The organism is Streptomyces flavusporus (assembly GCF_046267975.1).
In the GTDB taxonomy this organism is placed as follows: domain Bacteria; phylum Actinomycetota; class Actinomycetes; order Streptomycetales; family Streptomycetaceae; genus Streptomyces; species Streptomyces flavusporus.
In genome coordinates this window covers 9,658,686-9,714,361 of the sequence record NZ_CP176503.1, presented here as the reverse complement: position 1 = coordinate 9,714,361, position 55,676 = coordinate 9,658,686, and the positions used below count along the sequence as shown (strand labels likewise).

The following is a 55,676-nucleotide window of genomic DNA, read 5'->3' as shown; positions in this document are numbered from 1 at the left end:
TTCTTCTCGGGCTGCACCCAGATCGGTGGCAACGGCACCTTGCTGCGCAACTACGACTTCAGCCCCGACGAGTGTGAGGGCACCATCGTTTCCTCCCACTTCCTCCGCCCGGTGATCGGAATGCAGGATGCGGCCTGGGGCTTGCTGGACGGGATGAACGATGCCGGGCTCGCGGTCTCGCTCACCTTCGGCGGGCGATTCGTCCATGGCCCCGGCTTCGCCATTCTCATCGTGCTGCGCTACCTGCTGGAGACGTGTGACACCGTTGACGAGGCACTCAGCAGACTGAAGTCCATACCGATCGCAATCCCGCAGAACGTCACTCTTGTCGACCCCGATCAGGCGGTGACCGTGTTCGTGGGACCGGACATCTCACTGACTGAGGCACCGGACGCCTGCGCTGCCAACCACCAGCACCCTCCGGTGCCTGACGAGCAGGAGCAGTTCTCCCGGACCCAGGAGCGACTGAAGGCCATTCGCGCAGCGGGCGCGGACGTGGCGGCGATGCTGAAGCCGCCGCTGTATCAATCCGCATACGACGAGGGGCTGGGAACGGTCTACACCGCCCATTACCGGCCCTCCGAGGGCCGCGTAACTTACCACTGGCCTGGTGAGTCCTGGGAACAGTCCTTCGCTGACTTCGCTCCGGGATCTCGCACGGTAACCATCGGGCAAGCCGGCTGAGAGCGAAGGTTGACCAGTGGCCACCGGTACTCCCGGCGGCCCCTTTCGCTTCGTACGGTGGCCGTATGGGCGCGGTTCTGCCGGGGGTGCGGCGGTCCGCTGGTGCCACCTTGGCACTCAGCACCACAAGGGCCTGTCCGACAGATCACGCGTCCGGTCGAACGGCCTCGGGCGCGAGGGCCGTGAAATTCCGTTGCTCCCCGGCAACCAGCGGCCTACGGTCCCGATGATGCTGCCTCCGGTGGAAACGGACGAAGAGTGGGACGCGGTCGTCCCCGACGAGACGGTGATGCGCCCCGGAGTGGAGGACCTCTGTGCACGCCTTGGTCTTTCCGGCGCACCGCTGACTCGCTTCCCGGACGGGTCGCAGCCGGTCTACGCGGTGGGTGACGAGCACGTGCTCAAACTGTTCCCCGGAGCCGCCGCCCAGGACGGCGTCGCCGAAGGCCGCGTCCTCACCCACGTCCAGGGACGGCTGCCGGTACCGACACCGCAGGTGCGTGACTTCGGCCCGTACGAGAACGGCTGGCAGTACGTCCTGATGTCCCGGCTCCGCGGCGAGAACCTGGCCGGCGCCTGGGACCGCGTGCCGCGCAGCCACCGTGAACGGCTCGTCACCGACGTGGGTGAGACCCTGGCGGTACTGCACTCCCTCAACCCCGATCCCCTCGCAGACGTCCTCGGCCCCGGGGACTGGGGCGCCTTCCTGGACCGCCAACGTGCCGGTGCGGTGGAACAGCAGCGCGCCCACGGACTGCCGGCCGCCTGGCTGGAGCAGATCCCGGAGTTCCTGGCCTCGGTCCCGCTGCCGCGCGCCCCGCACCGTTCCCTGCTGCACACCGAGGTCATGCAGCAGCACTTCCTCGTCGATCCCGACGGGTGGCGCCTGACCGGGCTCTTCGACTTCGAACCGGCCATGATCGGTGACCGCGCGTACGACTTCGTGGGCGTCGGCCTGTTCGTCACCCGCGGTGATCCGAACCTGCTGGCCCGACTGGCCAGGGCGTACGGCCACACCTTCGAGCCGTCCGAACTGCTCGCGTACACGGTGCTGCACGTGTACAGCAACCTCCCCTGGTACATGAGGGAACTGCGCGTACCTGCCGAAGGAACACTGCTTGCGCTTGCGGAGGCATGGTTCGGCACGGCGTGACGCATGTCTGTCGCAGTGCCGAACCAGCAGTGGGCCGCCGTGTGTGCCGTCCCCCAACCCATGCGTCGAGGCGCGGTGGCCGGCGTCGGGCGATGACAACAGTTCTCATCAACATTTCCGAGCCGTTTGATCGCTAAGGGCCTGCCGGGAATCAACACGCTGATTTGATCTTGATGTTGCCCAGGGTGAGGAATCTGGCGACGTCTGCTGGCGTGCGGAAACGGGCGGTGGAGGCGGGGATTCGGGCGCCGTGGGATTCCAGGAGCGGGCGGACGTCTTTCACTGCACGGCTGATGGTCATGGCAGTGGTGTTGAACAGCTGGCCGAGAAGCTCCTGGGGGGCGAGTTTTCGCAGGTAGAGGATGGTGGCCAGGATCTGGTCGGCGGGGGTGAGTGTGGGTTTGCGGCCTGTGCCGCGGGCGACTCGGCGGGGTCCGCCGCGGGCTGCGTGGCGGGCTTGCTCGCGGCGCTCTTCCAGCCCGGGGATCAAGGTGCGGGTCAGGTCGCTGAGCTGCTGGCGTGTCATGCCGGTCAGGTCAGGGTGCTCCAGTGTGTGGCGGGTGATGGGGGCGCAGGCGTCGGCCGGAGGTCTGTCCTGCCGGGCGGGGTCCGGGTGTGGTGGGTGGCTGGCGGGGTGGAGGGTGTAGTTCCAGTCTCCGTGGAAGCGGTGGCGGGTGATCGGCAGGGCGGCGATGGCCTCGTCGCTGATCTGGATGCCGGTGGGGTACTGACCGCTGTCGAGTTCGGCATGCACGGTCAGGCCGGTCCGGCTGGTGGTCGCGGCGAGGGTTTGGAGCATGACTTCATGGCTGGTCAGGGGCCTGCCGCGCCAGTTCATGGTGATGTGGGAAAACAGCCGGTGCTCGATCTTGTTCCAGTGTGTCCTGAATGCAGAGGGAAATTCGATGTAGGACGAGTTGCTTGAAGCAGTGCTGCGTGACCGATGAAGGATTGGCCCTTCGAAGTCGTCCTGCGGGGGGAGGCTTCAAACCGCCTCATGCCGCGTTAGCCGAAGACTGTCGTGGTGAGCGATGAAGAAAAGGCGCCGTGCAGGCGTCAGGTGGGGATCAGGGAGACGAACGCAAGTGAATCGTTGCTGACGTGTCGAAAAGATTACCGACGACATCAAAACCGGGGAGCTTGGAACCGTCCCGGGATAAGCCTGGCGGGAGCCCGCCGACTGGCCAGGCGGTGTCCGGCATGGAGACGACGTGAACCTGGTCTGCCGCGGTCATGTGGAACAGGAGAAGGCGCGTACCGATACAGCTCGTTCTGGTAGGGGCGGCGAGAGGGAGCACCCCGAGCGGTTGTGCCGTGAAGGGGCCGAGTACCGATGCGGAACGCGCCGGCGGACCGGCTCGTAGTAGTGGAGAAGTCCCTGTAATGGGGGTGGAGCGAAGGGGCCGGGTCGTCCGTGACTGTGTTGATCGCATCAACCGGACGGTGTCCGGGAGGAGTTCGGTGAGCCAGTTGAAGTCACAGGCCAAGCCGTTTGAGATTTCTAAGTGGGAAGTCAAGGAAGCATGGGAGGAAGTCAGGGCAAACAGGGGAGCACCGGGAGTGGACGGGCAGAGTATCGCCGACTTCGAGAAGGACCTGAAGAACAACCTCTACAAGGTCTGGAACAGGATGTCGTCGGGCTCCTACTTTCCTCCGCCGGTGCGTGCGGTGGCCATTCCTAAGCCGCATGGCGGCGGCGAGAGAATCCTCGGGATTCCCGCTGTCGCTGATCGTGTGGCTCAGACCGTCGTGGCCCGGCATTTGGTGCGACGGGTGGATCCTATTTTCCATCCGGACAGCTTCGGATACCGGCCCGGACGGTCCGCCTTGGATGCCGTGGAGAAGTGTCGGGAACGCAGCTGGAAACGGGACTGGGTAGTCGAGTTCGACATCTCCCAGTTCTTCGACAGTGTGCCCTGGGACCTCCTGGTCAAGGCGGTGGAAGCGCACACCGACGCCGTTTGGGTGAAGTTGTATGTGCGGCGGTGGCTTGCTGCCCCGCTCAAGATGCCCGACGGCACCCTGCTGGGGCGGGAGTGCGGGACGCCGCAAGGCGCTCCGGTTTCTCCCGTTTTGGCGAACCTGTTCCTGCACTACGCGTTCGACGTCTGGATGGCCCGGGAGTTCCCTGCTGTCTCGTTCGAACGCTATGCGGACGATGCGGTCGTGCACTGCGTCACCGAGCGCCAGGCCCGCCAGGTGCTGGCCGCGCTCTCGGACAGGATGGCCGAGGTCGGGCTGCGTCTACACCCGGCCAAGACCCGGATCGTGTACTGCCAGGACGGATTGCGGCGCGGCTCGTACGAGCACACGTCTTTCACGTTCCTGGGGTTCACGTTCCAACAGCGCCAAATGCGGGACAAGAACGGCCGCATCAGATGGTCGTTCCGTCCCGCGATCAGCAGGAACGCCCTCAAACGACTCGGCGAGGAAGTCCGTTCCTGGCGGCTCCACCGGCGGGTCAACCTCACCGTGGAAGAACTCGCGCAGCGGATCAATCCGATCGTCGCGGGCTGGATGCAGTACTACGGCCGGTTCTACCGATCGGCCCTGTATCCGCTCCTGATGCGCATCAACGCCTACCTGGTGCGCTGGCTCCGCAACAAGTACAGACGGTTTCGCGCGATGAGGAAGGCCATAGCGGCCCTCCAGAGGGCAGCCAAGCGCCGCCCGGGGATGTTCGCGCAGTGGAGGTGGGTCAGTTCCCCCTCCCTGGCCTGGTGATCAGGACGACAAGAGCCGTATGACGAGAGATCGTCACGTACGGATCTGTGGGAGCCGGAGGGTGCGAATCCCTCCGGCTACCCGACCTTCGACGTGCCGGGCGGTAGGTGACACACAGTGATCTCCAGGTCGGTCTCGCGGGCGAGGTCGGCCAGGTGGGTCTTCCAGCCACGGGTGCGGTAGCCGTTGGAGCCGCCGGCGTCGGCGGTGATCAGCAGCCGGCGAGCCTGGGGGTAGTCGTGCCGGCCGCGGGCCTGCCACCAGCGGCGGATTGAGGCGACGGCGAACGCCGCGGTGTCGTGATCGGTGCCGATACTCACCCAGCCGGTGTTCGCGGCCGTGTCGTAGATCCCGTACGGGATCGCCTTCCCGGCCTGGCCGGGGAAGTCGTGCGTGTCGACCTGAACGGGCTGCCGGGCGGGCCGCCACTCCTGCCCGGCGTTCTTGTAGTTGCCGATCAGTTCCTTCTTCTTGGTGTCCACGCTGATCACTACGTCTCCGGCGTCCCGGTGATCTCGTGCCTGCTCGTTGAGGTAGCGGAACTGGGCGTCCCGGTCCGGGTGCTGGGCGCCTTCGACGGTCTTGGCGTTGGCCTGCAGGCTGAAGCCTTCCTCCCGCAGCAGATTGCCGACCGTGTCGGCGGAGACGCGGTGGCCCTGGCGGGTCAGCTCCGCAGCCAGCTTCCGGGTCGACTTCGTCGTCCAGCGCAGCGGCGACATCGGATCACCCCGCTCGTCGGGCTCGACCAACGCCAGCAGCGCGGGCAGCAGTCCCGGGTCCAGCTCGGTCGCCTTCTTGCGGCCTCCGCCCGCGCGGCGGACCCAGCCCAACGGAGCCTGGCCCAACTCCAGTTCAGCCACCCCACGCGAGACGGTGCCCTCCTGGACTCCGGCCGCACGGGCGACGAGTCTGATCCCGCCGTGTCCCAGCGACCGAGCCTCCGCCCCTATGGCCAGCCGACGCTGCCGCTCGTCCAGATGCGGCAACAACGTCTTGAACTTCGCAGCCAGGACCGCCTCGGCCCCCTCCGGACTCCCCATACCACAACAACGATCTCCAAAGCTGGAAGCAACGACTTATTTCCTCGCAGGCCCTAAGAACGGCTGACACAATGAGGTGGGTTGTCGTTGGCGGCTGTTCCCGGGGCCAGGTACGTGGGTCAGAGATCGGTCACGAGTAGCCGGTAACCGACGTCGATGGTTTCGAGCGTAAGCAGCTCGGCGTGACGGGTTTGCCAGCGGCCGGTTGTCAGGTCGTCCGCGAGCCGGGTCAGGCCGGGTGCGATGGCGTCTTCGCCGGTCTGGGACAGCATGGAGATCCCCGCGCGCACCTGCCGGTCAAGGTAGGCGTGGGGGCGGCGCCAGTATGCGGCGCCGAATCCGTCCGTGCAGTCGTGGGGGACGCGGACCGGTTCCCGGCGCGCCCCACCGAGCAGGTCGACCAGCTGGTCGGTCGAGATGGCGCGGGTCTCGTCGAAGGCGGATACCTCCGGCAGGTACTCCCGTACGAGCCAGAACTGCTCGCGGAAGATGCGCTGTTCCCACGTCAGGATGACGATGCGGCGCCGGGCAACCCTGCGCAGTTCTCTGATTCCGGCCGCCAGGTCGGACCAGTGGTGGATGGTCAGCAGTGCCATGACGGCGTCCGCGACGTTGTCACGCAGCGGGAGGTCTTCAGCGACCGCCTGCACGGCGGGCGCGGATCCCGGCGGGCGCTGGGCGAGCATGACCCGGCTGGGTTCGACCGCGAGTACTGTCTGCGGCGGTTCGTAGGAGCCGATGCCCGCTCCGACGTTGATCACGTCGGTGACGTTTCCGAGCGCAGCGTGGATCTGCGCGGCGATCCGCGGATCAGGCTGTCGTGTCCGGGCATACGTTGCGCCGAGCGTGTCGTAGGTGGCCATGCCAGTCAGTATGCGCAGCGGGCACGGTCCCCGGCTTCGCCTTTGGGAAGTCGAGCTCTCGACGACGGCCGAACCGTGACCCTCTGACGGCGGATCAAAACTGACCCACTTGGTGATCTTCGTCTGATTCTGGCCTTGGTGATCAAGGTCAGGAGGGAAGAGGTGATCTGTGTGGAGGACTGGGCGGAGATCCGTAGGCTGCACCGGGCCGAGCAGATGCCGATCCGGGCGATCGCGAGGCACTTGGGGATCTCGAAGAACACGGTGAAACGGGCGCTGGCCACCGACCGGCCGCCGAAGTACGAGCGTCCTGCGAAGGGCTCGGTGGTGGACGCGGTCGAGGTGCAGATCCGTGAGCTTCTTCGGGAGACGCCGACGATGCCGGCGACGGTGATCGCGGAGCGGATCGGCTGGGAACGCGGGATGACCATCCTGAAGGAGCGGGTGCGTGAGCTGCGGCCCGCGTACCTGCCGGCCGATCCGGTCTCGCGGACGGTCTATCAGCCCGGTGAGCTGGCCCAGTGCGACCTGTGGTTCCCGGATGCGGATGTTCCGCTGGGCTATGGGCAGGCCGGGCGGCCGCCGGTGCTGGTGCTCGTGTCCGGTTACTCCCGCGTGATCACGGCCAGGATGCTGCCGTCGAAGAGCACCGGCGATCTGATCGACGGGCACTGGCGGCTGCTGTCCGCCTGGGGTGCGGTGCCCAGGATGCTGGTGTGGGACAACGAGGCCGGCGTCGGCCGGGGCAAGCTGACCTCCGAGTTCGCCGCCTTCGCCGGGCTGCTGGCCACGAAGATCCATCTGTGTCGTCCCCGGGATCCGGAGACGAAGGGGCTGGTGGAGCGGGCCAACGGCTACCTGTCCACCAGCTTCCTGCCGGGACGGCACTTCACCGGCCCCGGCGACTTCAACACCCAGCTCGCGGCCTGGCTGGCCGTCGCGAACCGGCGTGTCCACCGCGTGCTGCAGGCCAGGCCCGCCGACCGGTGGGAGGCCGACAAGGCCGGGATGCTCGCGCTGCCGCCGGTCGATCCGCCGGCCTGGTGGCGGTTTTCCGCCCGGATCGGCCGCGACCACTACGTCCGCGTCGACACCTGCGACTACTCCGTGCATCCCAGGGCGATCGGAAGGACGGTCACCGTCCGCGCCGACACCGAGGAGATCACCGTGACCACGACCGGCGGCGACCAGGTCGCCCGGCATGCCCGCTGCTGGGCCCGGCACCAGGCCCTGACCGACCCGGATCACGCCGCCGCGGCGGCCGTCCTGCGCGGTGAGGTCCTTCGCCGGCGGGGAGAGCGGACGCTGGCGGCGACCGGCACCGACCTCGCTGGGCCGCCCTCGCTGGTCGAGGTCGAGCAACGCGAGCTGGGCTCCTATGACCGGCTGTTCACCGTCATCGACGGCGGGGACAGTGGGGAGGTGGAAGGCTGATGGCCGTCCGCACCGCCGCCCTCAACGCCGCCGGGCCGGAGGCCAGCAGGGACGCTCCGCCCGGCTCCGCATCGCGCCGGACCAGCACGCAGACCGCCGCCGACCTGGCGTTTCTGTCGCGGGCGATGAAGGCCCCGGCCCTGCTGGACGCCGCCGAACGACTCGCCGAGCGGGCCCGCACCGAGTCCTGGACCCACACCGAATACCTCGTCGCCTGCCTCCAGCGGGAGGTCGCCGCCCGCGAGTCCCACGGCGGCGAGGCCAGGGTGCGGGCCGCGAAGTTCCCCGCGATCAAGACGATCGAGGAACTCGACGTCACCCATCTGCGCGGTCTGACGCGACAGCAGCTCGCGCATCTGGGCACACTGGACTTCATCGCCGGCCGGGAGAACGTGGTCTTTCTGGGCCCGCCGGGCACCGGCAAGACCCACCTGGCCATCGGGCTGGCGATCCGGGCCTGCCAGGCCGGACACCGCGTGGCGTTCGCCACCGCCGCCGAGTGGGTCGACCGCCTGGCCGCCGCCCACCACACCGGCCGGCTCCAGGGCGAGCTCACCAAGCTCGGACGCTATCCGCTGATCGTGATCGACGAGGTGGGCTACATCCCCTTCGAGGCCGAGGCCGCGAACCTGTTCTTCCAGCTGGTCTCGAACAGATACGAACGGGCCTCGGTGATCGTGACCAGCAACAAGCCCTTCGGACGCTGGGGAGAGGTCTTCGGCGACGAGACGGTGGCCGCCGCGATGATCGACCGGCTCGTCCACCACGCCGAGGTCCACTCCCTCAAGGGCGACTCCTACCGCATGAAAGGACGCGAACTCGGTCGCGTCCCTGCCACCAACGACAACGACTGAACAACCCAGAACAGAAGGCCCAAAGGGTCAGATTTCAACCGGCCAAAGTGGGTCAGAGTTCAGCCGCCGCCGACACGAGCCGGTGCGGCATCGTTGCGGGCTCTGGAGTAGCGTCCGGCTCTCAGGGCTGCGCGCTTGCCGAATCACGTACAACGCCCGTGCTGTCGCCACGCAGCACCTCATGGCCGTCCTGGTTGACGATCACGAGGCCGAGCTCGATCTCCATCCCGGATCGCTTCCGCTCCAGTGCCTGTACTGTCACGCGTGCGGTGATGGTCTCGCCTTCCCAGACGGGCTTGAGGAACTCCCAGGTCATTCGGCGGGCGATGTAGTCCAGTCGGCCGCCGACCTGCGTCGCCAACGAGGCGGTCAGCAGACCGTGCGCCATGACCGGCCCGTCGGCCGAGACATGGTGACGCCCCTCGTCACCCACAAGAGCGGCGAAGGCGGCGATGTCCTCGGCCACAATGGTGCGCTGTGCGGTGAGTACCTGACCCACCACAAGAGCGGATGCCTTGTTCACTCCGCCGGTTTCGATGTCACCGCTCTGCGACACATTCTCCCCTTCGCTTTTGGCCGGGGACGGTGTCTCCCCCGTCCGTCCCGGTTGCTGTTCCCCATCAGCTCGGCGTGCCGTTCCCCACCCTCCTGAGGGCAGGTCGGCGCGTAGCCTCTCCAGAGCCGGTTCGACGATTCATGCTGCCACCCCGGACGCCAGGAACTCGCTGCGGCCGGACAAGTCACCGCCCCCTTGATGATGCGGTCGGCCGTGCGCGGCGCGGAGCAGGTCTTCGTGAACGACCAGGTAATGGGCTGGCGCGCACGACGGGCGAGGAGCTGCCTGGATGAGGAACCATGAAGTATGCGCCCGGATGACTGGCACATCACCGAAGACCTCGACGACTTTCTCGCCCGAACCGGAGACTTCCTGCGCTCGCGCCCGGCTCTGCACACCATGCAGCTGACGGTGACCGAGACACTGCGGACACGCGGGGCGGACGCGTACGGCGCCGAGGCCCCCGTCTTCGGCCGCCTGGAGCGAGCGGGCGAGGTCCGTGCCACCTTTTTCTTCTTCCGCACCCCGCCCGGCCGCCTGAACCTCACCCCCCTTACCCCCGAGCATGCCGACACGCTCGCCGCCCGCCTGGCTGGCCCCGGCCACCCCCTCCCCGGCGTCAGCGCGGAGCACGACACCGCCACCGCTTTCGCCGAGGCCTGGCAGCGGCACACAGGCGCAACGCCGACCCTCCGCGAGCAGCACCGCCTGTACCGCCTCGGCACGCTCACCCCACCGGAGCCGCTCCCAGAGGGCCGGGGCCGAGTCGCGGGCGAGCAGGACCTCGAGCAACTCAGGCTCTGGTACCGCGAGTTCGCCGCCGCCATCGGAGAAGTCCCCTCAGCAGACGCCGACTCCTGGGCCGACACACGCTTCGCCGACAGACGCGTCACGCTCTGGGAGACCCCGGACGGCACTCCCGTCTCCATGGCGGGCGTGACCGAGATGATCGCCGGCCAGATCCGGGTGGCTCCCGTCTACACCCCGCCCCACCTACGCGGTCGCGGCTACGCCGGCGCTGTGACCGTCGAGGTGAGCCGGGCCGCGCTGGCCGCAGGCGCGACGGAGGTCGTGCTGTTCGCGGACTTGGCCAACCCCACCAGCAACAGCCTCTACCAGCGAATCGGGTACGTCCCGGTCACCGACTTCGCCGGGTACGACTTCTCGGGTGCCGCGCCGGAAGTCGGTTGAGAACGCTGGAGGGTTCCGCGACGGGCACAGCGAACACGCGGGCCTACCAGTCAGAGCCGAGGACGTCGAGCGCCTGGCCCTGCCTACCCGCGGTAGGTTTCCAGCAGCCGCAGCCAGACTTCGCTGATCGTCGGAAAAGCGGGGACGGCGTGCCAGAGCCGTTCGACGGGCACCTCGCTGGTGACCGCGATGGTTGCTGAATGCAGCAGCTCTGCGACTCCGGGGCCGACGAAGGTGACCCCGGCCACGGTGCCGCGGTCGAGGTCGACCAGCATACGAGCCTTGCCGCGATATCCCTTCGCGTACTGGACCGCGCCGGCGACGCCGCCGATGTCGTAGTCCACCACCCTGATCCGGCGCCCGGTGCGCTCGGCTTCCCGCGTGGTCAGGCCGACTGACGCAACTTCCGGGTCGGTGAAGACCACTTGCGGTACGGCCACGCTGTCAGCGGTCGCGACGTGTGGGCCCCAGCGGCTGTCGTCCACCAGTTCTCCGTGGGCACGGGCCCCGATCACGGCGCCCGCGATGCGGGCCTGGTACTTGCCTTGATGGGTCATCAGGACGCGGTGATTGACATCGCCGACCGCGTAGAGCCAACCGTCGTTGATGGCGCTGACCCGGAAGGTGTCGTCAACGGTCAGCCAGTCGCCTGGCGTGAGGCCGATGGTTTCCAGGCCGATGTCGTCGGTGCGCGGGGCTCGTCCGGTCGCGAACAGGATCTCGTCGGCGGCCAGTTGCTCACCGTCTGCCAGGGTGATGCGTACTTCGCCGGCGTCGCCTTCCTCCCGCGTCACAGACGTGACGGAGGCCCCGAACCGCACATCGACGCCGACCTCACGCAATGCGTCCGCGACCATCTCCCCGGCAAACGGCTCCATCCGCGTCAGCAATCCGCGGCTGCCTCGGACCAGCATGGTCACCTGGGCGCCGAGCGCGCGCCAGGCAGTGGCCATTTCGACGGCCACCACTCCGCCGCCGACCACGGCGAGACGACCAGGTACCCGATCGGCGCCGGTTGCCTCACGATTGGTCCAGGGGCGAATCTCGTCCAGATGGGGAAGGTCCGGCAGTGCCGTGCCGGTGCCGGTGCAGACGGCGACCGCGTGGCGGGCGGTGAGCCGTACCGTATCGCCGTCGGGGGTGCTCACCACGACCTGGCGGGGGCCGTCGAAGCGGCCCTGGCCGCGTACGAGGTGGACGGAGACCGAGTTCAGCCAGTCGACCTGGTCGTCGTCCTGCCAGTGGTTCACGATGTCGTCGCGGTGTGCGAGGACCGCGGCCACGTCCAGTGGTCCGGCGACCGCCTGTCTCAGCCCCGGCACCCGGCGTGCGTCGGCGCGTGCCAGCACCGGCCGCAGCAGCGCCTTGCTGGGCTCGCACGCCCAGAACGAACACTCGCCGCCGATCAGCTCGCTCTCCACGATGACGGTACTGAGCCCCGCAGCGCTGGTCCTGTCGGCCACGTTCTCGCCGACGGGGCCGGCGCCGATGACGACGACGTCGTAGGTGCGGAGGGTGTCGCTCATTGCTGCTCCTGTGTCTCTCGGGCTTCGCGGGCTTACGTCCTGGGGGGAGGTCGCGCGTAGTTGTCCGGATCCGCCTCTGCGCGGCCGGCGGTGTACGGCAGTTGCGGTGGGCCTGGGGGACTGGTGGCTGCCTGACCGCGGAGGGCTACGGCTGCACCTGAGGGGGATGGGCAGATCGACGTCTGGTCACGGGCCGGGAAGCCGGTTGGTTTTCAGGTCCATTTTCGTCATCACTCTCAGTGAAACCGCGAGTCACAGTGATGATGCCTGGTGTGTCTCAAGGCAGGGCGACGCCGCGCTCCGCTCCGGGCAAAGACCGGCCCACGGAGGCTCGCGGCCGGCGGAGGGAACCGGCGTTCCGCCGGATGCCCCCTACGTCTGTTTGAGCGGTGGACGGACACGGTACGGACAGCTCCACCGCTCACACGCAAGGACAGTCCCATGGACCTGAAGCTCGAAGTCATCGTGCTGCCCGTCTCCGACACCGACCGGGCCAAGGCCTTCTACGAGAAGCTGGGATTCCGCCTGGACCTCGACACGGGGGCCGGTGGCGACTTCCGGGGCGTGCACTTCACGCCGCCCGGCTCCGGGTGCTCGATCCTGTTCGGCGAGGGATTGACCTCCGTCGCCCCCGGCTCGGTGCAGGGGCTGTACCTCATCGTCTCCGACATCGAGGCGGCCCGCGCGGAGCTGGTCGACCGGGGTATCGATGTGAGCGACATTTTCCACGACGCCGGAGGAGTGCTGTTCCACGGTCACGAGGGCGGAGACGTCACCCATCGGCTGGCGGGCCAGGAGCGCTTGCCCGGCCGGCATCCCGAGGGCGCCAGCTACTCCTCCTACGCCACCTTCAGCGACCCGGACCGCAACGGCTGGGTCCTGCAGGAGATCACGGAGCGGTTCCCCGGCCGCTGAGGGCGCGTCACCGAGCGAATAGGGCCATCTCGCCCCAGGCGGGAAGTGATACCCACGATCTGGGCACCCCCGGCGGCAGGGATGGGAGAAGCCCGGTCGACGACGCCGAGTTGCCAGGCGGGGCTGCACGGAGCCCGGGCGCGGCGGAGGGCGGACGGGCGCAGCACTACGCAGCCCCGACTACCGCTGCTCCGGGTCGGCGAGGCTGCGCCCCAGGGCCCCGCACATCGTTCTCATCGCGCAGTCGTTGAAATTCCTCCGTGAGGCCAGCGGCCTCGGCAGGCTGCTGTCGGGGCTCCGCTTCGCGTTGAACTTGCTCGCGCAGCTTGAGCAGTTCCTGGGCCTTGCCACCGAGCCCTTGACGACGTCCTGGAGGAGCTCGCGGCTGGGGACTTGGCCATTGAACAGCCCGGACAGGGCTGTGTGCGAGGAGCCACGTTGGGGTGGGGGGCGGTAAACGAGGCGGTGAGTTCGATGGAGTGCCGCTTTCCGACGCCGACTTCGGCCTTGGGGCCGGCGAACAGCAGGCCTCCGTCGGTGTCGAGGAAGCCCTCTTCGGTGAGGAAGCACAGGATGGGGGCGGCGGATCGATCGAACGGGGCGAGTCCGTTCCGCTGGACCACCAACGTGTATTGAAGCGCCGAGAGTTGCAGCGGCACACTCATGGTCAACCGAAGCACGGCCGACACGGCCCGTTGGCGTGCCGACAGTCCCGTCGCACGCCCGGCAGGAGCGTCACCTGGAGCACATAACACAACCCAACGGGAACAATCGGCTCCACTCATCCGTATTATCGCTGTTCAAGACGCCGGGCAGCAGGTGCGGCCCTTTACCGCACCGTCAGACGAACCTGCGCGTGTACGGCATGGGTTCTGCGCGACTCGTCAGCGGGCCCGTGCCAACTCGTCGGCCGTTCAACCGGCAGAAAGGCCAGCATCATGTCCGAGAACACCGCCGCCAGTGACCTGGCAGCGCAGTACGTCGCCCAGGTGAGCAGTGACCTGGAACGCAACCTCAAGGAGCAGGAGCGTATCGGCACGGAAATCGCCGTCCTGCAGGATCAGTTGACCACGTTGCAGCGCGACCACACCGTGCTGGTCAGCATGCAGCAGGCACTCGGCATCACCCCCTCCCCCGCCCAGGCCCCCCAGCCCGCCCGGCCTGCTCCCACGCCCGCGGCTGCAGTGCCGGCCCCCCGGAAGAAGGCCGCCTCCGGCGCGGGCAGCGCGACGCGAGGGAAGAAGGCCACCACCACCTCCGGCCGTGCGAAGACCGGCAGGCCGGCCGCGGGCACGGCGGGCAAGGACCCGGCCACGGCCGTGAAGCAGGCGCAGCCGACGCTGATCGACCTGGTGCGCAGCCATCTCGGTGAGCAGAGCGAACCGCGCTCCGCCGCGGAGATCGCCACCGCGCTCGGCCAGGCCCACCCCGAACGACGCATCAAAGCCACCGTCGTGCGCACCACGTTGGAGAACCTGGTCGCCAAGGGCCACGCCCAGCGCAGCAAGCAGGGCACTTCCGTCTTCTACACCGCCCCCGACACACCCGACCAGACATCCAAGGACCCGTCCAGCGAGCAGTCCGCGGACCAGCCTGAGGCGCAGCCCGATCACGGTGCATGAGGCGTGGGGGTTGTGCGGCGCACCCGAGCGTTGGTGTGCCACAGCCGTACACGGTGTGCGGGGCACCGCTGGTGGTCGTCGGGCATCCCGGAGACAGCCCCCTGCGCGTTCAGGGGCCAGCGTATGACCGCGCGAAGCCGTGCCCCGGGACCCGCGACCGTCGCAGCCCCGAATCTCACGACCTGGTGGCGGAGCGCGGCAGGAAGAGGACCACTGCGACACCGATCGCCGCGAACACGGCGCCGAGGGCGAACACGACGGTGAACGCGCCTTCGCCCGGGACTTCGGTGTCGGCGACCGAGTGGCTGCTCAGGATCGCGATCGCGACCTGGGTTCCGATGACGCCGCCGACTGTCCTGACGACGGTGTTGAGGCCGTTGGCGGTCGCGATCGCGTGGTGCGGCGCGAAGCGGGCCACGAGTGAGGGAAGTGCCGCGAAGCTCGCGGCGGCCCCGGCTCCCAGCAGTAGGGAATCGGCGAGGATCTGCGCCGGCGTTGCGTGCCACAGCGCCAGCGCGGCGCTTCCCGCCAGTACCAGCACCAGCCCTCCAAGCAGCGGGGCACGGTGACCGAAGGCTCGCTCCAGGCGGGGCACGACCGGCGCCACAAGGATCTGCAGCAGTGCGGAGGGCAGCATCAGCAGGCCCGCGGCGGTGATGCTGAAGCCGAATCCCCGTGCGGCGCCTTCGGGCCCGTGGGCGGGCAGTTGGGCGAACGTCGGCACGAGAAGGAAGAAGATCAGTGCCGCGGCGTAGAAGAGCGCAGCGGCCGAGTGAGTCAGCAGCATCGACCGCTGGAGGAGGACACTCGGTTCGAGCAGCGGGTGCTGGGTGCGCTGTTCGGCCACGGCCAAGGCGGCCAGGAAGACGGCCGCGGCGAGGAAGAGGCCGAGTACCGGGGCGGAAAGCCACCCTGCGTGCGAGCCCTGGGTGATGGCGAGCAGCAGGGCCACCAAACCGAGGGAGAGCAGGAGTGTTCCCAGCACGTCCTGAGGTTCGTCCCGGCGCGATGCGTCGTCCGGTATCCATCGGGCCACCAGCACGAACGCGACCGCGATGACGCCGGCGAGCACCGCGAACATCCACCTCCAGGAGGCGTGGTCGACCAGGAGGCCGCCGATGACGAAGCCCAGGGCGGTGCCCGCTCCGATCATCGCGGAGACGATGCCGAGGCCTTGGCCGATCCGTTGTCTGGGAAGCAGCGCGCTGACGAGGGCGAAGGACAGGGGAAGTGCCGCCGCCCCAGCTCCCTGCACCGCGCGTGCCAGCAACAGGACGGGGAAGTTCCATGCGAGGGCGGCCAGCACGGTGCCGGCGCCGAAGACGGCAAGCGTGGCGAGCAGTACCCGGCGCTTGCCGCGTCGGTCGCCGAGACGGGCGAGCACCGGCGTCAGTACGGCGCCGGACAGCAGGTAAAGGGTGAACACCCACGCGGACCAGTCGCCGCTCACCCCGAAATGGTCCCGGAACGCGGGCAGAGCAGGAGCGACCAGCGTCTGCAACAGCCCGTAGGCCAGCACCGCGACCGCGAGTGCGGCGACCACACGACCGGCGGGCGGGGCAATGTCCGGGCGGCTACCCGCGGGCGGGACCGGGGGAAGGGCGGTGGTTCGGTCTTCCTGGGGCATGACGACCTCTGATGTGGGGCGGGCGACCGGCTGGACCGTCACCGCGCCGCGAGAGCGCGGCACGGTGACAGCAGTCAGCTCGACGAGCGAGCGGAGCAAACGACTGGCAGAGCGCTCCGATCGGCGGAGTTACTGGCTGTTGGGCGCGAGCTCGTCCAGCGCCTGTACGCGCTGGACGATCTCCCACTTGCCGTTCACCTTGCGGAGCTTGTCGGTGTAGGTGCCGGTGGCATAGACGGCGTGCTCCGCCTCGGTCTCCGCGACCCAGTACCAGGAACGGGCGGTGGCGGTCGTGCCGTTGACCTCGATCATGGCGGGGCCGGTCATGTGCCGCTTGCCCTTGGTGAAGCCCTTCTCGGCCAGGTCGATGAACATGGCCTTGATCTCGCTGCGGCCGTCGGCGGAGCCGAAGGGGCTCCGGTAGTGACCGTCCTTGGCATACAGGTTGGCGTAGCTGTCGGCGTCCCGCAGATCGATGTACATCTGGTGACGGTCTATCACCTCGCGGATGGCGAAGCGGTCACCAGCAACGTTGCTCTCCGTGGCGGTGGCATTCCCGCCCAGCAGGCTCGTGGCTGCCACAGCACCCACCAGCACACCGACGACGGGTGCGGCCGCCCTCCGCATGGCATTCATGTCGACTCCTTCACGATCCGACCTTAGTCAGGTTATTGATAGTCACAATCATGACTAACTTGATCGTATTCCAGTCCGAGGTGCGGCGTCCAGCACCGGAGGGACCAGGAGCCGGGCGGCGGTGTCGATCCGGGCAGGGGCCTCCGGCAGCCGGGCGGCGACAGAAAGGGCCGGGGGCCCTCCGCCAGCCGTCTTCGACGACACACTGAGCCAGACACAGCCCGCCGGCCGGAGTCAGCGGGACATTGCGGTGGGCCAACGTGGGCGCCACGCAGAGAAGAGAACGGACGGATCCACGCCGGGCCTGCGACGGCAGCCCTGACCACGCCCTCCGTGACCATTATTATTACTGATGGTGACAGTCAATAACGGTGACGAGGAGAGTGTCATAGTGCGGCGCAGCGAACGGAAGCTCAAGGATCCGGATCTCGGGATTCTGTCCACGCGACTGCTCTTCTCGGTCCAGAAGGAGCTCTTCGACACGCTGGCCGAGCAGGGGCATCCCGACCTGCGTCCGCAGCACGGCGCCGTGATGGGCTTTCTCGACGAGGAGGGCAGCCGGGCGACGGAGCTGTCGCGGCAGTCGGGCACTCATAAGCAGGTCATCGGCAACCTGATCGACGAGCTGGAAGCCCTGGAGTACGTGGAGCGTCGGCCCGACCCCCGGGACCGGCGGGCCAAGCTGATCGTCCCCACTCGCCGGGGGCGGGACCAGATGAAGAAGTCGGACGCGATCATGGCCGCCATCGAGCAGCGGCACGCGGAGTCGATCGGCGAGCGGCAGTACGCGGCCTTCAAGGACGCCTTCCGGGAGATCACCGGCCGGCAGCTCGCGCAGTTCGACGAGGCCGCGGCCAGCAGGCGGGAGCCACGGAAGGGCACCGGTCGCTGATCCCGGCTCACAGCGGGTCCACTTCGCAGGCGGCCGCCGGCGGCACTCCCGCGCGGCGCCCGGCATCGACGGCCTGACGGCGCAGGAACCGCTCCGGGTCGGATCCTCCCACGAGGTTGCCGAGGTACACCTCGTGTGCGGCCAAGAATTCCACTCCCCGGTCGAGGTGCGCCGTGTCCTCGGTGAAGTGCTCGGCCTCCGGTGACGAGCTGAACATGGCGTAGCGGACTCCGGACCCGGCCGGCTTCCTTCGTCGAGCAGTTCGGGGAACACCCACCGGTTCGCCGCGTCGCGGGCCTCGTCGATCGGCGTGGGCCCACGGCGCGGTGGCCGACCACGCCACGGGTGACCAGCAGGTCGGCCACGGTCTTGCCCTGGGCGTCCACCGGGCGATCGCCGATGAGGCCCCGAACTCCAAGTGGTCCGGGTGCGCCAGCACCGCGAGCCCTCGGCGCCAGTCCTCCGGCACGGTCTGCCGCAGCATCCGGCCAGTGGTCAGCATCAGTGATAGTCACAATTATTACTATAGCCTATTCGCTCAGACGGACGGTCTGTGTCGTCAGAGGCCGGGAACGACCACGATGCGCCCTCCGGCGCTACCGCTTTCAACTGCTTCATGAGCGGCGGCGATGTCCTCCAGCGGGTAGCGGTGAGCGACGGGGTGGACCAATGCCTCCGCGGCGGCCGCGGCGCTCAGTTCCCCGGCCGCTGCCTGCTTGGCCGCGGCGGGGAAGTCGTCGCTTCCCAGGAAGTGCACGGTGACGTTGGAGAAGCCCAGCTGCCAGAAGGGGACGGCCGGGCGTGCCTCGTCGGTGGCATAGGCGGCGATCACCCCTCCCACGGCGAGGAGCTCCAGATCGGTGTCCGCATGGGCCCCGAACGCCACCTCGAGCGCCCGGTCGACCCCCCGCCCTGCGGTCAACTCCTTCACCCGGGCAGGCAGCGTGCCGTCCGCCAGGAGCACATGGTCTGCGCCGGGCACCGGGCCCGGCCGGCGGACGGTGGCGATCACCCGCGCCCCGCCGCGTCGGGCGAGGGCAACCGCCGAACGGCCGACCGCACCGGTGGCACCGGTGACGAGCACCCAGGCGTCCCGCAGCGGACCGTCCATGAACAGGGCGCGGTGCGCGGTGATCCCGGAGATCCCGAGACAGGCGCCCTGCTCGAAGGAGACGCCGTCGGGGAGGTGCACCGCCTTCTCGGCGGGCACGGTCACATAGCCGGCGGCCGTACCGAAAGGCCGGTACGACTGTGCGTCGTAGCACCACACGCGCTCCCCCACCCGGGCGGCGGGAACGCCCTCGCCCACGGCGTCGATGACGCCGGCGCCGTCCGAGTGCGGGATCACCCGGGGCCAGGCCATGCCGTAGCCGATCCAGTCCTGCCTCTTGATCACGTCCCCTTGGTTGATGCCCGAGGTGTGCACACGGATCCGCACCTCTCCGGGGCCGGGCTGCGGATCCTCCATCTCGCCGACCCTCAGCACCGCGGACGCGGGGCCCGTCGACTCGTACCACGCTGCGCGCACGCTCAGTCTCCCGCGGTCTTGAGCAGGTCCGGCAGTCGCCGCACCACTGCCTGCCAGGACGGGTGATCCGGGTCGATGACGTCGAAGTGGTCCGCGCCCGGGACCTCCAGGTATTCCACCTGGTCTCCTCGTTCCCGGGCGACGGTGACGTACGTCCGGCTCTGGGTGGGGGGAACCCCCGTATCGGCGTCCCCGTGGACGACGAGCTGGGGCACACCGAGTGGCAGGCGTTCGAGTGGTGAGGCCAGCGCGTAGCGGCCGGGTATGGCGTCGGCACGGCCACCGAGCAGTGCGGCGGTCGTCCCGTGGGGCGTCAGGCCCGCGATGGCGAGGGCGAGTTCCGGCCGGGCCGGGGCGGGAGCCTTCGCCGGCGGCGGTACGGTCGAGTCGCCGAAGCAGGCCCCCAACTCGTCGGCGTCCGCGGCGCGCAGGTCCAGCACGCCGGCCAGTGATACGGCGGCGGCGAGCGGTACGCCCGGGCTGCCGCTGCCCGGCGCCCCAGCGGGCAGCCCGGGCCGGGACGCAAGCCACAGGGCGAGCTGGCCTCCCGCGGAGTGCCCGATCGCCACGACGCGGTCCAGGTCCAGCCTGCCCCGGGCGGAATCGGCCGCTGTCTGCCCGCCGGACAGGTTCCCCGCCGCGAGACCGGCCAGAGTGTCGACGGCAGCGGCGGCGTCCTCCAGCGTTCCGGGCCAACCGCCGCCGTCCTCCCCCAGACCGCGGTAGTCGATGTTCAGGACGGCGTAGCCGCGGGCCACCAAGTCCTGTGCCAGCGGTACGAGTTGGCTGCGGTCGAGCATCGCCGTCCAGAACCCGCCGTGGATGAGCACCACGACCGGATGGATGCCGTCGCCCGGTGGAAGATACAGATCGCCCGCCTGGGACGGCGCGGGCCCGTACCCGGCGGTCACCACGGCTGGGCAGTCGCGTCGAGGAGGGTGCCTCGCTCGGAGCTGAGCAGCTCGCTGATCGGCGCGAAGAACGCCTGGACGGCGGGGAGGTTGCCGCCCTTGGCCTTGGACGCGTCCAGGTCGTCGGCCGCGTTCCACCACACGATGTCCAGCCACTGCTCGTCGTCGACGCGGACCAACTGGGCGCCGAGGAAACCGTGCCGGTCCGCGCGGAACGCCTCGAGCATCCCCGGCCGCGCGTCGAGAAGTTCCTGGGCCCGCTCGGCGGGGACCCGGAAGCGGGTCAGTTCTACGGTAGTCATGATCGTCCTGAGGAGTCGTACGGTACCCGGCGCGGTTCGCCGGTGGGTCAGAGAAGCAGGACGGGCTTGACGGCCTCGCCCGAGGCCGCGGCCCGGGCGGCGTCGTTGATCCGGTCGAAGGGGAACGTGGTGACCAGGCGCTCGACGGGAAGGCGGCCGGCCGCGTGCAGTGCGGCCAGGGTGGGGATGAACACGTGGGGCACACCTCCGCCTTCGACGATTCCCACGATCCGCTTGCTTGCGTTGACGATGTCCGCAACATCGACCGCCGCCTCGCGTCCGAAGGGCGCGCCCACGATGCCGATGACGCCGCCGATGGCCGCGGCGTCGACGGCCTGACGGAACACCAGCACATTGCCACTGCTCTCGAGCACATGACCGGCTCCACCGCCGGTGAGCTTCCGGATGGCCGCCACCGGGTCGGTGGTGCGGGCGTCGATGGTGTCGGTGGCACCCAGTTCGGTGGCCAGGGCCAGCCGGCCGGGGTTCACGTCGACGGCGATGACCTGCGAGGCCTGGGTGAGCCGGGCCGCCATGACGGCTGCGAGCCCCACTGCACCGGCTCCGAACACCGCGACCGAACCGCCGGGCGCCGGCCGCAGCACGTTCAGCACCGCGCCCGCGCCGGTCTGGATGCCGCAGCCGAGCGGTGCGAGCGTGGCCGGCGGCGCGTCGTCGGGGAGCTTCACGGCGTTCCGCTCGGTGACCAGCGCATGGGTGGCGAAGGACGACTGCCCGAAGAAGTGCCCGTGCAGCGGTGTGTCACCGTGCCACAGCGTCGGGCTGCCGTCCGGGCGCGCGCCGGCGGCGAAGTTGAGCGACAGGAAGTCCATGCACTGGCTGGGCAGACCGGAGCGGCAGCTCGCACAGGCACCGCAGGAGGCGAAGGTGAGCACCACCCTGTCACCGGGGCGCAGCGAGGTGACGCCCGCTCCGACCGTCTCCACCACTCCGGCGCCCTCATGCCTCAGTACGGCCGGATGCGGGAAGGGGGTCTTCCCCTCCCGGGTGGCGATGTCGGCATGGCAGATGCCGACCGCCTCGACGCGTACCAGCACCTCACCGGTGCGGGGGCGTCGAGCAGCACGTCCATGGTCTCGTAGTCGGCACCCGGCTCCGGTACGACGGCGGCTTGGATCCGCTTCGGCATGAGAACTCCTTCGGCGCTCCTGCGGCGGCCCACAGCCTATTAGTAATAAATATTGACCGTCAAGATTATGACCATAGACCGAGTGGGCAGTTCACCTGCGCCTACACACTCAGGAGATCACCATGAACACAGCGCCGCCCGCCGAGACCGACCAGCTCACCGGCGTCTGACAGATAGACCCGCCCATTCCGAAGTGAGCTTCACCGTGCGCCACCTCATGACCCGCGTGCGCGGCAGCTTCGCCTCCTTCGGCGGGACCATCACGGTCGGGGACGACCCGACACGGTCCAGCGTCCGCGCGGAGATCGACACCGACACGCGCCCGACGGCACACTTCGAGTCCGCCACCGTACGGATACAGGAGAACGGTCGATACAGCGTCGAGGGATTCATGACCATCAGGAATGAGAGCCGTCCGGCCACCCTCGATCTGGCGCTCCTCGGCGTCGCCGACGACCCGTGGGGCGGCACGCGAGCCGGATTCCGGGCGTCCACCCGACCGGAAGGGGTGCGGACGAGGAAGTGTCCGCGTCCTGGTCCGGCCGGCCGTGTCCGGCCCGCGGGTGCAGTGGGCAGGGAACTGTGGGTCCCAGCAGCCCATGCGGACTCGTCCAGCGGGTGGCGGTGAGCGCGGCGAGATCGATGGCGGCACCCCGGCGGTGCCGGACGGCGTTTTCACTGGCGGCGCGGGCGATCACTTGCCGCACCGCCTCGACACTGCACCGCGCCTGGACGACCCATGTCTGGGTGCCGTGCACTTCCTCGTCGCCCACGGTGTGCACGGTCGGGGCGGTGACGTTCCACAAGGTCATGGCTGTTGCTGCTCCTGCTCGAGGGCTTCGTGAAAGCCGGTTGATGGGGGTAGGGCAGTGGCCGGATCAGCTGCCGGCCGACGGCGGCGTCTGGCCGAGCGCTGGGCGGTGCCGGGCCCTGCGGGGTGCCCCTATCTGTTTCGTCAACCCCGGTGGGGTCGGCTTGTAGGGGTTGATCGTGGTTTTCGGGAACGTCCCGCGGATCGGGGTGTTCCCGGCGGATCGGGTGGCTGATGGGCAGCCCGGTGGCCGGCAGGGCCGGATTGGCCGTGCCGGTACGCGGGCGTGATGGGGCCTGGAGGGTAGGGCGGTGGAGTCGTCAGGCGGCGAGGTCGACGTCGCCCGGGGTGCGTGCTTCGTAGAGGGCCCCGGTGCGGATCATCGCGTGGATGACGTTCACGCGCTGGCGGGCCAGGCGGAGGATCGCCTGGGTGTGGGTCTTGCCGCGTGCGCGTTGCCGGTCGTAGTAGATCCGGGAGGACAGGTCGGCTTTGCAGCCGATCGCGGCGAACGCGGCCTGGAACAGGGCGCGTTTGAGGAGCCGGTTGCCGCGGTGGGGTGCGTGCTCGCCGCGGATGGAGGTGCCCGAGGACTTCGTGGCGGGCGCGAGTCCGGCATAGGAGGCGAGGTGCCCGGCGGTGGGGAAGCCGGTGCCGTCACCGATCGCGACGATCACGGCCGCCGTGGTCCTGACGCCCAGGCCGGGCAGGGACGTCAAGAGGTGGAAAAGAGGGAGGGCCTCCAGCAGGGCGGCGATCTCCTGCTCGGCCTGGCGGCGCTGGGTGTGGGCGGCGGCGAGCTGGGCGGCAAGTCCTGGCACGATCAGCGCGCTGGCCTCGGTGCCCGGAACGACCAGGGTCTGCTCGGCGAGCGCGTCGAAGATCTCTGCGGTCAGGTGGTGGGCCTTGCGCGAACCGTGCACCTTGAGCAGGGCCTCGCAGCGGGCCCGGCCCAGTTTCCTCAGTCTCGCCGGGGAGCCGTGGCGCTGAAGGAGGGCCTGGACATAGGGGTAGGCCAGGCGCGGGCCGAGCACACGCTCGAGAGAGGGGTGGATCTGGGAGAGCAGGCCGCGCAGCCGGTTGGTGGCGCGGTTGACCTCGCCGGCCAGGTCGTTGTCGTAGCCGGTGAGCATGGTCAGCTCGGCCAGCACCTCGTCGTCGCGGTCCACCGCGCGCAGTGTGTGCGGCATGGTGCGGGCGGTCTCGGCGATCACGAACGCGTCGCGGGCGTCGGTCTTGGCCTCGCCCGGGTGCAGATCGGCGGCCCGCCGCATCGACAGCCCGGGCAGGTAGGCCACCCGGCAGCCGGCCGCGCGGGCCACCGTCAACGGCAGCGCGCCGATGTTGGCGACCTGGTCCACGATCACCAGAACGGTGCCGAACTTCGCCACCAGCTTGGTGAACAGCTCCAGCAGTCTCGGCTCGGTGTTGGGCAGCCGCTTGTCGTGCACGGTTCTGCCGTCCGCGGTCCGGCCGTGGGCGTGGTGGAACTCCTTGCCCAGGTCCAGGCCGAGGAAGAGATCTATCGCGGTCGTGTCGACCATGTGCGCGTGCCCCTCGCCACTCGTCTCCTCAGCTCCCGGCCGTCCCTGCGGCACCACACGCCGGCAACCACGTTACGCAGACATGCCGCCCGTGAAGCGGCCCGGCATTGCGCCGGACCAGGCGGTCGTCAGGCCCCTCATCAGCGGTCAAGCGGTGCCCCGAAGCCCGGCGGCAACACCCCCCAGGTCATCCGTACGACAGGGGGCACACAGCCATACCGGACCCGGGGGCCAGGCGCCCCATTGCGGGGCCACGAAAAAGGTAACGGGGTTCGGATCGCACACGCCATCGCCCTTCCCGTGTCCCACACGCGGTGATCCGCCGTCACCGTGCCTGCGGTACGGGACATTCTCCGCCGCGGTCTCTTTCACTCGGTCCGCCGGCCAAGCGGCGTTCGCGCTTGGTCTGCTGCGGCAGCACCTCCAGCAGGCCCGCCGATGTCCTGCTCGTTCCGGCCGGGCTGGTGACCGATTGCTCAGGCCGGATAGGGGTTGTAGCAGTCCAAGGCGGGGTGGTACAGCACCTGCCAGGTGCGCGCATCGATGACGCCGCTCTCCGGCAGGCCGTGGCAGCCCTGGATCCACTCGATCTTCTTCAGCATGACAGAGTCGAAGACCCCGTCGGGGGTGAGCTTGGGCGGCTGGCCTCCCCACATGTTGCTCAGGCATTCCGCCTGCTTCACCGCCACCGCGGTGTCACCGTACGCAAGCGTGGGCCGATACGTCGATGGAATGTGGGAGCACTCGCTGGGGACGGCTGCGGCGATCTGTGGCACAGCCGGACCCAGCGATGCCGCTGTGCACAGCGCGGCGGTCACCAGTCTTCGCTGTCTCATGCCGATCCTTCCGGCCCGGCCGCTCGCTGGGCGTCTGGGGTCGATGAGTACGCCCTATTCTCCCCACATTCAGCAAGGCCCGCGACCGCGGCGCTGGGCGCGTGGGCACCGGGTCAGCAGCCGCCAAAGGTCCGCCAGACCCGCGTACGGCTCGTGGCCGAACATCACCTGGCTTCCTCGGGACCGATCATGTCCCGGTCCTTCGGTCGCCAGGTCGGCCATGCCCCGGCCGCGCACGAGTTGGGGGCGAGTAGGAACGGACAGGAACTGCAGTTCAGCGTCACATGAGTTGACATTCCCTGGAGCGCCGACGAATCCGGCCCGCTTCCGCTGAGAGCGGCGCGCGACCCTCAGGGGGACTGGTCATGTCCCGACGAAGCCGAGGAAGTGGTCGGCAAGACGTTTGGGCTCTCAACGGTTATCCCTGTGTTTCCCATTCCTGCGCCGGAAGGTCGAGGAGCCGCTGGATCCGGTCCCGGTCCGGCAACCGGCCGTGATCGTCCGTCACTTTGAGAGCCGACGCCGCCGTGATGTGCCCGAGTCGCAGCGCGCGCGGTATGTCCCCGTCTTGCAGCAGGCCGGCCAGGAATCCGGCGGCGAAGGCATCGCCCGCGCCGACGGGTTCCACCACGTCCGTGCGCAGAGCGGGCACGGTCCACGTACCTTCGTCGCCGAAGGCGGTGGCCGTGTGGCCACCGTTCTTGACGACGAGAAGGCGCGGGTGCGGCAACAGCTTGCGTACGTCGGCCGCTTCGGGGCCGGTGTTCCAGAGTTCCTGTGCCTCGTCGAGTCCCACGAACGTGATGTCGGCGCGGTCGGCCAGATCGCGTAGCGCGGCGGCGGCCGTTCCGGGCGGCCAGAGCGCTGGGCGGTGGTTGACGTCGAAGCTGATGGCGTAGGGACGTTCGCTCGGCGCAGTGGTGAGCGCCTGGGTCACCAGGCTCCGGCAGGACGGGGACAGTGCCGGGGTCACGCCCGTGAGATGTACGACGGAGGCCGAGACGAGTCTGTCGTCGTCCAGTACGTCGGGGCCCAGGGCCGAGGCCGCCGAGTTGCTGCGGTAGTAGTGGACGCGGGTACGGGTGCCGGCCGGCTCCTTCACGAGCAGGCCCGTGGGGCGCTCCGGGTCGCAGCGTACGCCGCTGACGTCGACGCCCGTCGCGGCGACCGCGGCGCGCACTCGCCGTCCCAACGCGTCGTCGCCGAGCGCCGAGAGCCAGGAGACGGGGACGCCCAGGTCCGCTAGGTACATCGCCACGTTCGACTCCGCCCCGGCCACCGATACCCGCAGGTCTTCGGCGGTCTCCAGTGACTCGGACGGGGCGGGGGCCAGGGCGGCCATGGTTTCGCCGATGCAGACCACCGCTCCTTCGGCAGGCCGCCAGACGTTCGTCATGACACCTCCCAGGGGGGTGAGGCAGATGTGCGGTGACGGTAGGAGGCCGTCGGCCGGCCTGGTACGTCGACCCGGGCGGTGAACACCGCGCCGTCGTGAGGGCCGGGCGCGGTGAGTCCCACGCGGGCGGTGGTGATGTGGAGGCGGTCCTCCTGCAGGCACACGCCGGCGGGCTGTCGTGCGGGCAGGTGCAGCGTGCGGTCGAGGCGGCCGTCCGGCAGATACCGGCGTACGGTGCCAGTGCCCCACACCGCGACCCATACGGCGCCTTCGGTGTCCACCACCATGCCGTCGGGGCTGCCGTCCGCGACGGTGACGAACGCCTCCGGTGCCCCGAGGTCGGCGGTGACCGGGTCCACGGAGTAGCGCCGGATGATTCCCCGTGCGCTGTCGGCCAGGTACATGGTGGCGCCGTCGTCCGTGAACGCCGGCCCGTTCGGGACCGTGATGCCGTCGAGGAGGCGGGCCACCGTGCCGTCGTGGTCGATCCGGTAGAGGGAGCCGGCCCCCTCGTGGGCGTCGTAGGCCATGCTGCCCGCCCAGAAGCGGCCGGAGGGATCGGCGGTCGCGTCGTTCATGCGCATGGGCCGTGCGGCGTCCGCTTCGGGCTCTGCCAGCCACCGTGTCGCCCCGTCGGGAGCGAGCAGGCAGATCCCGGTGCCCGCAGCGGCGATCCAGGTGCCCGGTGCACCCGCTACGGGGGCCACCGCGCCCAAGGGGACGGGCAGTTGGGCCAGCTGCTGCAGGGGGTCGGTGGGGTCGCCGGCGGCGGTGAGCAGACGGCCCGCGAGGATGTCCACGAGGACAATGCCGCGGTCCGTCCAGCGGATACCCTCACCGAGCTCGAGGCGGTCGGGACGGAGGGCTTCGGCTTCGGTCGCGTTGACAGCGTCACCTGCGGCTTCGGTCACGGCGTGGCGTCCTGTACGACGGTGCGGAAGACGCGGGCGCGTTCACGCAGTGCGGCCATGCTGCCGCCGTCCGCGGCGTCGCCGACCAGAGGTGAGCCCACTCCGACGGCGATGGCTCCGGCAGCCAGATACTCCCGGGCGGCCGCCGCGTCGACACCGCCCACCGGCACGAACGGCTCGTGCGGGAACGGGCCCTGCAATGCCTTCAGGTAGGCCGGGCCCCCGGCTTGGGCAGCCGGGAAGATCTTCAGTGCGGCGGCGCCACACGTGCGTGCGGCCAGGATCTCGGTCGGGGTCATCACCCCGGCCAGGACCGGCAGGCCGAGCCCGTGCGCCGCGCCGATGCCGTCCCCCAGCGCAGGGGTGACGGCGAAGTTCGCACCGGCCCGCTGGGCGGCACGAGCATCGTCGGCGGTCAGGACGGTACCGGCGCCCAGGGGCCGGTCGGGGCCGAGTGCTTCGCGGGCCCGCTCGATGACGGACAGGGCGTCCTTGCCGCTCAGCGACACCTCGATCAGCTCGACGCCCTCGTCGGCCAGGGTCAGCACGGTGCGCAACGCTCCCTCCGGGTCGCCGCCGCGCACGATGGCGACCAGGCGGTGGGCGGCCAGGGCCGCTCGAAGATTCATGGACGAGCTCCTTGTCGGACAGGTCGGTTCACGGGCAGCGGCAGTTCGCGGTCAGCGTCAACCGCCACCGCACCTCGCCGGACGCGGGGACCCGGGCTGCGTCGCCGGGGCCTGCTTCGGCGAGGTCGAAGACGCGGCCGAGCATCGGCTCGACACCCGTACTGCGGTAGGGGTGCGCGGCGGGGAAGCCGCCCAGGTTGCGCCACAGGGCGATGGACAACGGCTGCCCGTCGGCTTCGAGAGCCCACGACAGACGGTCGGTGTGATCGTGGACGCAGCAGCGGGCAGCGTCCACGACGGCTCCGACCGCACTGCCGTCGTCCGGACCGAACCGGTCCAGGCGCAGTCCGCAGGGAACGGGCCAGCTCCCTGCCACCCACGCGGCACCCTTCGGCCACGCCCGGTCCAGCAGCGGGGCCGCCTCGGGGAAGAGGCGGGTGCTCGCTCCGTCGCGGGAGTGCACCGTCGCACGGTCGGAGAGGTCGAGCAGGGCGTGGGCGGCCCATACGAAGCGGAAGCCGGCGTCGGCTGTCAGCATGTAGTCGGCCTCGGCTCCGTCGCGGGTGCTGCGGATGGCGCGGGTCAGCGTGAACCGGTCGCAGTGGACGACGTCCCTGTCCGCGTCTCGGGCCCAGGGGCGTGACCAGGCGTCACCGTGGTCGGGGGTGCCGCGGACGGTGGGGATGCATTCCTCCAGTCCGCCCGCGTCCACGAACGGGTCGCCGGGTGACACGCTCTCCCGCTCGGGTGCCTGGCGCCGCCACAGCCATTCGCGCCCGGCTGTGCGCAGTGAGGTCCAACGGCCGCCGTGGGCGGGGTCGGTGACGATGTCCAGCGGCACGGTCACCACTCCGCGAAGGAACCGTCGGGGTGCCGCCACACCGGGTTGCGCCAGGCGTGACCGGTGCGGTCGGCGGCGCGTACGGCGGCCTCGTCGACGGTGATGCCCAGGCCGGGGGCGTCGCCGCGGGACGCGTGGCCGTCGACGAACCGGAACGGCTCGGGGTCGACCACGTAGGACAGCAGGTCGGCATCCTTGTTGTAGTGGATGCCGCGGCTCTGCTCCTGGATGAGGAAGTTGGGGGTGGCGAACGCGACCTGCAGGCTGGCCGCCAGTGCGATCGGGCCGAGCGGGCAGTGCGGGGCGAGCTGGGCGCCGTAGGTCTCGGCGAGCGAGGCGATGCGGTGCACCTCGGAGATGCCGCCGGCGTGGGACAGGTCGGGTTGGGCGACGGCGATGCCGGCGGTGAGGGCGGGCAGGAAGTCGGTGCGCGAGTAGAGGCGTTCGCCGGTGGCCAGGGGCACCGGGCTTGCGGCGACCAGGCCGGGCAGCAGGTGGCCGTGGTCGGGAACGACCGGTTCCTCCACGAACAGCGGGTGCAGCGGGGCGAGTTCGGCCAGGGCGCGGCGTGCGGAGGCGGCGGTGAAGCGGCCGTGGAAGTCGACGGCGACGTCGCGGTGCGGGCCGAGGAGGTCCCGGGCGGCGGCCACGCGGGCGACGACCTCGGCCGTCTCGGCCGCGGTGACGACCGGCGAGGTGGCGCCGGCGGCGTTCATCTTCACCGCGGTGAACCCGGCCTCCACCTGGGCGGTGATCTGTTCGGACAGCTCGGCGGGTTCGTCGCCGCCGACCCAGGCGTAGACGCGGACGCGGTCGCGCACGGGGCCGCCCAGCAGGGCGTGCACCGGGGCGCCGTAGGTCTTGCCCGCGATGTCCCACAACGCCTGGTCGAGACCGGCGACGGCGCTGGACAGGACGGGGCCGCCGCGGTAGAAGCCGCCCTTGGTCAGCACCTGCCAGTGGTCCTGGATGCGCAGCGGGTCCTGGCCGGTCAGGTACTCGGCGAGGACGTCGACGGCGGCGCGGACGACCTCCGCGCGTCCCTCGACGACGGGTTCGCCCCAGCCGACCACGCCGTCGTCGGTCTCGATCCGGCAGAACAGCCAGCGCGGCGGGACCAGGAAGGTTTCTATGCGGGCGATCTTCACTTGCCGCCTTTCGTGTCGTCGGGGCTCTCGATCCGGTCCAGGTCGCGGCCGGCCTGGTCGAGCAGGGCACGCATGGCGGCCTCGGCGGCCTGCGGGTCCTGGTCGCGCACGGCGTCCAGGACGGCGCGGTGGGCCGGTACGGGGTCCTCGCTGTGCGGGTGGCTGTGCACGATGCGGTCGCGGTGGGCCAGGCCCGGCTCGATGACCACCTCCATGCGTTCGAGCAGTTCGTTGTGGGTGGCGGCGAGCAGGGCACGGTGGAAGGCGAGGTCGGCCTCCACGGCGTGGGCCGGGTCGGTGCCCTGGACCCCCATCGCGTCCACGGCGCTCTCCAGCGCCGCCAGATCGGCGTCGGTGCGGCGCTCGGCGGCCAGGCGTACGGCGGCCGGTTCGATGACGGCGCGTACCTCGGCGAGGTTGCGCAGGAGTGCGCGGTCGGTGTCGGTGGTGCGGCCGCCCTCGAACTGCCAGCGCAGCACGTCGGCGTCGAGCAGGTTCCAGTCGGCGCGGGCCCGGACGAAGGTGCCGCGTTTCTGGCGCGCGTCGACCATGCCCTTGGCGGCCAGTACCTTGAGGGACTCGCGCAGGGCGGTGAGGCTGACGTCCAGTTCGCTCTGCAGTGCCACCAGGTCGAGCGTGGCCCCTTCGGGAATCTCGCCGCCCAGGATGCGGCGGGCGAGGGCTTCCACGGTCTGGCCGTGCACGCCGCGGCGGGCGTAGGGCGTCATGTCGTACAGCCTTTCTGCTGGTGTGGGGGCGCGGCGGTGGTCATGCGGAGGCCTTCACGACGCTCCAGCCCCCGTCGACGAGGAGGCTGGAGCCGGTGATGAAGGAGGCTTCGTCGGCGCTGAGGAACGCGATGGCCGCGGCCACTTCCTCGGGGGTGCCGAAGCGGCGGGCCGCGGTCTCGGCGATGCTGCGCTGCCGCTCCTCGGGCGGCACCCGGTCCCAGGCGGCGGTGAGGACCGGGCCCGGCAGGACGGCGTTGACGCGGATCTCGGGCCCGTACTCGACGGCGAGTTGGCCGCACAGGGACAGCAGGGCTCCCTTGGACGCGGCGTAGGCGGGGTGCCCGGGGATGCCCATGCGCGCGTGGACGGACGAGGTCAGCACCGCCGCTCCTCGCCGGTCCCGCAGATCGGGCAGCACCGCCCGGAAGCCGAGGAAACTCGCGGTGAGATTGACGGAGAGCTGCCGCTGCCACGACTCCAGGTCCAGCTCGTGCGCCGGTGCCACGTCCACGGTGTAGGCGTTGCTGACGAGGACGTCCACGGGCCCGAAGTCGTGGGCGGCGGCCACGATCCGGCGCCAGTCTTCCTCCGACGCCACGTCGGCCCGCACGAATCGGGCTCGGCCGCCGTCCTTCGCGATCCGTTCCGCCACCGCCGCGCCACGCTCCTCCGCCACATCGGCGAGCACGACGGCGGCTCCCTCCTCGGCCAGGCGTACGGCGGTGGCGGCGCCGATGCCGGAGGCCGCGCCGGTGACCACGGCCGTACGGCCGGTGAAGCGGTCCATCGTGGGGTCGACTCCTTTGTGAGCGTCCTTCGTGAGCTTCGTGAGCTGGGACAGGCCGTGCGGGAAACATATGCGGCTCACTGACGTGTCAGTACCACCAGGTCGGCATCATGATCGGCACTCCAGGTGAAAGGCAGCCCGTAGTGCAGCAGATGGGCTCCGCTGTACGCCGTCCCCGTCGCCGTGTCCCGATAGCGCGCCGCCGGGTCCAGCGCCCGCAGCCGGAGCCGGTCGGGGCGTCCGGGCACGAGCGGGGCACCGTCGAGGCGCCCGGTGCTCAGCGCGGCGACGACCGTGCGGTCGCCGAAGTCGTACTGCACACCGCAGGTGGTGTCCGCCGGGGTGCCGAGCAGCCGGACCTCTCCGTGGTGGAGGACCTCACGCACCTCCTTGTAGCGGGCGATCCACCGAGCGGCCTCGGCCCGCTGGTCCGGTGTCCATGCACGCAGGTCGGCCCCCACTCCCAGTACTCCGCACATGGCGTTCACGAAGCGGAACGCGAGGCTGCGCGGGCGCGGGTCGAAGACGCCCGGGGCGTCGGTGACCCAGGAGCTCATCACGTGCGGTGCGTGGGCGTGCAGGAAGCCGTGCTGGACAGTCAGCCGGTCCAGCGGGGCGGTGTTGTCGCTGGGCCAGACGACGTCGGTGCGGGCCAGCGTCGCGTGGTCGGTGCGGCCGCCGCCGCCCGCGCAGCCTTCGACGGTGACGTCGGGGTGAGCGGTGCGCAGGTGGTCCAGCACGCGCAGGTATCCGGCGACGTGCTCCGCGTCCAGGTCGACGGGGCCGACGGCACCGGGGCGGCCGCGTTCGGTGGGCGGGCGGTTCATGTCCCACTTCAGGTAGCCGATGTCGTACGTGCCGAGGAGCCGGTCCAGGGTGCCGATCACGAAGTCCTGGACGTCGGTGCGGCCGAGGTCGAGCAGGAGCTGGTTGCGGACCAGGCGGGCGGGACGGCCGTCGATCCGGTAGACCCAGTCGGGGTGTTCGGCGTGGAGACGGCTTCCGGGGCTGACCGCCTCGGGCTCGATCCACAGACCGAAGTCCAGGCCCAGGCCACGCACCTCTCCGACGAACCGGTCGAACCCCTGTGGAAATGCCTCCGGGTCCGGATACCAGTCGCCGAGTCCACCGGTGTCATCGCTGCGGCCGGTGAACCAGCCGTCGTCCACCACGAACAGCTCGGCGCCGATGTCCGCGGCCGCCTTGGCCAGTTCGAGCTGTCCGGCGGCGTCGACGTCGAAGCCGGTGGCCTCCCAGGAGTTGTAGAGGACCTTGCGGGTGCGCCGCAGGCGGTCGCCGGCGAGGTGGCGGTCGTAGCGGTGCCAGACGCGGGACAGGCCGTCAAGTCCGTCCGGGCTGAACGCGCAGGCGAGGCGGGGTGTGGTGAGGGTGGCGCCGGGTGCCAGCACGACCGCTCCCTCGTGCGGCACCCGCCCGGCACGGACCCGGATCGCGCCGCCGGGTTCGGCTTCGGCGGTGATGTGCCAGTTGCCGGGCCACTCCAGGGCCACACCGTAGGCGGGGGCGGCGTCCGTCGTGCCGTCCTGCACGGCGAGCCAGGGTGCGTAGGCGTGACCGGGCGCGCCCTGGGTGCTGCCCATGGTGAACGTGCCCCTGGCCAGGTCGAGTTGGGTGCGCTGGAACTCCTGGGACCACTGGCCGGTGAGGTAGGTGAGGCGTGCTCCCGCGGTGACGGGGACGTTCACGGCGGCCGAGTCGATGCGCTCGAGGCGCAGCTCCTCCGTTCCGGTGCAGGTGAGTTCGGTCCAGCGGTGCAGGACGTCGGTGCCCGGCACGGTGGCGTAGCACAGGGTGGTGCGCAGTCCGAGGACGTCGTCGACGAAGGTCAGCCGCAGGTTGTGTTCGTCCGCCTGTGCTCCGGCGAAGGTCCACCAGGTGCCGCGTTCGTGGCCGGGGCGGCTCGCAATGAGGTCGGCTCCGTTGAACGGCCGCAGCCCGTGCGGCAGGTACTCGGCGGGGGCGACGTCGGCGGGCGTGATGAAGTGGGTGCGGCGCGACCAGTCGAGCGCCGACGGTCCCGTCTCGGCGCCGTGCGGTCCCCAGGCGTCCAGTTCGGCCCAGGGGCCGTCCGGGGACAGGCGGACGGTGTAGCTGGTGTGCTCGGTGCGCAGGGTCCAGCGCTGGTACGGCGTCACTTGACTGCTCCGAGGTTCAGTCCGGCCACGAAGTGGCGCTGGAAGCGCAGGAAGACGGCGACGGTGGGGGCGGCGGCGATGACGGAGCCGGCGGCGATCACGTTCCACATGGACACGTACTGTCCCTGGAGTCCGATGAGGGCGGCGGTGATCGGCATCTTGGTGTCGCTGCGCAGCACGGTGATCGCCCACAGCAGGTCGTTGAAGATCCAGGTGAACGACAGGGCGCTGAGCGCGGCGAGGGCGGGCCGGGTCAGCGGCAGGATGATCCGCCAGAAGACCTGCCAGGGCCCGGCGCCGTCGACGACGGCCGCCTGCTGGATCTCGACGGGGATGGCACGCATGAACCCTTGCAGGACGAAGACGTAGAAGCCGACGCCGAAGCCGACCTGCACGCCGATCAGGGCGGGCAGGGTGTCGTAGACGCCCATCATCTCGCTCAGCTTGGAGACGGGGATGAGCAGGATCTGCGGCGGGAGCAGGTTGCCGCCGAGCATGAGCAGCAACAGAAAGCGGCGCAGGGGAAGTTCGTAGCGGCTGAGGGCGAACGCGGCCATGGCCGCCAGGGCCAGCGTCACCAGGACGCACGGGACGGTGACGATCAGGCTGTTGATCAGGGCGCGCTGCTGGCCGCCGTCGACCCAGGCCAGACGGAAGTTGTCCAGGGTGAAGGAGCGGGGCCAGCTGCCCAGTCCGTGGGCGGCGATGTCGTCGAAGGAGCGCAGGCTGGTCACCAGGACCAGGAGGATGGGCAGCAGCCACAGCACCGCGAGCGCACCGGCCGAGAGGTGGAATCCGGCGGTGGCGGTACGGCGGCGGCGCAGCGCGGCGGAGGTGCGGGTGGTCGCCATCAGTCGGCCTCCCGGAAGGCGCGCACGAGGTAGGAGGCGATGACGCCGAACGCCAGCAGGAAGATGACGACGGCCAGGGCGGAGCCGTATCCGAGCCGCAGGGACTGGAAGGCGGTCGAGTACATGTAGGTGCTCAGCAGTTCGGACGAGTGGTAGGGACCGCCGCGGGTCAGCGACCACACGACGTCGAAGGAGCGCAGCGAGTCGATGATGATGACGGACAGAACGACCGCGTTGACGCTGCGCAGTTGGGGCAGGGTGACGTGGCGGAAGCGCTGCCAGGGTCCGGCGCCGTCGACCTTGGCGGCCTCGTACAGGGCCGGGTCGATGCCTTTGAGGCCGGCGAGGTACAGGACCATCACATAGCCGATCTGCCGCCACAGTGCGGGCACGATGACCGCGTACAGGGCGGTGTCCTGGTCGGCGAGCCAGGCGTGCCGCAGGCTGCCGAGGCCGACCGATTCCAGGAGCTGGTTGAGGACGCCGTCGGGCTGGTAGATGGCCTGCCAGACCAGGGCGGTGGCGACCAGGGAGAACACGACGGGCAGGAACAGGGCGGCACGGTAGAAGCCGACGCCGCGCCGCTCCTGCTGGAGCAGCAGCGCGGCGGCGAGGCCCAGCAGCGCGGACAGGCCGCCGAACAGCGCCAGCCACAGCACGGTGTGGCCGACGGCGCCGCGGAAGATGTCGTCGCTCGCCATCTCCCGGAAGTTGTCCAGTCCGATGAACTTCGGCGCCGACACGCCGTCCCAGCTGGTCAGGGCGAGATAGAAGCCCTGGAGCGCGGGCCAGAACACCCACACGGCCTCGGCGAGCAGCGGGACGAGGACGAAGGCGAGCACCAGCGGCGGGGTGCGCCCAGGGCCCCGGCCCCGGCCGCCACGGGACGGCGCCGGAACCGGGAGCTTGCGATGGGGGGCGGTCAGAACGGCCATGTCAGGCGTTCCAGATCTTCTCGGCGTCGCGCTGCCAGTCGGTGAGGATGCTGCCGATCTCCTTGGGCTTGGCGAGGAACTTGGTCAGCGCGGTGTCGGCGGTGGGCTGGAGGGCGTCGCTGGAGTCGCGGTTGAAGAACTGGGTGATCTCGGCCGCCTCCTCGATGTGTGCGCGGCCCTTCTTCACCAGCGGGGTGCCGGCGTCCTTGGCGTCGGGGTGACAGGGCAGGACGGTGCCGGACGATCCCTTGATGTAGATCTCCTGCGACTCGGCGGTGGCGAGGTAGCCCAGCAGATCGAGCACCCCGTCGCGGCGTCCGGTGCGGGCGCCGGCGAAGTAGCCGTCGGTGGGGGCCTCCTCGGCGAGCGGGACCTTCGCGTCGATGACCGGGAAGCGGAAGAAGTCGATGTCGTCGAGGGCATCCTTGGGCGCGGCGTCGGCGAAGAAGGTGCCGATCAGCATCATGCCGCTGCGGCCGTTGAGCAGGGCGGTCGTGGCGTCCTGGAAGGCGCCCGCGGTGCCGTTCGGGTCGAAGTACGGCAGCACTTCCTGCCAGCGGTCGAAGACCTTGCGGACCTCGGGGTCGTCGAAGCGGTGCTTTCCGGCGAGCAGTTCGCGGTGGTAGATCGCGCCGTTGATGCGGATGTCCAGGTAGTCGAACCAGGCGGAGGCCACCCAGGCGGTGTTGCCGCCGGCGCCCAGGCCGATGGGGGCGACGCCCTTGGACTTGAGCTTGTCGCACAGGTCGAGGAATTCGTCCCAGGTCTTGGGTTCGCTCACGTCCCACTTGGCGAAGTTGGACTTCCGGTAGAACATGCCCCACCAGTAGTAGGTGGTGGGGACGAAGACCTTCTTGCCGGAGCTCGCGGTGCACAGCGTGTTCAGCGCCTTGGAGTAACGCTTGAGGTCGGACGAGCCCCAGAGCTCGTCGAGGTCGAGCAGCAGGTCCTTCCCGGCGTAGGCGTCCGCCACCGAGCCGGGGTACCAGGTGTACACGTCGGGCGGGTTGGCGGAGGTCAGGTACGTCGGCAGCTGGGTGCGGAAGGTCTCCGCGGCGACCGTGTTGAGGCTGACGCGCCCGGCTCCCTCCTTCTTGCCGTAGGCGGCGACGATGTCCTCCATGGCCGCCTTGGCCTGCGGTGCGGACAGGTTGGACTGGAGGGTGACCGCGCCCTTGGAGGAGGACTTCGAGGAAGAGGTGGCGGTGACGCAGCCGCTGAGCAGCGCCGTCGTCCCGGCGGCGCCGAGTCCGGCGAGGAAGCGCCGTCGGCTGGGCTGAGGGTTCGTCATGGAGGGCTCCCTGTGGATCCGCGCGGCGGGCCCGGCCCTCCTGACGGCCGGGCCCGTTCGCGGCGGATCCAGGTTCGCGTGGCGCTTCCGCCACGTCAAGATTAATTACTAATTTATTGGAACTGGGTCCGGTGGACGGCCCCGTCCACCCCGCGGAACACGGCGTCGACCGCACCGCCGGGCCCCGCTACCGCCCCGAGCGCGCCGTCGAAGGCTGCGCTGGGGAACTCCTGCCGCTTCGTCCAGCCCTGCCAGGCACCGCCTTCGTGGCGCCGCTGCCAGAGCGTGTAGTCGCCGGCGCGCACGTACAGCACCACGGCGTCTCCCGCGGTGACGAGGGTCGGACTTCCGCTCACGGTCCCGCCGAGGGAGGACCACTGCGACCACTCCCCCGAGGCGTCCCGCGACCGCGTCCAGATGTCGTCCGCCGAGGTGCGTACGGCGACATGGACGCGCCCCTGCGCGTCGACGGCGGCGGACGGCCTGCCGTACGTCGCACGGTCGCCCGGTGCGCCCAGCGACGACCAGCCGGTCGACGGCCCACGCTGCACGATCCGCCCGTCCGCCCCGCGCGCCACGAGGGTCCAGTGCGCGGGGTCGGTGAACGCCACCGACGGCGCGTCGGTCACCTGCCCGCCCAGGCCCTGCCAGTCCCCCCAGCGTCCGCCGGCGAACACCCGCCGGTACACCCGGGAGTCGGCGCCACGCACGAAGACGTCGATCCGGCCGCCGGCGGAGGCGTAGGCGGCCGGCTGGCCGAGGATCTTCCCCCTGGCCGGGCCTCCGAGGTCCGTCGTACGCGCGCTGCCGTAGGCGGCCGCCGTGTGCTGGACGAGGTTCCCGCGCGGTCCGCGGAAGAACGTGGTCAGCGTGTCACCGTCGCGCACGACGGCCGGGCTCGCGCCGGCCTTCTCGCCCAGGCTCGTGCCGGGAAGTGCGTCCTCGCCGGTGAGCTTGAGGAACGCGGTGCCGTGGGCGGGCACCTCGACGGTGTACGACCCGGTGTGCGTGCCGCGATCGGCGCGGGCCCGCAGGTCGCGCACCTTGACCGCCCCGCCCAGCGCCGCATCGGCGAAGTTCACGGTGCGAAGGGCCGGCCGGTCGGAGCGGTTGAGCAGGACGACCGCGCGCCGGCCGTCCCCCGCGAGGACCTTGCTGTACACGTCGCCGACGGAGTCGGTGGCCACCCGGACGCCCTGGACGGCGAGCGGGTCCTGGTTCACGGCGATGATCTCCGGGTTGCGCAGTGTCTCGATCATCGACGCGGGCAGGGTGCGGGGGTCGGAGCCGAGGACGAGCGGCGAGGCCATCTCGGCCCACATCACGAACTGCGTGGTCGACTCCTCCTCCGTCAGCTCCAAGGCGCCGTCCGTCATGCGGCGCATGGGGATGAGGTAGTCGGGGTCGTTGTAGCGGCCGGGCCCCTGCGCCTCGGGGTGCCAGGCGTTGGCGTCCATGTTGCGCAGCACGTTGGGCCACTGGCCCGGGCTCGGCGTGCCCCAGGCGATGTCCGTGCCGGTGCGCCAGGAGTCCGCGATCGTCGGGGCGTAGGCGTAGGTGTTGTGCGCGTCCTGCTCGGGCGTGTGCGGCAGGCCCCAGTCGTCGGTGAGCGGATTGCACAGGTTGAGCAGCATCCTGCGCCCGGACTTGGCGACGGCGTCGCTGAACTCCTTGAACGCGGGTCCCGGATCGAGCTTCTCGCTGATGCCGCACAGGAAGTCGACCTTGATGGCGTCGATCTTCCACTCGGCGAACTGCCGCGCGTCCTCCAGGTAGTGGCCGCGACTGCCGAGTCCGCACATCTTGCCGCCGTCGTAAGTACCGGCGTCGGTGTAGATGCCGGCCTTCAGTCCACGCTTGTGGAGGTAGGAGACCAGGGCCGGGATGCCGGAGGGGAAGCGGTCGGGGTGGGCCGCCAACCGCCCTTGCGTGTCACGGGGGTTGTCGGCCTGCCAGCCGCCGTCCAGCCACACGATGTCGTAGCCGCTGTCACGCAGCCCGCTGCTGACGAGTTTGTCGGCGACGGCGCGGACCTCCTTCTCGGTGGGCGCGCCGAGCCCGTAGTAGGTGTTCCAGCCCATGTACGGCGTCGGGGCGAGACCGCTGTCGTAGTACGCGGGCGCTCCCTGGTCCACAGCGGTGTCCGCGATGGCGGCGGGGACGGCCGACGCGGTCAGGACCACGGCGATCGCGGCCGCGAGGGCGAGCCGGGCGGCCTGTCGGTGTCGGGTTCGCTGTGCGGGTGGGCGTGAAGTCACGTGCCTCTCCCGGAGGTTGGCAAGCAGGAGGAGGTGACGCGGACCGCGCGGATGCCTGGGGCCGGCGGCGTCACGGCGAAGACTGTGTCCCGGGGCCGAAACCCTGTCAATATTTATTACTAATTTAAAGAAACATGTCGCGCGGCGAGCCGGAAGTCTTGACGGAACCAGGTCGGCGGTGCAGTGTTCGGCAGCGTTGTCATCGACCCCTCTGGCAACGTTGTCAGCCATGGTCCCAGGCCGCCTCGTTCACCGGACATCCCTGATCGGAGCCATTGCCCATGCCGGACCTCCCCTCTGTGCCGTCCCGCCGCACCGTTCTCACGGCCGACTCCACCCTCTTCGCTGGTTTCGGCGCGACAACACCACCGGCCAGGAAATCCTGTCCAGTTGCGCCGTCGGATTCGTCATCGAGACCTCCCGCGACAACCAGTCGTGGACGGCCGTGTACCGCACCGACTCCGGCAGGGGCGGCGTCGTGGACATCGCCCTGCCACGGCCTGCCACGGCCCGCTGGGTGCGGATGACCGTGCACAAGCGCTCCAACTCCAATCGACCGTTCCGTGGGGGGCATCACCGCGATGGGCATCGAGCCCGCCTTCATCCCGGTGGTCTGACGGATGTGCCGGACCGGCCGGACCGGAGTGGAATGATCATGGTGTGGCTGGTGTGATCACGGCGTCGGAGCCGTCGCCGTCACCCGGATGGCGCGGTGCACGATCCTCGTGCGCTCGGGCCTCGGCACGCGTATGGGCACGGTCCTCAGCCGCAGCAGCGCCGACGGGGCCCGTGCACGACTCCGCACGCCCGCGTCCGTTGTCGGCCGGTGATCAATGGTCCGCAGCCCGGGGGCTCCGATCGCGCTCGTAACCGCATCGAGGCGACCATGGCAGGAGGAGGCACAGCCGACGTCACAGGCCCGCCGATCCGGGAGGTGGCCACGCTGCACACCCTGTTCCCCATCGTCTTCGCGCTCTGCGCGGCCTTCAGCAACGCCGTCGCGACAGTGCTGCAGCGCAAGGCGGCGCTCACCGTGCCGCGCTCCGAAGGGTTCCGGGCCGGGCTGATGCTCGATCTGCTGCGGCGGCCCGTCTGGCTGTCCGGCATCCTTGCGGTGATCGCCGCCGGTGTCTGCCAGGCGCTGGCGCTGGCGACCGGGCCGCTGACGATCGTGCAGCCGCTGTTCGTGCTGGAGCTGCCGCTCACCCTCATCGTCGCCTCGTTCCTGATGCACCGGCATCTACCGGGCACGGGCTGGCTGGCCGTGACGTTGGTGGTGGCCGGGCTGGCGGTCGCGCTCGCCGCCGCGTCCCCCACCAGCAATCGCACCCATGTGGCGCTGGACCGGTGGATTCCCGCCCTCGCCGTGTGCATGGGGACGGTCGTCGCTCTCGCTCTCGCGGCCCTCCGGCGCCCGGAGGGCCGCGCCCGGGCCGCCTGTCTGGGGGCCGCGACAGCGATCAGTTACGCGGTGACCGCGGCGCTGATGAAGGCCTCCACGCACATCCTCGACGAGCAAGGGCCCGTGGGCTTCTTCTCCGCCTGGCAGACCTACGCATTCGCCGCCACCGGCGTGTGCGCGCTGTTCCTCCTGGAGAACGCGATGCAGGCCGGTCCGCTGGTCGCCTCGCAGCCCGCCCTCACCCTCGGGGACGCGATGGTGAGCCTCGCACTCGGCATCACCCTCTACGAGGAGGAAATCCGCTCCGGGTGGTGGCTGCTGCCCCAGCTGTTCGGTGTCGCGCTGATCGCCGCGGGAGTCCTCGCACTGTCGCGGATTCCACTCACCCAGTCGCTGGTGGCGCCGGACGAGGAGCGCCGGACCGCGGGGGCTCCCTGAGCGGGCCTTCCTCCACTGTGCCTCCCTCCACTGTGCCTCGTAACCCCCGGTGTCACGGCGGTCACCAAGAGCACGAGTGCCGTCCCGGCGCTGCGCGGCAGCGGCCACGAGTGTTGATCGCTTCAGCATCTCTCTGACGACGCCATATACGGACCAAGGAGGTACCGGCCGCCGCGATGGAGTACGTGGCTCAGCAGGTGAAGGTGCCGACGGAGGCGCGGGCGAACTACGACTCGCCGCTGCGCGTACATCCGCTGCTCCAAGCCGCCGCCGGCTGCGGGGACGGCGGCCCAGGCGGGGCGGAGGGCGGCCACGTCGGATCGGCCGACTCAGGAGGCGGCTTCCATGGTGACCTGGTCGGCGGTGGCGAGCCGCTCAATGTCACCGGCGGCCACGTGGCCGAGGATGACCAGGCCGGAGTCGCTGGAGCCACCGTCGCGGTAGTAGATGGCCAGGTTGCCCCAGGGCGCGTAATACGCCAGGTCACCGGCTTTGGCTGCGGCTGCTTCCGGCGCGCCGGAGGTGGACAGCCGGCGGGGCAGATCGGCAATCCTCTCCGTCTGGTGGAAATCGCTCAGATTCAGCGTGAGCGGAAGCAGAGCGGCGAGGTCGCGGGCGGTGGCGCTGTCGTTCAGGGTGGCGTCGACGGGGTGGCCGTCGATGGTCAGGCGGATGTTCATGGCGTTGGTCCTGCCGGAGGGTGCAGTGGGTTCCGGGGCTGACGATGTCCCACGTGGTGCAGGCGCCGAGGACGGCGACGAGTCGTGAGTGCAGGCGGTCACGGCCAGCAGCAGGGCGGCGGCCGGAACCGCACGGGCGAGGGCGGCCGGGGTCATGGGGCGTCCAGGGGTCAGTCGGGCACGGGCTCGGCGTAGTGGCGGAAGCCGTCCCGCTTGTGGTGGATGTCGTACAGGCGCTGGGCCAGGACGTCGGGGCTGCTGTGCTCGGCGTCCGGCCGGATGGCGCCCGGGATGATCAACTGGGCGGCGTGGATGTTCTCCGGGGCGAGGGCGTCGTGGAGCATGCGGGCGTAGGCGCTTTCGGCGGCGAACGCGATCGAGGTGCCGGCCCGGTCGGGGTGGGGGCGTACGGCGCTGCCGCCGTTGACGAACAGGAGCGTGCCGCGGCCGAGGGCGCGCATGCCGGGGAGGGCGGCGTTCACACAGGTGACGGGGCCCTTGACGGAGAAGGCCAGGGGCGCCTCGAGGTCGTCGGCGCTCGTGTCGAGGACCGGCTGCATGAAGTCGGGGCGGGGCACGGGGCTGTACTGGAGGATCTCGATGGGTCCGAGGGCGTCGGACGCCGTCCTCAGGGCCGCGGTGAGGGATGCGGGGTCCAGGACGTCGGCGGCGAAGCCCTGGGCCTGGACGTTGTCGCGGGCCAGCTCGGCCGCCAGCTCCTCCAGGTGCGCGGCGCTGCGGGAGACGAGGGCGACGGTGTGGCCGGCGGCTCCGAAGCGGCGGGCGGTGGCCAGCCCGAGGCCGGGCCCGGCGCCGACGAGAGCGAAGGTGGTCACGGTGACTCCTCCCATCGGAGGGGATCCGTGTGCGGTCAGGGGGTCAGGAGGGCCTTGATGGCGCGGCGCTCGTCCATCGCCTTGTAGCCTTCGGCGACCTGCTCCAGAGGCAGGGCGAGGTCGAAGACCTTGCCCGGGTTGATCCGGCCCGTGAGGACGCGGTCGATCAGGTCGGGCAGGTAGCGGCGCACGGGTGCGGGGCCGCCACGCAGGCCGACGTGGGAGAAGAACAGCTCCTCGCCGTCGATCGCCACATCGTGCGGGACACCGACGAAACCGACGTTGCCGCCGGGCCGGGCGGAGTGCAGAGCCTGCCTCATGGCCTCCGGGGTGCCGACGCACTCCAGCACCGAGTCGGCGCCGATCCCTTCGGTGAGGTCCTTGACGCGGGCGATGCCTTCCTCGCCGCGTTCGCTGATGATGTCGGTGGCACCGAACTCGAGGGCAAGCCGCTGGCGCGGCTCGTGGCGGCTCATGGCGATGATCCGCTCGGCGCCGAGCTCGCGCGCGGCGATGACGCCGCACAGGCCGACCGCTCCGTCGCCGACCACGACGGCGGTCGAGCCGGGCTTGACCTCGGCGGCGAGGGCGGCGTACCAGCCGGTGCCCATCACGTCGGAGACGGCGAGCAGGCTGGGCACGAACTCGTCGGCCGGGTGGTCGTCCGTGGCGACGAGGGTGCCGTGGGCGTTGGGAATGCGGACGTAGTCGGCCTGGCAGGTGCTCATGAACTCGCGGTGCAGGCAGTTGGACTGCCAGCCGTTACGGCAGTTCGCGCAGGTGTTGTCCGAGGTGGCGAAGGAGCCGACCACGAACTGGCCCGGCTTGACCGAGGTGACCTCGCTGCCGACCTCCTCGACGACGCCGACGTACTCGTGCCCCATCGGGTGCGGGTCGCCGATGGGTTCCAGGCCGCGATACGGCCACAGGTCCGAGCCGCACACACAGGTGGCGACCGTGCGGATGACCGCGTCGGTCGGCCGGATGATCTGCGGGTCGTCGAGGTTCTCGAAACGTACGTCGCCGGGGGCGTGGATGACTGCTCCGCGCATGATGGTGCTTCTTTCGGTGCGAGGGTCGGTGTGCCGCGGCCGGTATCAGGAATGGCTGCTCACGGTCGAGACTCACACCTGAGGCCAGGCGCGAAAAGCGGAGAGATACATCCGGGGACGGAAACATCCTGGGAGTAAATTCTCCCTCCTTTCCCGGGTGGGATCGGTGCCATGCTGGGCAGCATGACCGGCAACGTTCCCCTCAACGAGCTGGGAGAATTCCTCAAGAAGCGCCGCTCGGAGCTGAGCCCGCGCACCGTCGGGCTGCCCGAGACCGGCGGGCCCCGCCGGGTGGCCGGGCTGCGCCGCGAGGAGGTCGCCCAGCTCGCCAGCATCAGCACCGACTACTACACCCGCCTCGAGCAGGGCCGCATGCAGGCATCCACGCCCGTGCTGGACACGCTCGCCCGGGTACTGCACCTGGACGACGACGAGCGGGGCTACCTCTTCCAGCTCGCCGGCAAGACCACCACCCGCACCCGGCGCCGCGGTCGGCAGAAGGTCCAGCCGCAGCTGCAGCGGGTCCTGGACGACCTCACCGCCACCCCGGCCATCGTGCAGGGCCGGCGCGGGGACATTCTGGCCTGGAACGCGCTGGCCGCAGCCCTGGTCACCGATTTCTCCCGCATACCGGAAAAGCACCGCAACTACCCGCGGATCCAGTTCACGGATCCGGCGATGCGCACCCTGTACGCCGACTGGGAGGCCTCCGCGCAGATCTCCGTGGCCCAGCTTCGGATGGAGGCCGCCAAGTATCCCGAGGACCCCCGCCTGATCGAGCTGGTCGGTGAACTGTCCACGCGTGATGAGCAGTTCGCCCGGTGGTGGGGCGATCACCGTGTCGCCGCCCGCACCGTGGGGACGAAGACCCTCAACCATCCGGTCGTCGGTGAGCTCGTCCTGGACTGGGACACCCTCACCGCCAACACCGACCCCGACCAGCACCTGACCGTCTGGACCGCCGCGCCCGGCTCCCCCACCCACGAGCGGCTGCGCATCCTCGCCTCCTGGGCCGCCGACCAGAACCTGGCCGCCTCACCCTCCCTCACCTGACGACGACCGGCGGTCGGCGGATCGGAGCTGTGCTCCGGCGTAGGGCGGGCCGCCTCCGTGGCCGCTTCGAGACGCATCTGCAACACCCCGTGTCGCACGTTCCGGTGCTCTGTGCCGTCACAGTCGCAGAAGGCCACGTCAACAGACGTCGGCGTCAACCGACCGAGGGGGCACGGATGATGGAGTGGTACGAGCGCCACCGGAGCCGGCGGCTGCGCGGCACGCTGCTCGCACTCACGGCGGCGGGGGGCCTGCTGCTCACCGGCTGCGGCGCGAGCGACACCGGCGACAACAGCCGCGCCTCGGACGCGAGCGAGCACAACTCCGGGTTCCCCGCCCCACTACCCGCCCCCGACCGCAGCCAAGGGACCGGCGAGCAGCAGGACGACACCGACTCCCGCGAGGTCGCCCCCTCCCCCGACTACCTCTCCACCTTCGCCCTCGACGTGGACACCGCCTCCTACGGATACGCCCGCCGCGCCCTCGCCGAGGGCAGGCTGCCCGACCCGTCGACGATTCGCCCCGAGGAGTTCGTCAACAGCTTCCGCCAGGACTACGAACGCCCCGACGGCGACGGCTTCACGGTCACCGTCGACGGCGCCCGCACCGACGAGGAGAACTGGTCCCTGATCCGCGTGGGCCTCGCCACGCGCAGCGCCGAACAGGCCGGTGAACGCCCGCCCGCCGCCCTGACGTTCGTCATCGACATCTCGGGCTCCATGGCTGAACCGGGCCGCCTCGACCTCGCCCGGCAGTCCCTGTCCGTGATGACGGACCGGCTGCGCGACGACGACTCGGTCGCGATCGTCACCTTCAGCGACGAGGCCGAGACCGTGCTCCCCATGACGCGCCTGGACGGCCGTCGCGGCGAGATCCACGAGGCCATCGACAGTCTGGAGCCCACCGACTCCACCAACCTCGGCGCGGGCGTCGAGACCGGATACGCCACCGCGGTCGAGGGTCTGCGCGAGGGCGCCACCAACCGGGTCGTCCTGGTCTCCGACGCGCTCGCCAACACCGGCGACACCGACCCGGACGCGATCCTGGAGCAGATTGCCACTGAACGCCGCGAGCACGGCATCACCCTGTTCGGCGTCGGCGTCGGCAGCGACTACGGCGACGCCCTGATGGAACGCCTCGCCGACCGGGGAGACGGCCACACGGTCTATGTCTCGAACACCGAGGACGCCCGGGAGGTGTTCTGCGAACAGCTCCCGCAGAACATCGAACTGACGGCCCGCGACGCCAAGGCCCAGGTCGCCTTCGACCCCGAGACGGTCGCCGAGTTCCGCCTCGTCGGCTACGACAACCGCCACGTCGCCGACGACGACTTCCGCGACGACCGCGTCGACGGCGGCGAAGTCGGCCCCGGTCACACCGTCACCGCCCTGTACGCGGTGCGCACCGAACCCGGCGCCGACGGCCACCTCGCCACTGCCACCGTCCGCTGGCTCGACCCCGACACGCGCGCTCCGCACGAGGAGTCCGGCGCTCTGGAGGCCGGCGCCCTCGATGACTCCGTCTGGAGCGCCGGCCGGGGCCTCCAGGTCACGGCCACGGCCGCCTACTTCGCCGACGCTCTCCGCCGCTCCTCCGACCACCGCTACGGCTCCCTGCCCGGCGCCCCGCATCTGGACGAACTCTCAGAGCGGGCGTACACGTTGGCGTACAGGACGGAGGACGAGGACGTGCAGCAGCTGGCTGACGCGATAGAGACGGCGAGCCACCTGAGGTGAACCGGACCGACCCATTGACCTTCCCTTACGCACGAGTAAGTTGACTTTGGAGTAAGTGCGGACGACAGCACGCCATCCTCAGCCGCGACCGGGAGCCGTCATGGGCGTACGCAGGGATCTGAAGCGGGCGCAACAGCGCACCGACCTGGCGACCCGCACGAGGACCGAGATCATCAGGGACGAGCGCGGGGTCGTACGCGAGGTCCGTGCGGCTCCCCTCGCGCCGAGGGCGACGACCGGCAGCACCGCCGACATCCCGTTCACCAACGCCGCCCAGGCCCCCGACACTGTGGTCCTGCGCCGCAAGCAGCACGGGGCCTGGCAGCCCGTGACCGCGGCGGCCTTCGCCCGTGAGGTCACCGCCGTGGCCAAGGGGTTGATCGCCGCCGGTCTCGAACCGGGCGGGCGGATCGCGGTGATGTCCCGCACCCGCTACGAGTGGACGGTCCTGGACTTCGCGATCTGGGCCGCCGGTGGCCAGACCGTCCCGGTCTACGCCACCTCCTCCGCCGAACAGGTGGAGTGGATCATCCGCGACTCGGGCACCCGCTTCGTCATCACGGAAACCGCCGAGAACGCCACGACCGTCAGGGCCGGCACGGCAGGTCACCCCCAGCCGCCACGCATCTGGCAACTGGACACGGACGGCCTCGACGACCTCACCGCTCTCGGCCAGGACGTCCCCGACGAGGAGGTCACCAAGCGCCGTACGGCCCTGACCCCCGACACCCCCGCGACCGTCTGCTACACCTCGGGCACCACCGGCCGGCCGAAGGGCTGCGTCCTCACCCACGCCAACCTGCATGCCGAGGCCGCCAACACGGTCGAGCTGCTGCACCCCATGTTCAGGGATCTCACCGGTCAGACCGCCTCCACCCTGCTCTTCCTCCCACTCGCCCACATCCTCGGCCGCGCCCTCCAGATCGCCTGCCTGATGGCCCGCATCGAGATCGGCCACTGCCCGAGCATCAAGCCCGACGACCTCCGCCCGGCGTTCAAGGAGTTCCGCCCGACCTTCCTGGTCGGCGTCCCCTACCTCTTCGAGAAGATCCACGACACCGGCCGCGCCACCGCGGAGAAGCTCGGCCGCGGCGCCTCCTTCGACCGTGCGCACCGGATCGCAGTGCGCTTCGGCGAGGCGTACCTCGCCAGGTTCCTCGACAAGGGCAAGGGCCCCGGCCCCGGCCTGTACGCCGCCTGGGCTCTGTACGACCTGCTGGTCTACCGCCGTGTCCGCAAGGAACTCGGCGGCCGCATGCGCTACGCCATCAGCGGCGGTTCCCCGCTCGACCGCGACCTCAACCTGTTCTTCTACGCTGCCGGAATCATCGTCTACGAGGGCTACGGCCTGACCGAGACCACCGCCGCCGCCACTATCGTCCCGCCCCTCGGCCCCCGCCCCGGCACGGTGGGCCTCCCCGTCCCCGGCACCGCCGTCCGCATCGCCGACGACGACGAGGTCCTCGTCAAGGGCGGCATCGTCTTCGGCTCGTACCTCGACAACCCGGCCGCCACGGACGCCGTCCTGACCGACGGCTGGTTCGCCACCGGCGACCTCGGCGCCCTCGACGAGGACGGCTACCTCACCATCACCGGCCGCAAGAAGGACATCATCGTCACCTCCGGCGGCAAGAACGTCTCCCCCGCCGTCCTGGAGGACCGCCTGCGCAGCCGCCCGCCCGTCGGCCAGTGCCTCGTCGTCGGCGACAACCGCCCCTTCGTCGCCGCCATCGTCACCCTCGACCCCGAGGCCGTCGCCCACTGGCTCGCGGTCCGCAAACTGCCCGCCGACACGCCGATGTCCGAGATCGTCCGCGACCCGCGGATGCGCGCCGACGTCCAGAAGGCCGTCGACCACGCCAACCAGGCCGTCTCACGCGCCGAGTCGATCCGCGCCTTCACCCTGGTCGAGGGCGAGTTCACCGAGGACAACGGGCTGCTGACCCCGTCCATGAAAGTGAAACGCCAGGCGGCGATGGCAGCGTACGCGCAGGAGATCGAGGCGCTGTACGCATCGGGGCGCTGACACCCGAGGCGGGGTGGCCGTGCGGTCACCGCCGTCCCGCGTACAACTCCCGGGTCGCCGTCGTGAACCGGGCCAGCGCGTCCGGCAGCGGGTCGATGCCGATGCCCGGGGCGGTGGGTACTGGCAGGTGGCCGTCCTGGAGGACGAACGGTTCGGTGATGTCCTCGGCGAAGTACCGGCTGGAGGCGGAGGTGTCGCCGGGGAGGGTGAAGCCCGGGAGGGCGGCGAGCGCCAGGTTGGGGGCGCGGCCGATGCCCGTCTCCAGCATTCCGCCGCACCACACCGGCACGCCGTGGGCGGCGGCCACGTCGTGGATGCGACGGGCTTGCGGATAGCCGCCGACGCGGGCCGGTTTGACGTTGACGACCCGGCAGGCGTCCATCGCGATCGCGGACGCCGCGTCGCGCGCGGAGTGGATCGACTCGTCGAGACAGACCGGGGTGGCCAGACGCCTCTGGAGCTGGGCGTGGGCGTGGATGTTGTTCTCCTCCAGCGGCTCCTCGATCAGCAGCAGCCCGAAGTCGTCGAGCTTACGGAGGTGTTCGGCGTCGGCGAGCGTGTAGGCGGTGTTGGCGTCCACCTGGAGCGGGAGTTGGTCGCCGAAGCGTTCGCGTACGGCGCGCACCGGCTCGACGTCCCAGCCCGGCTCGATCTTCAGCTTGATGCGGATGTAGCCCTCGGCGAGGTACCGCTCGACGTCGTCGAGCAGTTCGGGTACGGAGTTCTTGATGCCGACCGAGACCCCGGCGGGCACCCGTTCGTGGACGGAGCCGAGAAAGGTCGCGAGTGACATGCCGTAGGCGCGCAGTTCGGCGTCCAGGAGGGCGGTTTCCAGGGCGGCCTTGGCCAGTTCGTGGCCCTTGACGGAGGCCATCGCGGGGGCGACGGCCGCGGTCGTCGGCTCGGGCAGGGCGGCGACGCGCGGCAGCAGGAAGTCCCGGATGACGATCTCGGCGCCGGCGACGAACTCCGAGCAGTACAGCGGCTCGGGGTCGGCAGCGAACTCCGACCAGCCCTCGGCCTCGTCGGTCACCACGTGCAGCAGGAAGGTGTCCTTGCTGGTCATCGTCCCGAAGGAGGTACGGAACGGGGTGACGAGCGGGAGGGCGACGTGGAGCAGTTCGACGCGTTCGAGCTTCATGCCTGCTCCTCGGGGGACGGGCGGGTCAGCAGGTACCAGCCGTCACGAGACATGGCCGTCGCGCGCAGGCCCTCTGCGTACGCCTCGGTGAAGACCTCGCGCACGGCGTGCCTCCAGTCGAGCGCGAGCGCCGGATCGGCGGCGCGCAGCGCGACCATGTCCTCGGGCACGCGGCACCACACCCTGTCCGCGTCGCGCAGAGCGAGCGGGCCGCCGTCCGGTGCCCGGCGAACGACGTCGGCGGCGGAGCGGCCCTCGACGGGGTCGTCCGTCCGCGCGGTCCCCGTCACCAGGTCCCACACCACGGTGAGCCGGTCGCTCTCGTCGCCGTTGTTCACGCCGTCGCTCATCGGCCCGTAGAAGTCGACCAGGTACTCGCTGCCGACGGCGCCCAGCTTGACCAGGTTGAAGCGGACGTTGCGGCTGACCAGCGGGTCGAAGGTCCAGCGCATGGTGGTGGCGCCCCGCTCCAGCGCCCACAGCCGCTGCGCCTGCTTGACCGCAAAGCCGACACCCCGGCCGGACGCGGTCGCCGCCGCCACGAACGAGTACACGTCCCGCTCGGCGGGTGGCCCGAACACCGCCACCGCCGCCCCGGCGAGCACTTCGCCCGACGGCCCGGTGGAGTACGCCGCGTGCACCGCGCCTCCGGAGTGCACCAGGCTGTGCAACACCTCCGAGGGGTAGGGCGGGGTGGCGCGCGGCGTCTGCCACACATCCGCGAAGAAGTCGGCCACGGCACGGATACCGGCCACAGTGTGCACGGTACGGACCGTGACCCCGGCGGCACGGGCCGCGCCCTCGGCGAGGGCGCCCACGTTCGGTGTACCGGCCGCCGCCCCGGACCCGGCGGCGGAGATCGTCACAGGTGTCATGCCTTGAGTCTCCAGGGCCACAGCCCGGCGGCCATTGTCGTCAGGCACAATGAGATCCCGCGGCCCTGTTGCGATCGGCCAAGGACCACAGTGGTCACCGTCGCGTAAAACGCCAATCGTCACCATGTGACCGTCCCCCACCGGAGAGCCCGACCCGCCCATGGACGCCTGCACCCTCGAGGAACTTCTCGACACCCTCGGCGAGCCCATGCTCCGCGTGCTCACCACCCCGGCGGGCCTCACCGCACCCGTCTCCGAGGTCCTGCTGTACGACGCCGGGGCCCCCTTCCCGCGCAGCGCGCCCGGTGCCCTGCTGCTGACCGTCGGGGCTCGAGCGGGCGAGGTCGGGCCCTTGGCGCGCGATGCCGCGGCGGCCGGGATGGCCGGACTCGTCGTACGGGCCGGCGACGGGCAGCCCGACGCGGTGGCGGCGGCGAAGGCCCACGGCGTCGCGCTGCTCGCCGTCGACGAGGACGCCGCCTGGCATCACGTCCATCTGCTGCTGGCCTCCGCGATCGGCTCCCGGCCCGGCCCGGCGGGCAGCGGGGCCGCCTTCGGCGACCTGTTCGCCCTCGCCAACGCGGTGGCCGCGGCCGTGGGCGGCGCGACCGTCATCGAGGACGCCCGCCAGCGGATCCTGGCCTACTCCACCGTCACCGGGCAGGTCGTCGACGAGGCCCGGCGGCAGGGCATTCTGGGCCGTCAGGTGCCGAGCAGCCCCGAGAACACCGAGCAGTACCGCCTCCTGTTCGCCGCCCCCGGACCCGTACGCCTCGCCGCACTCGACGGCGACGAGCTGCCACGGCTCGCCGTCGCGATCCGCGCGGGCGGCGAGACGCTCGGGTCGGTGTGGGTCGTCGACGACGGGCACCTCGGCCCCGATGCCGAGGACGCCCTCAGGCAGGCCGCGTCCACGGCCGCCCTGCTCCTGCTGCGGGCCCGCGCGAGCGAGGAACTGTCCCGGCATCTGACGAGCGACTTGCTGCGCCGCCTCCTCGACGGCACCGCCGATCCCGCCGGCGCCGCGCACCGCCTCGGCCTCGCCGTCGGCACCCCGGTCCGTGTCGTGGCCTTCGCCCTCGACGGCACGGCGTCAGCGCCCGACGGGGAACAGACCGCCTTGCGGCTGCTCGACCTGGTACGGCTCCAGTGCGAAGCGCGGTACGGGCGGCACGCGTGCGTGCTGGTGGACGGGAGTGTGTACGCGCTGCTGCCGGTGACCGGTGAACACGGTGGGAAACGACACAAGCGGCTCGCCGAGGACATCGTGCAGCGTGCGGGTCGGGCTCTGCGAGTGCCGGTGCGGGCCGGGCTGGGCGACATCGTCCCGGACCTGGCGGCCGTGCGCGGCTCCCGGGACGACGCCGACCTCGTCCTGCGGGTGCTCGGACCGGGCGAGGACGTCGCCGCCGTCACCGAGACACGCGCGCGTGTCACCCTGCTCCGGCTGCGTGAACTCATCAGCGGACAGCGAGAGTTGACGGCGGGTGCCTGGCGGGAGGTCCTGGCGTACGACGCCGAGCACGGCACCGACTACGCCAGGACCCTGGTGTGCTGGCTGGACGTCGGATGCGACATGGCGCGGGCCGCGAAGCTGCTCGCCGTGCACCCCAACACCTGCCGGTACCGCCTCAGGCAGGCGCAGCAGCACCTCGGTATCGACCTGGACGACCCGGACGAGCGGTTGGTGCTGTGGCTGCAGCTGCGCACCCTCGCCGGACTGCGGGGCGCGGACCGGGCCTGACCCGCGAGCCCTCAGCCGCTCAGCCAGGCCGCGAGCCGGGCCTCGCACTCGCGCAGCTGACCGACGGGCACATACTCCCCGGCGGTGTGCGCGAGGGTCGGGTCACCGGGGCCGTAGTTGAGCGCGGGCGTGCCGAGCGCGGCGAAGCGGGCGACGTCGGTCCAGCCCAGCTTGGGGCGGGGGGTCGCGCCGAGGAACTCGACGAGCGAGGCGACCGGGCCCTGGCCGAGCCCCGGCAGGGCGCCCGGCACGACCTCGGTGACCTCGACCTCGTACTCGGGGAAGAGGCCGCGCAGATACGCCTCGGCCTGCCCGGCCGAACGGCTCGGTGCGAAGCGCAGGTTGACCGTGATCACGCAGGTGTCGGGGACGACGTTCTCGGCCACCCCCGTACGGACGGCGACCGCGTTCAGCCCCTCGCGGTACTCCAGGCCGTCGATGACGATCCGCTCGGCGGTGTGGTCGTCGAGACGCTGGAGCACGGCGGCCGCTCGGTGCGCGGCGTTGACGCCCATCCAGGAGCGGGCGGTGTGCGCCCGCTCACCACGCACCGTGATGTCCGCGTTCAGGACGCCCTGGCAGCCCGCCTCGACGCCCGCGTCGGACGGCTCCATGAGGATCGCGAGGTCCGCCTCGAGCAGATCGGGGCGTTCGGCGGCGATCCGGTTCAGGCCGTTGCGGTCGCCGGAGACCTCCTCGCACTCGTAGAAGACATAACTGACGTCGCGTACCGGTGCGTCAAGGGTGGCCGCAAGGCGCAGGGCGACGGCGACGCCGCCCTTCATGTCGCACGCCCCGAGCCCGTACAGCAGCTCCCCGTCCAGCCGGGAGGGCAGGTTCCCGGCGGCCGGGACGGTGTCCAGGTGGCCGGCGATCACCACCCGCTCGGCACGGCCCGATTCGGTGCGGGCCACGACGGAGTTGCCGATGCGTTCGACCGTCAGATGCGCGCACGCGCGCAGGGCCGCCTCCACGGCGTCGGCGAGGTCTGCCTCGTCGCCGCTCTCGGACGGGATGTCCACCAGGGCACGGGTGAGGTCCACCAGGTCGGCGGTCGGGTTCAGCGAGGTCGCGACGTCCCGCCGCCGCGTCGGCCTGCCCGCAGTCCCGACCTCACCCGCGGGTCTCCGCGGGCTCGTCCGCACCGTGTCCACGCGTCCACTCCTCTCACCGCTCCCACTCCGCCCTTGATGATGCGGAGCGGGGGGCGGGGAGGGGTGTGCGTGTCGGCCAAGATGGTGTGGGGTGCTTTGGCTTTCCGGCCAATGCCAGGTCGTGATCGCGGTCTCAGTGCACCGAGAAGCCGCCGTCCACGAAGAGGGAGTGCCCGGTGACGTACGCCGATGCCGGGCTCGCCAGGAAGACCGCCGCGCCCGCGAAGTCCTCGGCCAGACCGTTGCGGCCGACCAGTGTGCGGGCGGCGAGAGCGGAGACCTTCTCCGGGTCGGAGGACACCCGCTGGTTCAGGGGCGTCATGACGAAGCCCGGCACCAGGGTGTTGCAGGTCACGCCGTGCGGCGACCACGCCTCGGCCTGCGAGCGGGCCAGCGACTCCAGGCCGCCCTTCGACACGCCGTACGCCCCGCTCTGCACGAAGGCGCGGTGCGCCTGCTGCGAGGTGATGTGGATGATCCGCCCGTAGCCGCGCTCGGCCATGCCGGGGCCGAAGCGCTGCCCGAGCAGGAAGGGCGCCTCCAGGTTCACCGCCATGGTGACATCCCATGTGTCGTCGCCGAGCTCCCCCATGGGGGGCCGCAGGTTGATGCCGGCGGAGTTGACGAGGATGTCCGGCTCACCGAACGGCTCGACGGCCTTCTCCGCCGCCTCCCGCACGCCCTTCCGGGTGCTCAGGTCGCCGCTCACCCACGCGGCCCGGCAGCCGTCCGCGGTCAGCTCGTCCACGGTGGCGGCGAGCTGCTCCTCGTTGCGCGCCACGACCACCATGGCCGCGCCCGCCCGGGCCAGCGCACCGGCGATGACGCGGCCGATCCCGGAGCTGCCGCCGGTCACCACGGCGATGCGTCCGTCCAGTGAGAACAGCTCCGAGAGGTATCCCTGCGTCGTCATGCCGGGCACCCTAAGGCAGCCGTTACCGAGTCCGTAGTCGGATCTCAGCAATCCGGGCATTACGGCCCGGATGGCCCGTCACATCACCAAAGTATGAGGGCTTCGGCTTGAGTACGGTCTCTCGTTTCCTTCCCGCGCGGGGCGGGGATTGCGCCACCTGCCCGCCCCCTCCCGGCCTTGCGGCTGGGTCGGTGGTGCGGGTCTTACGGTCGGCTCCACGAGGCTTCGACACCTTGACGGCGTCCAGGTCTCCGGCCACTCCGGTACCTGTGGTGCGTGCCGCCGCCAGGGCGGCGAGGTTGTGTGCTGCGTTCTCGTCCCGGTCCATCACGAGCGGACAGGCATCACAGTCGAAAACTCGGACGTGCAGCGGCAGCTTGGCTTTCACCGCGCCGCAGTTCGAGCAGGTCTTGGAGGACGGGTACCAGCGGTTGGCCACCACGGTGGGGCAGGCGTTGCGCCGGCCCTTGTAGGTGAGCTGGCGGCGGATCTCCCCGAATCCGGTGTCGGCGATCCGGCGGGCCAGGCGCCGGTTCTTCAGCATCCCGGCGACGTTGAGGTCTTCCACCACCACGGTGCCGTACTCGGCGCGGATGCGGGTGGTGAGCTTGTGCAGGGCGTCGGCGCGAAGGTTCGCCACCCGGTGGTGGACGCGGTTGCGCTCGCGGTTGGCCTTCTCCCACCGCTTCGACGCCTGCTGCCCGGTGCGCCGGTCGGCCCCTGGCGGCGGGAGACCCGCCGCGAGTGCAGGCGCAGCAGCTTCAGGGAACCGTCCAGGTGCTTCGGGTTCGGCTCGTAGCGGATCTCACCCGCGCTGTCGGCCAGCACTGCCAGGTGCTTCACACCGAGGTCGATACCGACCGCCGCGTCCGGGCGGCCGACGCGGGTGATCTCCCGCTTCACCTCGGCCTGGAAGGAGACGAACCAGCGTCCGCGTTCGTGCCGGACGGTCGCCGACAGGATGCGCGCCGTCCCGGCCGCGATGCGCTCCCGCAGGCCGTGGGCGCGTTCGTGCACGCGGATGGCACCCAGGCGGGGCAGGGTGATGTGACGGCCATCGGGATCGATACGGATGCTGCCGGTGGTGAACCGGCAGGCCAGGCGGGCCTTCCGCTTCGGCTTCCGCCGCGGCACGCCCACCGTGCGGCCCTTGCGCTTGCCGTTCTTGGACTTGGTGTAGTTGTCGAACGCGGCGGCGGCGCCTGCCAGGCCGGTGCTGTACGCCTCCTTGGAGTTCTCCTCCCACCACCCGGCGAAGCGCGGGTCGGTGTGCTTGGCCTCGTTGAACGCCTTGCGCAGGGCAGGCAGCGACCACAGCCGCCACTTCGTCAGCCGCTCCTCGTCAATTCCGTACGTCGCCTCGGCCGCCCGCTGCGCCCACGACGCCCGCACCCACGACACCGCCCAGTTGTACGCCGCGGGCCGCACCGCAGTGCGACCTGAGCGCGGCCTCCTGCGTGGCGTTCGGATCAAGGGCGAACCGGTACGCCTGCACCACGAAACCCGGCCGGGGCCGGAACTTCTTCATACGTGCGCCCCTTCCTCGGTCGCTGCTTTCACAGCACGCTCGGCACGCATCTTCGCGGCCCTGCGCCCGTACAGGCGGGCACACATCGAAGTCAGGACCTCGGTCATGTCCCGCACCAGGCCGTCCGTGGCCTCCTCCGTGTCAAGGACGACGAGGCGGCGTCCGGACGCGGACAGGGCGGCTTCGAGGTGCTCGACACCGAAGCGGGCGAGACGCTCACGGTGCTCCACCACGATCACGCCGACCTTCCGGCCAGACAGGATCCGGTGCAGCTTTTGCCGACGCCCGTTCAGCCCGGACCCGACCTCCCTGACCATCTCGCTCACAGCAAGTCCCAGACGGTTCGCGCCCTCAACGACACGGAC

49 protein-coding genes and 3 pseudogenes (2 of these 52 cut by a window edge) are annotated in these 55,676 nt (G+C 70.5%); 15 read left to right on the top strand and 37 right to left on the bottom strand.

Annotation, left to right across the window (positions count from 1 at the left end; translation table 11 throughout):
• Positions 1 to 684: the 3' portion of a C45 family autoproteolytic acyltransferase/hydolase gene (locus ACKTSN_RS45840; RefSeq protein WP_409474478.1), read on the top strand. Its footprint begins 261 nt before the window's first position; the window shows 684 of its 945 coding nt (coding positions 262-945); its start codon lies off the left edge, out of view; the stop codon is at positions 682 to 684.
• A 229-nt stretch (positions 685 to 913) separates the two neighbouring features.
• On the top strand, positions 914 to 1,837 hold the full coding sequence (locus ACKTSN_RS45835) for a phosphotransferase (RefSeq protein ID WP_409475095.1): 924 nt from the start codon (positions 914 to 916) through the stop codon (positions 1,835 to 1,837).
• 151 nt (positions 1,838 to 1,988) lie between these two features.
• On the opposite strand, the pseudogene ACKTSN_RS47595 reads toward ACKTSN_RS45835, so the two are convergent.
• Positions 1,989 to 2,714: pseudogene (locus ACKTSN_RS47595) on the bottom strand (ISAzo13-like element transposase-related protein); the annotation flags it as partial.
• A 584-nt stretch (positions 2,715 to 3,298) separates the two neighbouring features.
• Between ACKTSN_RS47595 and ltrA the strand changes: the two are divergent.
• The gene (gene ltrA, locus ACKTSN_RS45820; RefSeq protein WP_409474477.1) at positions 3,299 to 4,561 is read left to right on the top strand and encodes a group II intron reverse transcriptase/maturase; all 1,263 of its coding nucleotides are present in this window, start codon (positions 3,299 to 3,301) and stop codon (positions 4,559 to 4,561) included.
• Between the two features lie 86 nt (positions 4,562 to 4,647).
• Here ltrA and ACKTSN_RS45815 read toward each other — a convergent pair.
• Both ACKTSN_RS45815 and ACKTSN_RS45810 read right to left on the bottom strand, forming a co-directional pair.
• A pseudogene (locus ACKTSN_RS45815) lies at positions 4,648 to 5,601 on the bottom strand (ISAzo13 family transposase); the annotation flags it as partial.
• Positions 5,602 to 5,720: 119 nt separating this feature from the next.
• Positions 5,721 to 6,464: a methyltransferase domain-containing protein gene (locus ACKTSN_RS45810; protein ID WP_409474476.1), complete on the bottom strand. Its 744-nt coding sequence runs from the start codon at positions 6,462 to 6,464 to the stop codon at positions 5,721 to 5,723.
• 162 nt (positions 6,465 to 6,626) lie between these two features.
• On the opposite strand from ACKTSN_RS45810, the gene istA reads away from it, so the two are divergent.
• Both istA and istB read left to right on the top strand, forming a co-directional pair.
• Entirely contained in the window at positions 6,627 to 7,898 is a 1,272-nt protein-coding gene (istA, locus tag ACKTSN_RS45805; RefSeq protein WP_409474475.1) for an IS21 family transposase, read from the top strand.
• Positions 7,898 to 8,752, top strand: coding sequence for an IS21-like element helper ATPase IstB (gene istB, locus ACKTSN_RS45800; protein WP_409474474.1), 855 nt, complete (start codon positions 7,898 to 7,900; stop codon positions 8,750 to 8,752). Before istA ends, istB begins: the two co-directional genes overlap by 1 nt.
• Positions 8,753 to 8,873: 121 nt before the next feature.
• Here istB and ACKTSN_RS45795 read toward each other — a convergent pair whose 3' ends face one another.
• Positions 8,874 to 9,308 (bottom strand): hypothetical protein, encoded by a 435-nt coding sequence (locus ACKTSN_RS45795; RefSeq protein WP_409474473.1) that lies wholly within the window; start codon positions 9,306 to 9,308, stop codon positions 8,874 to 8,876.
• Between the two features lie 306 nt (positions 9,309 to 9,614).
• On the opposite strand from ACKTSN_RS45795, the gene ACKTSN_RS45790 reads away from it, so the two are divergent.
• A complete protein-coding gene (locus ACKTSN_RS45790; protein ID WP_409474472.1) occupies positions 9,615 to 10,499 on the top strand; it encodes a GNAT family N-acetyltransferase in 885 nt (294 codons plus the stop codon).
• Positions 10,500 to 10,582: 83 nt separating this feature from the next.
• On the opposite strand, the gene ACKTSN_RS45785 is transcribed toward ACKTSN_RS45790, so the two are convergent.
• A complete protein-coding gene (locus ACKTSN_RS45785) occupies positions 10,583 to 12,025 on the bottom strand; it encodes a dihydrolipoyl dehydrogenase family protein (RefSeq protein ID WP_409474471.1) in 1,443 nt (480 codons plus the stop codon).
• 441 nt (positions 12,026 to 12,466) lie between these two features.
• On the opposite strand from ACKTSN_RS45785, the gene ACKTSN_RS45780 reads away from it, so the two are divergent.
• Both ACKTSN_RS45780 and ACKTSN_RS45775 read left to right on the top strand, forming a co-directional pair.
• Positions 12,467 to 12,940, top strand: a complete 474-nt coding sequence (locus tag ACKTSN_RS45780) for a VOC family protein (protein ID WP_409474470.1) — start codon at positions 12,467 to 12,469, stop codon at positions 12,938 to 12,940.
• Positions 12,941 to 13,878: 938 nt separating this feature from the next.
• The gene (locus ACKTSN_RS45775) at positions 13,879 to 14,562 is read left to right on the top strand and encodes a hypothetical protein (protein ID WP_409474469.1); all 684 of its coding nucleotides are present in this window, start codon (positions 13,879 to 13,881) and stop codon (positions 14,560 to 14,562) included.
• 175 nt (positions 14,563 to 14,737) lie between these two features.
• Here the strand turns inward: ACKTSN_RS45775 and ACKTSN_RS45770 are convergent, their stop codons facing one another.
• Positions 14,738 to 16,252 carry an MFS transporter gene (locus ACKTSN_RS45770; protein WP_409474468.1) on the bottom strand — a complete coding sequence of 505 codons (1,515 nt, stop codon included), beginning with the start codon at positions 16,250 to 16,252 and terminating at the stop codon, positions 14,738 to 14,740.
• A gap of 66 nt (positions 16,253 to 16,318) precedes the next feature.
• Positions 16,319 to 16,825, bottom strand: a complete 507-nt coding sequence (locus ACKTSN_RS45765) for a nuclear transport factor 2 family protein (protein ID WP_409474467.1) — start codon at positions 16,823 to 16,825, stop codon at positions 16,319 to 16,321.
• Between the two features lie 352 nt (positions 16,826 to 17,177).
• Between ACKTSN_RS45765 and ACKTSN_RS45760 the strand changes: the two genes are divergently transcribed.
• Positions 17,178 to 17,717: a MarR family winged helix-turn-helix transcriptional regulator gene (locus tag ACKTSN_RS45760; protein ID WP_409474466.1), complete on the top strand. Its 540-nt coding sequence runs from the start codon at positions 17,178 to 17,180 to the stop codon at positions 17,715 to 17,717.
• A 7-nt stretch (positions 17,718 to 17,724) separates the two neighbouring features.
• Here the strand turns inward: ACKTSN_RS45760 and ACKTSN_RS45755 are convergent, their stop codons facing one another.
• The 5 genes from ACKTSN_RS45755 to ACKTSN_RS45735 all read right to left on the bottom strand — a co-directional run bounded on the left by ACKTSN_RS45755 (position 17,725) and on the right by ACKTSN_RS45735 (position 21,516).
• Positions 17,725 to 17,934 (bottom strand): hypothetical protein, encoded by a 210-nt coding sequence (locus tag ACKTSN_RS45755; protein ID WP_409474465.1) that lies wholly within the window; start codon positions 17,932 to 17,934, stop codon positions 17,725 to 17,727.
• Positions 17,935 to 18,276: 342 nt separating this feature from the next.
• Positions 18,277 to 19,245 (bottom strand): NADPH:quinone reductase, encoded by a 969-nt coding sequence (locus ACKTSN_RS45750; protein WP_409474464.1) that lies wholly within the window; start codon positions 19,243 to 19,245, stop codon positions 18,277 to 18,279.
• Between the two features lie 2 nt (positions 19,246 to 19,247).
• Positions 19,248 to 20,156 (bottom strand): alpha/beta hydrolase family protein, encoded by a 909-nt coding sequence (locus ACKTSN_RS45745; RefSeq protein ID WP_409474463.1) that lies wholly within the window; start codon positions 20,154 to 20,156, stop codon positions 19,248 to 19,250.
• Positions 20,153 to 20,458, bottom strand: a complete 306-nt coding sequence (locus tag ACKTSN_RS45740) for an antibiotic biosynthesis monooxygenase (protein WP_409474462.1) — start codon at positions 20,456 to 20,458, stop codon at positions 20,153 to 20,155. Before ACKTSN_RS45740 ends, ACKTSN_RS45745 begins: the two co-directional genes overlap by 4 nt.
• Positions 20,459 to 20,505: 47 nt before the next feature.
• Complete coding sequence (locus tag ACKTSN_RS45735; protein ID WP_409474461.1) at positions 20,506 to 21,516, bottom strand: NAD(P)-dependent alcohol dehydrogenase; 1,011 nt, start codon at positions 21,514 to 21,516, stop codon at positions 20,506 to 20,508.
• A gap of 159 nt (positions 21,517 to 21,675) precedes the next feature.
• Here ACKTSN_RS45735 and ACKTSN_RS45730 point away from each other — a divergent pair, with 159 nt between their 5' ends.
• Complete coding sequence (locus ACKTSN_RS45730; protein WP_409475093.1) at positions 21,676 to 22,236, top strand: YceI family protein; 561 nt, start codon at positions 21,676 to 21,678, stop codon at positions 22,234 to 22,236.
• Positions 22,237 to 22,739: 503 nt separating this feature from the next.
• Here the strand turns inward: ACKTSN_RS45730 and ACKTSN_RS45725 are convergent.
• From ACKTSN_RS45725 to ACKTSN_RS45660, 14 genes are all read right to left on the bottom strand, one after another.
• The gene (locus ACKTSN_RS45725) at positions 22,740 to 23,963 is read right to left on the bottom strand and encodes an IS110 family transposase (RefSeq protein ID WP_409467819.1); all 1,224 of its coding nucleotides are present in this window, start codon (positions 23,961 to 23,963) and stop codon (positions 22,740 to 22,742) included.
• A 476-nt stretch (positions 23,964 to 24,439) separates the two neighbouring features.
• Entirely contained in the window at positions 24,440 to 24,799 is a 360-nt protein-coding gene (locus tag ACKTSN_RS45720; RefSeq protein ID WP_409474460.1) for a peptidoglycan-binding domain-containing protein, read from the bottom strand.
• A 418-nt stretch (positions 24,800 to 25,217) separates the two neighbouring features.
• A complete protein-coding gene (locus tag ACKTSN_RS45715; RefSeq protein ID WP_409474459.1) occupies positions 25,218 to 26,195 on the bottom strand; it encodes a sugar kinase in 978 nt (325 codons plus the stop codon).
• Positions 26,192 to 27,106, bottom strand: coding sequence for an SMP-30/gluconolactonase/LRE family protein (locus ACKTSN_RS45710; RefSeq protein WP_409474458.1), 915 nt, complete (start codon positions 27,104 to 27,106; stop codon positions 26,192 to 26,194). The genes ACKTSN_RS45715 and ACKTSN_RS45710 overlap by 4 nt, the downstream gene beginning before the upstream one ends.
• On the bottom strand, positions 27,103 to 27,735 hold the full coding sequence (locus ACKTSN_RS45705; protein WP_409474457.1) for a bifunctional 4-hydroxy-2-oxoglutarate aldolase/2-dehydro-3-deoxy-phosphogluconate aldolase: 633 nt from the start codon (positions 27,733 to 27,735) through the stop codon (positions 27,103 to 27,105). The genes ACKTSN_RS45710 and ACKTSN_RS45705 overlap by 4 nt, the downstream gene beginning before the upstream one ends.
• 28 nt (positions 27,736 to 27,763) lie before the next feature.
• On the bottom strand, positions 27,764 to 28,582 hold the full coding sequence (locus tag ACKTSN_RS45700) for a hypothetical protein (protein WP_409474456.1): 819 nt from the start codon (positions 28,580 to 28,582) through the stop codon (positions 27,764 to 27,766).
• On the bottom strand, positions 28,579 to 29,724 hold the full coding sequence (gene dgoD / locus ACKTSN_RS45695; protein WP_409474455.1) for a galactonate dehydratase: 1,146 nt from the start codon (positions 29,722 to 29,724) through the stop codon (positions 28,579 to 28,581). The genes ACKTSN_RS45700 and dgoD overlap by 4 nt, the downstream gene beginning before the upstream one ends.
• Positions 29,721 to 30,452, bottom strand: coding sequence for a FadR/GntR family transcriptional regulator (locus ACKTSN_RS45690; RefSeq protein WP_409474454.1), 732 nt, complete (start codon positions 30,450 to 30,452; stop codon positions 29,721 to 29,723). The genes dgoD and ACKTSN_RS45690 overlap by 4 nt, the downstream gene beginning before the upstream one ends.
• A gap of 40 nt (positions 30,453 to 30,492) precedes the next feature.
• Positions 30,493 to 31,242: an SDR family NAD(P)-dependent oxidoreductase gene (locus ACKTSN_RS45685; RefSeq protein WP_409475092.1), complete on the bottom strand. Its 750-nt coding sequence runs from the start codon at positions 31,240 to 31,242 to the stop codon at positions 30,493 to 30,495.
• A gap of 77 nt (positions 31,243 to 31,319) precedes the next feature.
• Positions 31,320 to 33,398 carry an alpha-galactosidase gene (locus tag ACKTSN_RS45680; protein ID WP_409474453.1) on the bottom strand — a complete coding sequence of 693 codons (2,079 nt, stop codon included), beginning with the start codon at positions 33,396 to 33,398 and terminating at the stop codon, positions 31,320 to 31,322.
• The gene (locus tag ACKTSN_RS45675) at positions 33,395 to 34,249 is read right to left on the bottom strand and encodes a carbohydrate ABC transporter permease (RefSeq protein WP_409474452.1); all 855 of its coding nucleotides are present in this window, start codon (positions 34,247 to 34,249) and stop codon (positions 33,395 to 33,397) included. Before ACKTSN_RS45675 ends, ACKTSN_RS45680 begins: the two co-directional genes overlap by 4 nt.
• The gene (locus tag ACKTSN_RS45670) at positions 34,249 to 35,184 is read right to left on the bottom strand and encodes a carbohydrate ABC transporter permease (protein WP_409474451.1); all 936 of its coding nucleotides are present in this window, start codon (positions 35,182 to 35,184) and stop codon (positions 34,249 to 34,251) included. Before ACKTSN_RS45670 ends, ACKTSN_RS45675 begins: the two co-directional genes overlap by 1 nt.
• 1 nt (position 35,185) lies before the next feature.
• Positions 35,186 to 36,475: an ABC transporter substrate-binding protein gene (locus ACKTSN_RS45665; RefSeq protein WP_409474450.1), complete on the bottom strand. Its 1,290-nt coding sequence runs from the start codon at positions 36,473 to 36,475 to the stop codon at positions 35,186 to 35,188.
• Between the two features lie 113 nt (positions 36,476 to 36,588).
• Positions 36,589 to 38,733, bottom strand: coding sequence for a glycoside hydrolase family 27 protein (locus tag ACKTSN_RS45660; RefSeq protein WP_409474449.1), 2,145 nt, complete (start codon positions 38,731 to 38,733; stop codon positions 36,589 to 36,591).
• A gap of 943 nt (positions 38,734 to 39,676) precedes the next feature.
• On the opposite strand from ACKTSN_RS45660, the gene ACKTSN_RS45655 reads away from it, so the two are divergent.
• Positions 39,677 to 40,573 (top strand): DMT family transporter, encoded by an 897-nt coding sequence (locus ACKTSN_RS45655; protein WP_409475091.1) that lies wholly within the window; start codon positions 39,677 to 39,679, stop codon positions 40,571 to 40,573.
• Between the two features lie 329 nt (positions 40,574 to 40,902).
• Here ACKTSN_RS45655 and ACKTSN_RS45650 read toward each other — a convergent pair whose 3' ends face one another.
• The 3 genes from ACKTSN_RS45650 to ACKTSN_RS45640 all read right to left on the bottom strand — a co-directional run bounded on the left by ACKTSN_RS45650 (position 40,903) and on the right by ACKTSN_RS45640 (position 43,141).
• Positions 40,903 to 41,253: a cyclophilin-like fold protein gene (locus tag ACKTSN_RS45650; protein WP_409474448.1), complete on the bottom strand. Its 351-nt coding sequence runs from the start codon at positions 41,251 to 41,253 to the stop codon at positions 40,903 to 40,905.
• A 170-nt stretch (positions 41,254 to 41,423) separates the two neighbouring features.
• Positions 41,424 to 42,089 carry an SDR family NAD(P)-dependent oxidoreductase gene (locus tag ACKTSN_RS45645; RefSeq protein ID WP_409474447.1) on the bottom strand — a complete coding sequence of 222 codons (666 nt, stop codon included), beginning with the start codon at positions 42,087 to 42,089 and terminating at the stop codon, positions 41,424 to 41,426.
• Between the two features lie 35 nt (positions 42,090 to 42,124).
• A complete protein-coding gene (locus tag ACKTSN_RS45640; RefSeq protein WP_409474446.1) occupies positions 42,125 to 43,141 on the bottom strand; it encodes a zinc-dependent alcohol dehydrogenase family protein in 1,017 nt (338 codons plus the stop codon).
• Between the two features lie 171 nt (positions 43,142 to 43,312).
• On the opposite strand from ACKTSN_RS45640, the gene ACKTSN_RS45635 reads away from it, so the two are divergent.
• The 3 genes from ACKTSN_RS45635 to ACKTSN_RS45625 all read left to right on the top strand — a co-directional run bounded on the left by ACKTSN_RS45635 (position 43,313) and on the right by ACKTSN_RS45625 (position 47,956).
• Complete coding sequence (locus tag ACKTSN_RS45635) at positions 43,313 to 44,194, top strand: helix-turn-helix domain-containing protein (protein WP_409474445.1); 882 nt, start codon at positions 43,313 to 43,315, stop codon at positions 44,192 to 44,194.
• Between the two features lie 179 nt (positions 44,195 to 44,373).
• Positions 44,374 to 45,930 (top strand): vWA domain-containing protein, encoded by a 1,557-nt coding sequence (locus ACKTSN_RS45630; RefSeq protein WP_409475090.1) that lies wholly within the window; start codon positions 44,374 to 44,376, stop codon positions 45,928 to 45,930.
• Between the two features lie 100 nt (positions 45,931 to 46,030).
• Positions 46,031 to 47,956, top strand: coding sequence for an AMP-dependent synthetase/ligase (locus ACKTSN_RS45625; RefSeq protein ID WP_409474444.1), 1,926 nt, complete (start codon positions 46,031 to 46,033; stop codon positions 47,954 to 47,956).
• A gap of 25 nt (positions 47,957 to 47,981) precedes the next feature.
• Here ACKTSN_RS45625 and menC read toward each other — a convergent pair whose 3' ends face one another.
• Together menC and ACKTSN_RS45615 are read right to left on the bottom strand one after the other, a co-directional pair.
• Entirely contained in the window at positions 47,982 to 49,097 is a 1,116-nt protein-coding gene (gene menC / locus ACKTSN_RS45620) for an o-succinylbenzoate synthase (protein WP_409474443.1), read from the bottom strand.
• The gene (locus ACKTSN_RS45615) at positions 49,094 to 49,972 is read right to left on the bottom strand and encodes a chorismate synthase (protein WP_409474442.1); all 879 of its coding nucleotides are present in this window, start codon (positions 49,970 to 49,972) and stop codon (positions 49,094 to 49,096) included. The genes menC and ACKTSN_RS45615 overlap by 4 nt, the downstream gene beginning before the upstream one ends.
• A gap of 160 nt (positions 49,973 to 50,132) precedes the next feature.
• Here ACKTSN_RS45615 and ACKTSN_RS45610 point away from each other — a divergent pair, with 160 nt between their 5' ends.
• A complete protein-coding gene (locus ACKTSN_RS45610; protein ID WP_409474441.1) occupies positions 50,133 to 51,716 on the top strand; it encodes a PucR family transcriptional regulator in 1,584 nt (527 codons plus the stop codon).
• A gap of 11 nt (positions 51,717 to 51,727) precedes the next feature.
• On the opposite strand, the gene dapE is transcribed toward ACKTSN_RS45610, so the two are convergent.
• From dapE to ACKTSN_RS45580, 6 genes and pseudogenes are all read right to left on the bottom strand, one after another.
• Entirely contained in the window at positions 51,728 to 52,780 is a 1,053-nt protein-coding gene (dapE, locus tag ACKTSN_RS45605) for a succinyl-diaminopimelate desuccinylase (protein WP_409475089.1), read from the bottom strand.
• Between the two features lie 223 nt (positions 52,781 to 53,003).
• Positions 53,004 to 53,783 (bottom strand): SDR family NAD(P)-dependent oxidoreductase, encoded by a 780-nt coding sequence (locus ACKTSN_RS45600; RefSeq protein ID WP_409474440.1) that lies wholly within the window; start codon positions 53,781 to 53,783, stop codon positions 53,004 to 53,006.
• Positions 53,784 to 53,805: 22 nt separating this feature from the next.
• Positions 53,806 to 54,426: pseudogene (locus ACKTSN_RS45595) on the bottom strand (RNA-guided endonuclease TnpB family protein); the annotation flags it as partial.
• Complete coding sequence (locus tag ACKTSN_RS45590; RefSeq protein ID WP_409474439.1) at positions 54,321 to 55,184, bottom strand: transposase; 864 nt, start codon at positions 55,182 to 55,184, stop codon at positions 54,321 to 54,323. The pseudogene ACKTSN_RS45595 and the gene ACKTSN_RS45590, both read right to left, overlap by 106 nt.
• The gene (locus ACKTSN_RS45585) at positions 55,126 to 55,311 is read right to left on the bottom strand and encodes a helix-turn-helix domain-containing protein (RefSeq protein ID WP_409474438.1); all 186 of its coding nucleotides are present in this window, start codon (positions 55,309 to 55,311) and stop codon (positions 55,126 to 55,128) included. The genes ACKTSN_RS45590 and ACKTSN_RS45585 overlap by 59 nt, the downstream gene beginning before the upstream one ends.
• Positions 55,308 to 55,676 carry the 3' portion of an IS607 family transposase gene (locus ACKTSN_RS45580; RefSeq protein ID WP_409474437.1) on the bottom strand. The gene runs 150 nt beyond the window's last position, so only the last 369 of its 519 coding nucleotides appear in the window; its start codon lies beyond the right edge, outside the window; it ends in the stop codon at positions 55,308 to 55,310. The genes ACKTSN_RS45585 and ACKTSN_RS45580 overlap by 4 nt, the downstream gene beginning before the upstream one ends.

Excerpts from the sequence above, each read along its gene's own strand:
- ACKTSN_RS45755 (WP_409474465.1), bottom strand. The coding sequence starts at position 17,934 with ATGTTCAGCTCGTCACCGGAGGCCGAGCACTTCACCGAGGACACGGCG.
- ACKTSN_RS45635 (WP_409474445.1), top strand. The coding sequence starts at position 43,313 with ATGCTGGGCAGCATGACCGGCAACGTTCCCCTCAACGAGCTGGGAGAA.
- ACKTSN_RS45640 (WP_409474446.1), bottom strand. The coding sequence starts at position 43,141 with ATGCGCGGAGCAGTCATCCACGCCCCCGGCGACGTACGTTTCGAGAAC.
- ACKTSN_RS45740 (WP_409474462.1), bottom strand. The coding sequence starts at position 20,458 with ATGACTACCGTAGAACTGACCCGCTTCCGGGTCCCCGCCGAGCGGGCC.
- ACKTSN_RS45725 (WP_409467819.1), bottom strand. The coding sequence starts at position 23,963 with ATGGTCGACACGACCGCGATAGATCTCTTCCTCGGCCTGGACCTGGGC.
- ACKTSN_RS45835 (WP_409475095.1), top strand. The coding sequence starts at position 914 with ATGCTGCCTCCGGTGGAAACGGACGAAGAGTGGGACGCGGTCGTCCCC.
- ACKTSN_RS45615 (WP_409474442.1), bottom strand. The coding sequence starts at position 49,972 with ATGACACCTGTGACGATCTCCGCCGCCGGGTCCGGGGCGGCGGCCGGT.
- ACKTSN_RS45760 (WP_409474466.1), top strand. The coding sequence starts at position 17,178 with ATGGTGACAGTCAATAACGGTGACGAGGAGAGTGTCATAGTGCGGCGC.
- ACKTSN_RS45780 (WP_409474470.1), top strand. The coding sequence starts at position 12,467 with ATGGACCTGAAGCTCGAAGTCATCGTGCTGCCCGTCTCCGACACCGAC.
- ACKTSN_RS45810 (WP_409474476.1), bottom strand. The coding sequence starts at position 6,464 with ATGGCCACCTACGACACGCTCGGCGCAACGTATGCCCGGACACGACAG.
- ACKTSN_RS45705 (WP_409474457.1), bottom strand. The coding sequence starts at position 27,735 with ATGAATCTTCGAGCGGCCCTGGCCGCCCACCGCCTGGTCGCCATCGTG.
- ACKTSN_RS45610 (WP_409474441.1), top strand. The coding sequence starts at position 50,133 with ATGGACGCCTGCACCCTCGAGGAACTTCTCGACACCCTCGGCGAGCCC.
- ACKTSN_RS45715 (WP_409474459.1), bottom strand. The coding sequence starts at position 26,195 with ATGACGAACGTCTGGCGGCCTGCCGAAGGAGCGGTGGTCTGCATCGGC.
- ACKTSN_RS45665 (WP_409474450.1), bottom strand. The coding sequence starts at position 36,475 with ATGACGAACCCTCAGCCCAGCCGACGGCGCTTCCTCGCCGGACTCGGC.
- ACKTSN_RS45720 (WP_409474460.1), bottom strand. The coding sequence starts at position 24,799 with ATGAGACAGCGAAGACTGGTGACCGCCGCGCTGTGCACAGCGGCATCG.
- menC (WP_409474443.1), bottom strand. The coding sequence starts at position 49,097 with ATGAAGCTCGAACGCGTCGAACTGCTCCACGTCGCCCTCCCGCTCGTC.
- ACKTSN_RS45625 (WP_409474444.1), top strand. The coding sequence starts at position 46,031 with ATGGGCGTACGCAGGGATCTGAAGCGGGCGCAACAGCGCACCGACCTG.
- ACKTSN_RS45790 (WP_409474472.1), top strand. The coding sequence starts at position 9,615 with ATGCGCCCGGATGACTGGCACATCACCGAAGACCTCGACGACTTTCTC.
- ACKTSN_RS45585 (WP_409474438.1), bottom strand. The coding sequence starts at position 55,311 with ATGAAGAAGTTCCGGCCCCGGCCGGGTTTCGTGGTGCAGGCGTACCGG.
- ACKTSN_RS45670 (WP_409474451.1), bottom strand. The coding sequence starts at position 35,184 with ATGGCCGTTCTGACCGCCCCCCATCGCAAGCTCCCGGTTCCGGCGCCG.
- ACKTSN_RS45650 (WP_409474448.1), bottom strand. The coding sequence starts at position 41,253 with ATGAACATCCGCCTGACCATCGACGGCCACCCCGTCGACGCCACCCTG.
- ACKTSN_RS45765 (WP_409474467.1), bottom strand. The coding sequence starts at position 16,825 with ATGAATGCCATGCGGAGGGCGGCCGCACCCGTCGTCGGTGTGCTGGTG.
- ACKTSN_RS45730 (WP_409475093.1), top strand. The coding sequence starts at position 21,676 with ATGACCATAGACCGAGTGGGCAGTTCACCTGCGCCTACACACTCAGGA.
- ACKTSN_RS45685 (WP_409475092.1), bottom strand. The coding sequence starts at position 31,242 with ATGGACCGCTTCACCGGCCGTACGGCCGTGGTCACCGGCGCGGCCTCC.
- ACKTSN_RS45775 (WP_409474469.1), top strand. The coding sequence starts at position 13,879 with ATGTCCGAGAACACCGCCGCCAGTGACCTGGCAGCGCAGTACGTCGCC.
- ACKTSN_RS45785 (WP_409474471.1), bottom strand. The coding sequence starts at position 12,025 with ATGAGCGACACCCTCCGCACCTACGACGTCGTCGTCATCGGCGCCGGC.
- ACKTSN_RS45630 (WP_409475090.1), top strand. The coding sequence starts at position 44,374 with ATGGAGTGGTACGAGCGCCACCGGAGCCGGCGGCTGCGCGGCACGCTG.
- istB (WP_409474474.1), top strand. The coding sequence starts at position 7,898 with ATGGCCGTCCGCACCGCCGCCCTCAACGCCGCCGGGCCGGAGGCCAGC.
- ACKTSN_RS45675 (WP_409474452.1), bottom strand. The coding sequence starts at position 34,249 with ATGGCGACCACCCGCACCTCCGCCGCGCTGCGCCGCCGCCGTACCGCC.
- ACKTSN_RS45690 (WP_409474454.1), bottom strand. The coding sequence starts at position 30,452 with ATGACGCCCTACGCCCGCCGCGGCGTGCACGGCCAGACCGTGGAAGCC.
- ACKTSN_RS45600 (WP_409474440.1), bottom strand. The coding sequence starts at position 53,783 with ATGACGACGCAGGGATACCTCTCGGAGCTGTTCTCACTGGACGGACGC.